Here is a 57,671-nt window from a genome sequence, read left to right on the forward strand (position 1 = left end):
AACACCCAGACGCAGCGCCTATCGCCCCAGCTTTTGGCCGGCCCCAACGAGGCCCGACGCCCGAATTAATAGAAGTACGAATTAAGATCTTGCGAGCACACGATCCGTCGGCAATCCTTCCCCCATGGCCACCACCCAGCCCGAAGCCCTCGCCGCCATCCTCGCCGACGAACCGCTCCTCCAACTCCTCGGCCACCCCTCCAAAGCCGTCCTCAACAAGCTCCTGGCCTTCCTCCTCACCGGCGTCTCCCAAGACACCGTCACCGAGCAGCTCGCCACCCTCTGGGCCACCCCCACCAGCAACGAAGCCAACCGCCTCTGGGAACACCTCAAGCCCTCCAAGGTCACCCTCGGCGGGCCGCGCTACCTGCGCTCCATGCAGGCCCTGCGGCTCTTCGCCATCCTGGTGCAGCGCCACTACGGCGCGCTCAACGACGCGCACCAGAAGGAGCTGCGCGCCAAGGTCGAGGAGCTGGTCGCGGTGCTGCTGCGCCACGACGTGCCCGTCCCGGACCGGCGCGCCTATGCCCGCGCGCAGTCCATGGTGGGCTTCTGCCTCATGCTGGCCCACGAGGTCCCCAGCCTGGTGGTGGAGGGCGACGTGTACCGCGCCGCGGCGGCCTTTGGTCTGCTGACGGGCTGCGAGGACGCGCCCAAGCGGCAGCTCGGCGAGACCGACGAGGCCTATCAGAAGCGCGCCCGCCGTTCCGTCGCCCAGCGCGCCCGCACGCGCATCTCGGACCCGGCCAGCCGCTACGAGGACGAGTACGCGCAGCTGCTTCACCAGCTGGCGCGCAACGCCGCCGCCCGACCATCGAAAGGCCCCACCTCATGACCTCCCGAACCTCCGCTCCCCGAGAAGGGCAGCTCGTGCGGCTGAACGCCGCCACGCTGCAGTACGAGCCCTGCGGCTACCTCATCCGCCACTATGCGCCGGACATGGTGTGCATCCGGCCGGCGCCACCCGCGCCGAGCACGTTCCAGCTTCGGCTCCCGCACCCCGAGGTGCTGACCGAGGTTGGCCCAGACCACTGGGCGTACGACCCACCACTCAGCGACGCGCAGCGAGCGTGTCTCACGAGCCTCGCCAAAGCAGCGCTGGGGGCTCGGTCATGAGCGGCCGCTATCAGCCCCTGGCCGGCCTGCGCATCGGCATCTACGCGCGCTACTCGAGCGACAAGCAGAACGACACCAGCGCCACCGACCAAATCGACTACTGCGCGCAGTCCGTCGCGCGCCTGGGCGGGAACGTGTCCGCGAGCCTGGTGTTCCGCGAAGAGGCCATCAGCGGCGCGTCGCTCGACCGGCCCGGCTGGCAGGCCTGCATGGCCGCGGTGCGCGCGCGCCGGATCGACGTGCTGGTGGTGGAGAGCCAGTCGCGCGTCTCGCGCAGCCTGGCCGACTCGGCCTCCGTGCTGGACGAGCTCCGCTTTCTCGGGGTCACGCTGCTGGGCGTCTCCGACGGCCTCGACACGCGGCGCGAAGACTCCGACCTGATGGCGGGCGTGAACGGCGCCGTGAACCAACAGTACCTGCGCAAGCTGGGCCGCGAGACCAAGCGCGGCATGACGCAGCGCGCGCGGGCGCAGAAAGTCACCGGCGGCCGAACCTTTGGCTACAAGTCAGTCACAGCCCCCGACGGCAACGGCAAGGTCTGGATGGTCGATGAGGCGGAGGCCGCCTGGGTGCGGCGCATCTTCACCCAGTACGCCACGGGCACACCCCCACGGACCATCGCCGAGACGCTCGACACGGCCGGCGTGCCCCCGCCGCGCAGCAAGTCCGAAGGCTGGAAGAAGGGCACCGTCAGCTCCATCCTCGGCAACGAGCGCTACCTGGGCGTGGTGAAATTCAACCAGCGCCACTGGATGAAGCGCCCGGGCACCAACCAGCGCGTGCCCCGGCCCGGCAACCCCGACGAGCAGGTGCGCTACCAGGACGACACCCTGCGCATTGTCTCGGACGAGCAGTGGCAGGCGGTGGCCGCCCGCCGCGCCGCCGAACACCCGGCCAAGAAGGGCCGCCGCGGGCTCCGGCGCAAGCGCACCTACCCGCTGTCGGGCTTGCTGGTCTGCGGCGGCTGCGGCGCGCAGCTGGTGATCGCCAACGAGCGCTACTACGGCTGCAAGGCACGCCACCAGAACCGCAACCACTGCAGCGTCTCCCGCACCGTCCGCGAGGACCACCTGCGCGCGGCCCTGATGTCCAGCCTCACCAAGCAGCTGGGCACGCCCCGCGCGCTGCGCTACCTGCGCGACCAGCTGGCCACGCAGCAAGCCGCGGCCGCCCAGACCGAGGACGCCACCCGCCGCGAGCTCACGCGCACCCTGGCCCAGGCGGACGCCGCGGTCACCAAGCTGGTGGACCTGGCCATGAACGCGGGCGAGGGCTCGGGCGCCATCATGGACCGCCTACGCCAAGAAGAGGCGCGCCGAGATCACCTGCGCACGGAGCTGGCCGCCCTCGCCAACCCCGAGCGCGCGCCGGTGTTGCTGCCCCAAGGCACGGACCCGGACGCCGCCACCGACGCGCTGCTGCGCACCATCCTTCACCTGCCCACGCTGGCGGAGATTAACCCCGAAGCCGCCCGCGATGCGCTGCGCCTGCTGCTGGGCGACACCAAGCTCACCGTCACGCACCACGAAGACGGCAGCACCGTGGTCACGGGTGAGCTGTACCCGCTGGGCGTGCTGCTGCCGCCCGCCCCGAGCTCCCCGAACACGGGCCGAGCACAACAAAAAACACCGAGTCCTTTTGAGACCCGGTGTTCAGAGTTGGAAGGTATTTCCAATGATGGTTGCGGGGGCCGGATTTGAACCGACGACCTTCGGGTTATGAGCCCGACGAGCTACCAAACTGCTCCACCCCGCGGCAGAGAGCGGCACTATACGCGCATCCCTTGGGCTGTCAACGTTGGCCGAGAAAAATCCTCACCGGGTGGTCGCGTCCATTCTCACGGCGGGTGAGCAGTGGTAGAACGGTGGCACGGCGTGACGCGGGGTCCGGTTCGGGTGCTCGCTCCGCCGCTTGTTCATGATGCAGACCGATCCTTCCTTAACCAAGACCCCCTCTCGTGTGTCGGCGAGCGAAGACAGCGTGCGCTCGCAGGAGCTCACGTTCGACATCCCGTCCGACATGAAGATGGAAGACTGGGTCGGGGCCATCATCGACGAGCGCTACCGCATCGAGGCCATCATCGGGGTGGGCGGCATGGCGGCGGTGTTCTCGGCGGAGCACGTGCGTTTGGGGCACCGCGTGGCGCTCAAGGTGCTGCTGCCCGCGTTCCAAGAGCACGAAGAGATCCGCGCGCGCTTCGCCCGTGAGGCGCTGGCCATGGCCCGCCTCGACCACCCGCACATCGCCACCGCCATCGACTACGGCGAGCTGGACGACGGCGGGCGCTACATGGTCATGCCGCTGGTCCCGGGCGAGAGCCTGCGGGACGAGCTGCACCGCCGCGGGGCCTTCCCCTGGGCCGAGGCGTGCGCCATCGGCGCGCAGGTGGCCGACGCCCTCGCCGCCGCGCACGAGGCCGAGGTGGTGCACCGCGATCTCAAGCCCGACAACGTCATGTGCGCGCGCCGCCTGGACGGGGCCATCCGCGCCACGGTGCTGGACTTCGGCATCGCGCGCGTGCGCAGCCTGGACGCCGCCGACCCCGACCGCATGAGCCGCCTGCGCACGCTCACGCACGTGGGCCACGTGATGGGCACGCCGGGCTACATGGCGCCCGAGCAGGCCACCGGGCAGTCCGTGGACGAGCGCACCGATCTCTACGCGCTGGGCCTGGTGCTCTACGAGATGGTCACGGGGCGGCAGCGCTACCCCAGCGAGAAGGTCAGCGGCGTGAGCGAGATCCTCACGCTGCAGCTGACCGAGCCGTCCACGCACCTGCGTGACCTGCCCAACTTCGCGCACATCCCCGAGGAGCTGGACACCATCGTGGCCCGGCTGCTGCAGTCGAAGCCCTCGGACCGGCCCGCCACGGCGGCCGAGGTGCGCGACGTGCTGCTGGAGCTGGCCTATGGGCACTCGGCGCACGGCAAAGACCCCGCGCTGAAGACGGGCGAGTCCGAAGCGCTCAAGAAGCGCCGCGACGCGACCACCGGCTCGGCGCACGTGGCCAGCGGTCCGGTGCGCAAGGCGCGGCGCGGGCTGTTCCTGTTCCTGGGGATGCTCACGGGCGTGGCGCTCACCGTGGGCGGTCTGGTCTACACGGGCCTGGTCGAGGTGCCCATCGACGAGGACTTCAACCTCATCACGCGCACCACCGCGCAGGGCACCGACGTGCCCGAGGCCCTCGTCCAAGACGTGGCCATCATGAACGAGAGCATCGAGACGGGCATTCGGCGTGACGCCGCTCGGCGCATCCTGGCCTTCGAGCCGTCCACGGCGCTGCCCCCGTGGCTCGAGGCCGCGGCTCAGCTCGAGGCCGCCCGCAGCTGCGAGACCCGCGAGGTGGCGCTCACGCGCATCCGTGAGCTGGGCGACCGGCGCGCCCGCCCCGCGGTGGACCACCTGGACACCACGCCGCGCCGCGGCTGCGGTCGGCAGGGGCGCTACGACTGCTACGCCTGCGTGCGCGACAGCCTGTCGCAGACGCTCGACGTGCTGAACGGCATCGTGCCCGCCGCGGCTGCGGTCGCTGCGCCCCCCGCCGAGACCGAGCCGGTCCTCGAGGCGGGCACCGCGGCTCCCTGACTCAGTGCGGGACGTCTTGGTCCAGCGTCCAGCGCCCGCGCGGGTGCCGGCGCCGCCGCCCGCACGCGATGGAGTCGGGCCTGCCCGTGGCGATCAGCCACTCCGTGACCGAGCGGCGCGACCGTGACCCGCTGTAGCGCAGGCCCGGGCGGAACAGCTCGGCCGGGTCGCAGTTCTGCCCGGCGTACATGAACTCGAAGTGCACGTGCGGGCCGCGGCTGATGCCGGTGCTGCCCACCTCGGCCAGCACGCCGCCGGCGCGCACGCGCTCGCCGGCCACCACGAAGTTCACGGAGTTGTGCGCGTAGAGCGTGACCCAGCCGCCCTGGTGGATGACCAGCACGATGTTGCCGTAGCCGCGGATGCCGTCGCCCGAGTAGCCCACCAGGCCCGGCGCGGCGGCGCGCACGTTCCAGCCGATGTCCCCCGCGATGTCCACGGCCAGGTGGTAGCCCTGCTCGCCGGAGCCGTAGCCGCGCACGAAGCGCCCGTTGGTCACGGGCCAGCGCAGGGTGCCGGCGAAGCGGTCGGCGTTGCCACCCACGGCGCGCAGCCAGCGCGGCTCCACCACGCCGCCCAGCAGCTTGTGCCCCGCTTGGCTGGTGCCGAGGCCCAGCAGCTGGGCTCGTGCCAGCGCGCCACGCTGGGCGCCCGTCAGCGGACGCTCGCGCGCGGGCTCCCGGCTGCCTGGAGCGGGCCCCCGGCCCGGGATGAACAGGCGGCGCCCGGTGCGCAGGTCGCTCACCTCTTCGCGCGAGAGCGCGTTGGCCCCCATGATCTCGGAGGCCCCCAGGCGATAGCGGCGCGCGATGTCCCAGATGGACTCGCCCTCGGCCACGGTGTGCCAGATGCCGCGCCCCTCGGGGCGCACCGCGCTGCGGATGGCGCTGGGCGCCACACCGGGGATCAGGATGCGACCACCGGGCCGCAGGCCGCGCACGTCGTCATCGGTGAAGCCGTTGGCCTCGAGCAGCTCGTCCACGGTCTTGTCGTAGGCGTTCGCGAGGTCCCACAGCGTCTCGCCCTCGCTCAGCGTGTGGTAGCCCGCCAGCATCACGCCTCCGTCGGGGAGCATGACGCCACCGTCCACCGTCTGGAGTTCCGCCGTGACGCCACCATCGCTCGATGCCGCCGCGCTGGCCGCCGTGGCCGGCCCCGTCACCCCCGGGATGCGCAGCACGCGGACCGGCGTTGAGGCGGCGCGACTCGCGGCGGGTGAGCTCGTTGGCCTCCATGATCGCTTCGAGCGGCACGCCATACAGGCGCGACACGTCCCACAGCGTCTGGCCGGCCTCGAGGGTGTGGTCCACGTGCACGTCCGCCGGCGCCTCCGTGGGCGTGGCCGGCTGCTCCACCACGGGCGTGTCGTTGGCGGCGCTCGGGTCTTCTTCACCACTGCCACACGCCAGCGCGAAGCAGAGCGCGCCGAGGGTCGCGAGCGGGGTCGGGGTGAGCGAGCGAGTCACGAAGCGGGGGAGGGTAGCAGGGATCGCCGAGGCTGCCCGTGGGAGTCCGTCCGCAACGCCCGGGCTTGCGCAATGCTTCCCGGAGGCCGACAACACGGGCATGCAGCACCCCGTCGCCCTGACCATCGCGGGCTCCGACCCCTCGGGCGGCGCGGGCGCCCAAGCCGACCTCAAGACCTTTCACCAGCACGGCGTGTACGGCGCCGCGGCCATCAGCCTGATCACCGTGCAGAACACGCGCGGCTGCGACGACGTGGTGGTGCTGGATGCGGGCCTGGTGCGCGCGCAGATCGAGGCGGTGCTGCTGGACCTGCCCGTGGCCGTGCTGAAGACGGGCGCGCTGGGCTCTGCCGAGAACGTGAGCGCCGTGGCCAACGTGCTGCGCGGGCGCGACCTGCCGCTGGTGGTGGACCCGGTGCGCGTGGCCACGGTGGGCACCCAGACCGGGCTGCTGCGTGATGAAGCGCGCGAGGTGGTGCTGCGCGAGCTCGCCCCGCTCGCCACGCTGCTGACCCCGAACATGCGGGAAGCGGCCTGGCTCACCGGCCGTGACGTGGAGTCGCTGCCCCAGATGCGCGACGCGGCGCACGCCCTGATCGACCTCGGCGCGCGGGCCGTGCTGGTGAAGGGTGGGCACCTGGCGTTCACGTCGGACCACCCCGCCATCGACGTGCTGGTGCTCGACGGATCGCTGCACGAGCTGCACGCGGACCGGGTGGCCACTCCCGCCGGGCACGGCACCGGCTGCTCGCTGGCCAGCGCGATCGCGGCGCGGCTCGCGCTGGGCGAGACGCTGGAAGACGCTGTGATTCTGGGCAAAGAGTGGGTGCGACGCGCGCTGGTCTCGGCCCCCCCGCTGGGAGGCGGCGCCTGGCCCATCGACCACTTTGCGCCCGTGCCCCCCAGCAAGCGCGCGCGCTGAACGGGCTTGCCCCCGCCCGCCCGCCTTGGTATCTGCCCACCCCGCACGCACTCCTGAACGCGAGTGCAGTCATTCGGCACCATGGCCAAAAAACCAAAAGACCAGCAGCCCGAGCTGCCCATCCAAGACTTCGCCGACGCCTCGCTGGCCGAGGAGACCCGCCGCCGCTACCTGAACTACGCGCTCAGCGTCATCACGTCGCGCGCCCTCCCGGACGTGCGGGACGGCCTGAAGCCGGTGCAGCGCCGCATCCTCTACGCGATGCACAACGAGCTGCGCCTGCGCAGCGACGCGAAGCACCGCAAGTCGGCGGCCGTGGTGGGCGACGTGATGGGCAAGTTCCATCCGCACGGCGACAGCTCGCTGTACGAGGCCATGGTGCGCATGGCGCAGACCTTCTCCATGCGCATGCCGCTGGTGGACGGTCGCGGCAACTTCGGCTCGCCGGACGGCGACTCCCCTGCCGCCATGCGCTACACGGAGGCGCGCCTGCAGGCCCTGGCCAACGAGCTGCTGGACGATCTCGGCAACCGCACGGTGGGCTTCCGCCCCAACTACGACGGCACGCGCTTCGAGCCCGAGGTGCTGCCCGCGCGCTTCCCCAACCTGCTGGTGAACGGCTCGCAGGGCATCGCGGTGGGCATGGCCACCAGCATCCCGCCGCACAACCTGGGCGAGGTCATCAAGGCGTGCCTCGCCATGATCGACGACCCCGAGATCACCATCCGCGGGCTGCTCAAGTACATCAAGGGCCCCGACTTCCCCACGGGCGGCGAGCTGCTGGTCAGCAAGACCGAGCTCGAGGACGTGTACAGCACGGGCAGCGGCGGCCTGAAGCTGCGCGGCACGTGGAAGCACGAGGCGGGCGACGGCAAGCGCGAGGCCGACATGGTCATCATCGACTCCATCCCCTACGGCGTGGAGCGCCGCGCGGTGGTCGAGAAGATCGCCGAGATCATCATCGCCAAGAAGCTGCCCGGGCCTGGTGGACGTGCGCGACGAGTCCACCGAGGACTGCCGCATCGTGTGCGAGCTGAAGCCGGGCTCCGACCCGCAGCTGGTCATGGCGTACGTGAACAAGCACACGCCGCTGCAGATGAGCATGCAGGTGAACCTCACCTGCCTGGTGCCCACGGTGCCGTATGACGTGGCCGACGGCGTGCCCGCAGCCGGCGAAGAGATCGTGATCCCCAGCGGCGAGGTGTGCGCCCCGCAGCGGGTGGATCTGGCCACCGCGCTGCGCCACTTCCTCGACTTCCGCATGGAGGTGGTCACGCGCCGCCTGCGCTTCGAGCTGGTCAAGCTGTGGGAGCGCATCCACATCCTGGACGGCTTGGTCATCGTCTTCGACGCGCTCGACGAGACCATCAAGATCATCCGCAACAGCGACGACAAGGCCGACGCTGCCACGAAGATGATGAAGCGCTTCGGGCTGAGCGACATCCAGGTGGACGCCATCCTGGAGCTGCGCCTGCACCGCCTGGCCAAGCTGCAGATCCTGGTCATCCGCGAGGAGCTGGCCGAGAAGAAGGGCCGCGCGGCCACCATCGTGGCGCAGCTGGGCAGCCAGAAGGCGCGCTGGGCCATCGTGCGCGCCGAGCTGCACGAGCTCCAAGAGACCTACCGCGACCTGCGCCGCACCAAGATCCTGGCCAACGTGGACGAGCCGTCTTTCGATGCCGAAGAGTTCATCGTGGACGAGGACGCCATGGTGGTGGTCACGGTGCAGGGCTGGGTGAAGCGCCAGGGCTCCGTGAAGGACGTGAGCAAGGTGCGCGTGCGCGAGGGCGACCAGGTGCTGTCCATCGTGGCCGGCTCCACGCGCTCGAGCGTGGCGTACTTCTCGAACCTGGGCACCTGCTACGTGTCGCGCATCGTGGACATCCCGGCCACCACGGGGCACGGGTCCCCGATGGCCACCATCTTCAAGCTGAGCGACGGTGAGCGCATCATCTTCGCGGTGGGCATGGACCCGCGCATGCTGGAGGTGCCGCCGGCCACCGAGGGGGCGAGCGAGCCCGAGGCGCCGTTCGTGGTGGCGGTCACGAAGCAAGGCATGGCGCTCCGCTTCTCGCTGCGCGGTCACCGCGACCCCAGCACCAAGACGGGCCGCAAGTACACGCGCCTGAAAGACGGCGACGACGTGGTCTACGTGGGCATGGTGGACGACGGCAACGCGCTCGCCTGCTGCACCCGCGAGGGGCGCGCGCTGGTGTGCAGCGCCGACGAAGTGAACGCGCTGGCGGGCGCGGGCCGTGGCGTGACGCTCATCAAGCTGAGCGGCGACGACTACGTGATGGGCGCGGGCGTGCTCACGCGCGACAGCGACGTGCTGCTGGTCAAGCGCGACGGCGGCAACGACTACCGCATCACCACCCGCAAGTACGAGCTGGTGACGCGCGGCGGCAAGGGCTTCTCTCTCTTCAAGCGTGGCACGGTGGAGAAGGTCGTCCTCGACCTGCCCGAGGCCCCCGAGTTCCCCACGGAGTGATGCATGAGCTACTCGGCAGATCAGATTGAAGTCCTCGAGGGGCTCGAGCCGGTGCGCAAGCGCCCGGCCATGTACATCGGCGGCACGGACCGCAACGGCTACCACCACCTCCTCTGGGAGATCGTGGACAACTCGGTGGACGAGGCCATCAACGGGCACGCGTCGCGCATCGAGGTGACCATCGACGCCGACTGGAAGGGCGCGCGCGTCTCGGACAACGGGCGCGGCATCCCGGTGGACAAGCACCCCAAGTTCAAGAAGAGCGCGCTCGAGCTCATCCTCTGCACGCTGCACGCGGGCGGCAAGTTCGGCGGCAAGGGCTACCAGGTGTCCGGCGGCCTCCACGGCGTGGGCTCGTCGGTGGTCAACGCGCTGAGCGAGCGCTTGGAAGCCACCATCTGGCGCGACGGGGCCGAGTACCAGCAGGCCTACGAGCGCGGCGTGCCGCAGGCGCCCGTGAAGAAGACCGGCGAGTCGCGCAAGAAGGGCACCGAGATCTACTTCAAGCCCGACGTGCAGATCTTCGGCAAGAGCGGGCAGTTCGAGCCCGAGCGCATCCGTGAGCGCCTCGAGGCCACCAGCTACCTGCACCGTGGGCTCAAGATCGTGCTGCGCTTCGAGAAGGGCGGCGAGCGCGAGGAGTTCCACCACCCCAACGGCATCGCGGACTTCCTCACCAAGCTGGTGGCGCAGCGGCAGAAGCCGCCCATCCACCCCGTGGCCTTCACCTTCGAGCGCGCCGGCGAGCCGCGCGTGGAGGTGGCGCTGCAGTGGACCGAGGGCACCGACGAGCTGATCAAGACGTACGCCAACGGCATCCCCACGCCCAACGGCGGCACGCACGAGAGCGGCTTCAAGCAGGCGGTCAACAAGGCCATCCGCGGCTACATGGACGCGCACAACATCGCGCCCAAGGGCCTCAAGATCGTGTCCGAGGACATCCGCGAGGGCGTGGTGGCGCTGGTGAGCGCCTACGTGACCGACCCGCAGTTCCAGGGGCAGACCAAGGACCGCCTGAACAACGCGGAGGTGGCGGCGCCCATCGAGAACGCCGTGCGCACCGCGCTCGAGCAGTGGCTGCACGACAACTCGTCGGCGGCCGAGTCCATCGTGGCGCGCATCATCATCTCGGCGCGCGCCCGTCAGGCCAGCCGCGCGGCCAGCGCGCAGGTCAGCCGCAAGACGGCCGTCAGCCACCGCCTCAACCTGCCCGGCAAGCTGAGCGACTGCGGCAGCACGGACCCGGCCGAGTGCGAGCTGTTCCTGGTGGAGGGTGACTCGGCCGGTGGCAACGCCAAGGCCGCCCGTGACCGCCGCACGCAGGCCATCCTGCCGCTGCGCGGCAAGGTGCTCAACGCCGAGCGCGCCACCGACGCGCAGGTGCTGGCCAACAAAGAGCTCCAGAACATCGTCAGCGCGCTGGGCACCGGCATCGGCAAGCACTTCGACGTGACCAAGCTGCGCTACAACCGCGTCTTCCTGCTCATGGACGCCGACAGCGACGGGCACCACATCGCCACGCTGCTGCTCACGTTCTTCTACCGGAAGATGCCGGGGCTCATTCGCAACGGGCACGTGTTCCTGGCGCAGCCACCCTTGTTCCGCATCGACGCGGGCAAGGAGACGTACTGGGCGCTGGACGAGAAGCAGCGCGACACCATCCTCCGGGGCCTGCCGCGCAACGTGAAGCCCGACATCAGCCGCTTCAAGGGTCTCGGTGAGATGCCCGCGAACGACCTGAAGATGACCACGCTCGACCGGCGCCACCGGCGCGCGCTGCGGGTGACCATCGAGGACGCGCTCGAGGCGGAGCTGGTGATCAGCCAGCTGATGGGGAAGGAGCCGCAGGCTCGGTACGAGTTCATCATGGACCGCGCCAAACAGGCGGACGCGGACGACCTCGACCTTTGATTCGAGTGGGGGCGTGATCGATCGGAGGGGGACGGGCACCCTGGTCTGCGGGATCGCTCGCGCTGGCGCTCGCTCTGGTACCCCCCTGGAATCGGCACTCCGCGCTACGCGCTGCGTTTGTTTTCGGGGGCCCATCAAGCCCCGCTGCCCAGGGCGCCCGGCCCCCTCCTCGGTGACGTTTCGGCTCGACTGGGCGCGGCGGAGGTCGTCCGTGTCCGCCGGGCGCGGGAGGGGCTCGCCTGGGCCCGCCGGAGTGCGTGGGGTCTGTCGTGGTCGTGGTCGTGGGCGTTGACGGCGACGGCGACGGCGACGAACTGCGTCAACCGCAAGACCGAGCCAGCCGGGTGATCACGCGCCCCTCCCCCTCGCCGATTTTTTGACCAGCTGCCCCTCCGTGCACTAGGCCCGAGGGATGTCATCGCCACAGGGTGTTTGTCGCGTGTGCGAGCGCGACTTCGAAGTGCGCTTTCGCTACCAAGTCCGCGAGGAAGCGGGCTCGTACGTGTACGTGTGCTCGATGGTGTGTCAGCAGCGCTTGCTGGCGGGCGTGGAAGAGACCGTCGATCGCAGCCTCGAGGAGGCTCCGCCCGGGTGCGTCTGCGACGTGTGCCAGGCGAACTTCGTGCTCGAGTATCCATTCCAGGCGAGCGTGGCGGATGGGGAGCGGCGCTACTACTGCTCCACCGAGTGCCGCGCGGCCGAGGCCGAGAGGCGGCAGACGGGCAGTGGGCTGATTGCTCCCGCGCGTGGGGTGCGGCGCATTGCCGTGTTCAACCACAAGGGCGGGACGGGGAAGACCACCACGTCGGTGAACCTCGCGGCCGGCTTGGCCGAGGCTGGCTACAACGTGCTGTTGGTGGACGCCGACGGGCAGGGAAACGTGGGCGCTTCGCTGGGCATCCGCGGTGAGAAGACGCTCTATCACGTGCTGGTGCACGGGCTCCCGCCGGAAGACGCGGCCATCCCGGTGCGCAAGGGGCTCGACGTGATCACGTCGAACGAGACGCTGGCCGCGGCCGAGCTGCACCTGGCGCAGCGCAGCGGGCGTGACCGTGTGCTGCGCGAGCGGCTCGGCACGCTGGGCGACTCCTATGACGTGGTGGTGCTGGACTGTGCGCCGGCGCTGTCGCTCATGAACCAGAACGCGCTGGTCTACGCGGACAGCGTGATCGTGCCCGTGTCCTGCGACTACCTGTCGCTGGTGGGCGTGAAGCAGGTGCTCAAGACGCTGCGCAACGTGCGCGAGCTGCTCAAGCACGAGGTGGACATCGTGGGGGTGCTGCCCACGTTCTACGACAGCCGCAACCGCGTGGCGCGCGACGCCGTGGAGGCCCTGCGCAAGCACTTCGGCGACAAGTGCCTGCCGCCCATCCGCGTGAACACCCGCCTGCGCGAGGCGCCCACGGCGCGTCAGAGCATCTTCGAGTACGACCCCGAGTGCCACGGCGCGACGGACTACCGCCAGCTGGTCCAGCACGTCATGTCGGCGGCGCAGCGCCCCGCGCAGGCTGGCTCACAGGCCCACACCGGGATGGCCCAGTCGGCCTGAGCACCTGAGAAGGAGAGCATGATGACCCACGAACCAGCACGCGCGATGGACGCGCTCTTCGACGGAGACGAGGTCCGGGAGGTCCTCCGTGAGGCGTTCTACACGCCCGCGCCGGCCAAGAAGCCCCTCGTGAAGGCGAACGGGAAGCAGAAGGCGAAGCCGAAGCCCAAGCCGTCGCACTACGAGGTCATCTGCATCTCCATGTACCGCGACGACCTCGACCGGCTGGACGAAGAGGTGGCCAAGCTGAAGGCGGCGGGCCACACCAAGATGAGCCGCAGCGGCCTGATCCGCTTTGCTCTCGACCACATGGACACGTCGAAGCTGCCCAAGGCGTACTGAGCCACTGAGCATTTTTCGGGCACCTACTTGGCGCCGTCCTGGGGAAGGGGCATCATGGAAGGCGCTGTGAAACACTTTTCTTACTTGTGGGTTGCCTCTTTCGTGTGTGCCGTGACGGCCAGCGGCTGTGGGCTCGTCTTGGACACCCAGCCGCGCGACAACCGCGCCGACACGGGAACGGGCGAGCAAGACGGTGGCCAGCAGGACGGCGACGTCCCCCAGTGCTTCATCGACGACGACTGCCCGGACGTCAACGTCTGCGACGGCCGCGAGACCTGCGTGGAGGGTCAGTGCGTCGGGACGGACGCCATCATGAACTGCGCCGACGGCATCGAGTGCACCGACGACTCGTGTCACCCGCAGCTGGGCTGCGTCTTCACGCCGGTCGACGACCGCTGCACCGACGACAGCATCTGCTCCCCGGACATGGGTTGTACCACGATGTACCCCTGTGACACGCGCGACGAATGCGGCGTGCAGGCCGCCTGCCGCGGCTTGTTGTGCGTGAACAACCGCTGCCAGCGTGGCGAACCGCTCGTCTGCCCCGACGACGGCTGCCTCATCGGCGGCTGCTTCAACGGCGGCTGCGTCTACGTCCCGGACAGCAGGCGCTGCAACTCCGGTTCGCCGGGGAACTGTGGCGTGTCCACGTGCGAGGCCGATGGCGAGTGCTCGTCCCCCGAGCCCGACCCCAGCCTCTGCAACGACGACATCGAGTGCACCGACGACATCTGCGAGGGCGTGACCGCCTTCTTCTGCACCCACGAGCCGAACCACGCGTTCTGTGACGACGGGGTCGCGTGCACCTACACCTTCTGTTCGCCAGACGACCCCACCGCCGCCGCCGAGATGAACGGCAGCGGCTGCGCCATGCGGCTCGACGACTCGGTCTGCGCAGAGCAGGGCGGCTTCGGCTGCGTCACCCCCGTGTGCTTGCCCAGCGGCTGCGGCGATGGAGTGACGGTTCTGCCGTGCGACGGCGGCGGCATCTGCAACGTGGACTCGGGCGAGTGCGAGCTCCCCATCGACTGCGACGCATGCGCCGACCTGAGCAACCCGTGCGTGGAGACCACCTGCGACGCCAACCAGAACGTGTGCCTGCCTTCGCTGGACCTGTGCGCCACCACCTTGCCGGGCGTCATCGGCTACTGCAACACGTCGAACGGCGACCCCCACTGCGCGATCCGGCGGAATCCCCAGACCCTGCCGCCCATCAGCATCGGCCTCCCGGCTCCCGTGCTCCCGTAGCGCCTCGGCCCAATCCGGTTATACTCCGGCGCCTTACCCGCTCGACGGAGTGATGCCGGTGACCGAAGACAACCAGACAAGCGCGTTCCGAGAGGCCCTCACCTTCGATGACGTGCTGCTCGAGCCAGGCTACGCGGACTTCCTGCCGAAGGACGCCGACGTCAGCACGCGGCTCACGCGTGGCCTCGAGCTGCGCATCCCCATCGTGTCGAGCGCCATGGACACCGTCACGGAGTGGCGAACCGCGGTCATCATGGCCCGCGAGGGCGGCATCGGCATCATCCACAAGAACCTGACGGCCGAAGAGCAGGCCACCCAGGTGCTGAAGGTGAAGCGCGCCGAGAGCGGCATGATCGTGGACCCCATCACGGTGCGTCCGGACCAGCCGCTGGCGCAGGCGCTCGAGATCATGCGGCAGCACGAGATCTCCGGCCTCCCGGTGGTGCAGGACGGCAAGCCGGTGGGCATCCTCACCAGCCGCGACGTGCGCTTCGAGACCAACCTCGACCAGCCCGTCATGAGCCTGATGACGCGCGAGCTCATCACCGTTTCGCCCGGCGTGGAGACGCACGCGGCCAAGGTGCTGCTGCACAAGCACCGCATCGAGAAGCTGCTGGTGGTGGGCGACAACGGCGAGCTGGTGGGCCTCATCACCATCAAGGACCTGCTCCAGGCCGAGCGCTACCCGCACGCCATCAAGGACAGCTTCGGGCGCTTGCGCGTGGGCGCCGCCACGGGCGTGGGCGCCGACAGCCTGCACCGCATCAAGCTGCTGGCCGAGGCGGGCGTGGACGTCATCGTCATCGACACGGCGCACGGTCACAGCAAGGGCGTCATCGACGCCGTGCGCGCCACCAAGAAGGCCTACCCGCACATCGAGCTGGTGGCCGGCAACGTGGCCACCGCGGCGGCCACGCTCGCGCTCATCGAGGCCGGGGCAGACGCCGTCAAGGTGGGCATCGGGCCCGGCTCCATCTGCACCACGCGCGTGGTGGCGGGCATCGGCATGCCGCAGGTCACCGCCATCCGCGACTGCGCGGCGGTGGGCCGCAAGCACGGCGTGCCCATCATCGCCGACGGCGGCATCAAGTACAGCGGCGACGTGGTGAAGGCCATCGCGTGCGGCGCCAGCACCGTCATGATCGGCTCGCTCTTCGCGGGCACGGACGAGGCGCCGGGCGAGCTGGTGCTCTTCCAGGGCCGCACCTTCAAGAGCTATCGCGGCATGGGCTCGGTGGGCGCCATGCGCCGTGGCTCGGCCGACCGCTACTCGCAGGGCGACGTGCTCGAAGCCGAGAAGCTGGTGCCGGAGGGCATCGAGGGCCGCGTGCCGTACGCCGGCCCGCTCGGCTCCGTGGTCTATCAGCTGGTGGGCGGCCTGCGCGCCGGCATGGGCTACACCGGCTGCAACACCATCGAGAAGCTGCAGTCGCAGTCGCGCTTCATCCGGATGACCGGGGCCGGGCTCAAGGAGAGTCACGTGCACGACGTGGTCGTCACGGAAGAGGCCCCCAACTACCGGCGGGGATAGACTCGCGGCCATGCCTGCCCCGAGCGAAGCCTTCGTCCACTGGTTCCGGTCGTCGGCGCCGTACATCCACGCGCACCGCGGCCGCACCTTCGTCATCGTCTTCGGTGGCGAGCTGCTCACGTCGCGCGGCGCGCGCGACTTCATCCACGACGTGGCGCTGCTGCAGAGCCTTGGCATCCGGGTGGTGCTGGTCGCGGGTGCGCGCCCACAGATTGACGCCGCGCTGGCTCGCCGTGGGGCCGAGCCGCTGTACGTGGCGGGCATGCGCGTCACGGACGCCGTGGCGCTCTCGTGCGTGAAAGAGGCGGCGGGCACCATCTTCGTGGAGCTCGAGGCCCTGTTCTCCACCAGCTTGCCCAACTCGCCCATGGCGGGGGCGCGCGTGCGTGTGGCGTCCGGCAACTTCGTCACGGCGCGGCCCGTGGGCGTCATCGACGGCGTGGACTACGAGCACAGTGGCCTCGTCCGGAAGATTGACGCGGAGGCCATCGGCCAGCGCCTGGACGACGGCGCGGTGGTGCTGCTCAGCAGCATCGGCTACTCGCTCACCGGCGACGCGTTCAACGTGAGCACCCCGGACGTGGCCTCGGCGGCGGCGGTGGCGCTGCGGGCGGACAAGATCATCTGCCTGACCGAGGGCAAGCCGCTCACCGACGGGCGCGGCAACGCCCTCAACGAGATCTCCCCGGCGGAGGCCGAGGCCATCGCGACGAGCGGGCGGCGCCTGGGGCGCGACGTGCGGCGCCACCTCGAAGCGGCGGCCACCGCCGTGCGGCGTGGTGTGCGGCGCGGTCACCTGATCGAGCGCACCGCCAACGGCGCGCTGCTGCGCGAGCTGTTCACGCGCGATGGCGTGGGCACGCTGGTGACGGGCGAGGCCTTCGAAGACGTGCGCCAGGCGCGGCGCGCCGACGTGGGCGGCATCCACGCCCTGATCGAGCCTCTCGAGCAGCGCGGCGTGCTCATCCGCCGCTCGCGCGAAATGCTGGAAGACGACATCGACCACTTCACCGTGATCGAGCGCGACGGAATGATCGTGGCGTGCGCCGCGCTCTACCCCTACGCCGAGAAGAAGATGGCGGAGCTGGCCTGCGTGGCCGTGCACGACGAGTACCGGCACACCGGCCGCGGGGAGGACCTGCTGGCCTTCGTGGAGCGGCGCTGCCGCGACCAGGGCCTGGCGCGCATCTTCGTGCTCACCACGCAGACGGCGCATTGGTTCCTCGAGCGTGGCTTCGTGCCGGCGCAGAAGTCGGACCTGCCCGCGCTGAAGCGCGCCAAGGTGGACCCGGGCCGCGGCTCGAAGGTGTTCATCAAGACGCTGCCGCGCGGCGACGCGTGAATTTGGCACCCATGGCTGAAGCGTTCGAGTCCGGCCGGGGGGGGGGCGGCGGGCCGGCGGGGGCTCTTGGGGCTCGGCCGATGGTTGCTTGTTTCAGGGCTCTGGCTGCCCCGGGTTCAAACCCGGGGCAGGGATGCCGATGCCGGACAAGTCCAGTCCGCGGGGCAGGACCGGGCGGGACCTGTGAGTGGTTCAGGCCAGTGGGCTCGCCGAGATCCGTGCCCGCGAGCCCACCTCGCCCCCGCTGCGACCCAGTCCTCCCGAGGGGGGACCTTCCCGGGCCGGGCGAAGGTCCCGGCCCCGGCTTTCAAGCCGGGGCGCCAATATCCCTTGAAACAGGCCTGATTCCTCGACCGCCAGACTGCCGCCGGTGGCCCCATCGGCTGCCAAGACTTGTGACCAATCATCAGGCTCGAGCCGCGGGTGCCAGTCTCAGAAGCGGACGACCACCACCGTGATGTTGTCCTGCGTGCCCTCGGCGAAGGCGCGCGCCACCACGCGCTCGCTGGCCTCGGCGCAGCCTGCGTTGTGCACCGCGTCCAAGATCGCGTCGCCGCCCAGCACGTCGTGCACGCCGTCGCTGCACAGCACGTAGGTGTCGCCCGGCTGAGTCTCGAGCACGCGGAAGTCGGGCTGCGCGTTGGCGTTGGCGGCGATGCAGCGCGTGACCATGTGCCGGTAGTGCGGCGGCAGGTGCGCCAGCATGTTCTCGCAGCCCGCGGCCTCGAGGTCCGCCGTCAGGGAGTGGTCGCGCGTGAGCTGCTCGATGTGGCCGTTGCGAATGCGGTAGACGCGGCTGTCGCCGACGTGCGCGATGAGCACCTTCCCGCCGTGAGCCTGGAGCGCGGCCAGCGTGGACCCCATCTCGCGCAGGCGCCCCTTGGCCTCCTGCTGGACCTCGCGGTGGGCCATGCGGATGGCCAGCGCCATGCGCTGCTCGGGGGGCGTGCTGTCGGCGTCGCGCTCGCTCTCGGCATCCGTGCCGTCGGCCAAGGCGGCGTCGGGCCGGTTCCGGGCGAAGAAGTCGGTCAGTGTGTCCACCACCAAGCGGCTAGCGATCTCGCCACCCTCATAGCCACCCATGCCGTCGGCGACGAGGAAGAGCCCCAGCTCCGGCTCGATGCGGTAGCTGTCTTCGTTGTTGGGGCGACGACCGATGTGGGAGAGTCCGGATGCTTGCACGTGTCACTGGCTCCGTAGCCCGTGAGAGCTATGCGATCCTCGTGCCAGCCTGAAGGAGCGCGGTGTCGCGCGCAAACCTGAACGATTCCGAGATGCTCGATTTCATGACGCAGCGCGTCGAGGTGCCGGCGAGCTTTCGTTCCTGAAGGGCCGCGCTCCACTCGTGCATTCGAGGTCGCTCGGCAACGCCTGGATCGACCTTTGATCCGTGCTACTCCGTCCGACCCTCGAACCCGAGCCCCCGCCCCATGACGACTCCTTCCGCCACGCCGACCGAAACGGACTCCGAGCTCGAGCAGATCGTCGACGAGGAACTGAAGGTCCTCGCCCGCGTGCAGCGCACCTTGGTGGCCCGCGAAGAGGGCCCGCGCCGAGCCACGAGCCAGGCCGACTACGACGCCGACCTGGTGGCGCTGCGCGACCAGATCCGCGACGCGCGCCTCGAGGACATCCCGCCGTTGGTGGAAGAGATGGAGCGCCTCCAGCAGGTGCAGCTGCGGCGCTCGAAGGTCAGTGAGGGGATCATCGACAAGCGCTCGCCCTACTTCGGGCGCTTGGTGCTCGAAGAGGACGAGAAGAAGCGCGAGGTCTTGATCGGGCGCGCCACCTTCTTGGACCCGAAGACGGGCATCCGCATCGTGGACTGGCGCGACGCCCCGGTGAGCCGGATCTACTACCGCTACGAAGAGGGCGACGACTACGAAGAGACGTTCGGCGACCGTGACGTGGAGGGCGAGGTGCTGCTGCGGCGCACGCTGGGCATCACCAACGCCATGCTGAAGCGCATCGGAACGCCCCAGGGCAGCTTTCAGTGCCGCGCCGACGGCACCTGGCGCCGGCTCAGCCAGAGCGCGGTGGCGCTGTCGGGCGGGCAGGGCGCGGCCATGCGGCCCGAGTCGCACCACCGGCCGGGCACGCTCGGTGTGGGGGACGCCGACGCGCGCGAGGACAAGGGCCTGGCCGAGATCACGGCGCTGATCGACCCGCGGCAGTTCGACCTGATCAGCCGTCCCACGTCGGGCGTGGTGGTCATCCAGGGTGGTGCCGGCAGCGGCAAGACCACCATCGGCCTGCACCGCCTCGCGTACTTGGCGTTCCAAGACAAGCTGCGCTTCACGCCCGAGGCCATGTTGGTGGTGGTCTTCAACGACGCGCTGGTGCGCTACATCTCGCGCGTGCTGCCCTCGCTGGGCGTGGACGGCGTGCAGGTGGTCACCTACGAGGACTGGGCCGAGAAGCTGCGCCGCAGGCACTTCCCGCACCTGCCGCTGGCGGTCAGCGAGGACACTCCGGCGCACGTCATCCGCTTCAAGAAGCACCCGCGCCTGAAAGAGGTGTTCGACGAGCGCATCGCGAAGATCGCCCACGGCATCAGCACGCGCCTGGTGGACATCGCCAAGCGCTACGAGGGTGGCGCGCGGGCGCTGCGGGCCTTCGCCGAGAGCGAGGGGCAGCCCATCATCTCGCGGCTCCACGCCCTCCACGCCTGGCTCGAGAACGCCGAGGGCGAGTCGCGCATGGTGCAGAGCAGCGGGCGGCTCGAGCTGCTGCGCAGCATCACGACCGAAGTGGAGCGCGCGGGCGACGTGGTCTCGCTGTGGGCCGAGGTGCTGACCGACCCGGGGCTCATCCGCGACGCCTTCCACCGCGACGCCGTGCCGGGCCTGTCGGACACCGAGCTGGCGTGGTGCCACTCGTACTGCACGCGCCGCTGCAGCGAGATCGTGACCCACCGCGAAGAGCGGCTGGACCGCGAGCGCGACGGCGAGGCGCCTGCCGAAGAGGAGAGCGACCACGACCACGGCATCGACGGCGCGAGCGAGAAGGAGGTCTACCTGCTGGACCGCGAGGACGACGCGCTCCTGCTGCACGCCTACCAGCGCTTGGTGGGGCCGCTGCGCTCGAAGAAGCGTCACGCCGAGATCTACCAGCACGCCTTCGTGGACGAGGCGCAGGACCTGAGCCCGGTGGAGATGTCGGTGGTGCTCGACACCGTGGCCGGCTACGCGGGCGACAAGAGCGTGACCTTCGCGGGTGACGTGGCGCAGCGCCTGCACATGGACAACGGCTTCACGGACTGGCGCACGGTGCTGGCGCAGCTGGGCCTCTCGCACGTGGAGATCGAGCCGCTCAAGCTGGCCTACCGCTCCACCGCGCCCATCATCGAGTTCGCCACGGACATCCTCGGCCACCTGCGCAACGAGGTCACCGGACAGGCCATCCGCGGCGGCGCGCCGGTGGAGCTGTTCCGCTTCGGCGGCAGCGGCGAGGCGGTGGGCTTCCTCTCGGAGGCGCTGCGCAACCTGGCGCTGTCCGAGCCGCTGGCCTCGGTGTGCGTGATCACACGCTTTCCGGAGCAGGCCGACGAGTACCACGAGGGCCTGCGGCGCGGTGAGGTGCCCAACCTGCGGCGCATCGCCCAGCAGGACTTCCCGTTCCGCGCGGGCGTGGACGTCACCGACGTGCGTCAGGTGAAGGGCCTCGAATTCGACTACGTGGTGCTGGTGGAGTGCAACACCACCACGTATCCGGCGGACGACGAGGCGCGCCACCTGCTGCACATCGCGGCCACGCGCGCGGCGCATCAGCTGTGGGTGACGTCCAGCGGGACGCCCTCCTTGCTGCTCCCCGAGGCGCTGCGCGCCGAGGCCAGCTGAGGCACCGTCATGGGGCTCGCGCGCACGTTCACGCGCTTCGACCCCGCGTGGATCCTGCACGAGGACGAGCACCTCATCGCCATGGACAAGCCGGCCGGCATGTCCAGCCAGAGCGCGCGCCCCGAGGCGCCGGACGACGCGCGCCACCGGCTCTCGCTGTACCTCGCGGAGCGTGACGCGGGGGTGGTCCGTGAGCTCGGCCGCGACGGCCTGCCCTACCTGGGTGTGCACCAGCGGCTCGATCAAGAGACCTCGGGGGTGCTGCTGTTCGCGAAGACGCGCGCCGCCAACCCCGGCCTCGCGGCGCAGTTCGAGGGCCGCACGGTGGAGAAGCGCTACCGCGCGTGGGTGACCGGGGGGCCGCCGGCCACGCTGCGCCTCGAGGACAAGCTGGTGGAGGGGCGTGATGGGCTCATGACGGTGCGGCCCAGCACGACCAAGGAAGGACAGCTGGCCATCACCAACGTGCGCCGCGAGCGCGTGGAGGGGCCCTTCACCCTGGTGGAGGTGCGCATCGAGACGGGCCGCACGCACCAGATCCGAGCGCAGCTGGCCGCGCGTGGCTTCCCGCTGCTGGGCGATGTGCTGTACGGCGGCCAGCCTGCACGCCGGCTCATGCTGCACGCCGAGGAGCTGCGGCTGCGGCACCCCGTCACCCAGGCGGCGCTACGCATCGTGGCCCCGGCGCTGCCTGCGCGCCTGTCGCTGCTGGATGCGGTGGCGGGCACGCCGGTCTCGCGCGACGCGCTGGTGCTGCGGCTGCGCCAAGCGCTCGAGCGGGCGGGGGCGCGTCGCTACGGGCTGTTCGTGGAGCACGAGCGCGGCGAGACCACCGCGTTTCGTCTGCTGCACGAAGCGGGCGACGGAGTGCCGGGTCTCGAGCTGGACGTGTACGGTGAGCACCTGGTGGCGCAGTTCCGCGACGACTCGCTGTTGGCGCACGAGTCCACCGTCCTCGACGTGTTGGGAGAGCTCGGCGCGCGCGGCATCTACCTGAAGCGCCGCCCCAAGCAGAGCAACGAGCTCGGTGACACCCGAACGGAGGCGCTGGCGCCCGAGCTGCCGGCGCGTGGCGAGCCCACCCCCCACTCCGAGGTGCTGGTGCACGAGGAGGGCGTGCCCTACCGGGTGCGCCTCGCCGATGGCCTGAGCACGGGGCTGTTCTTGGACCAGCGGCTCAACCGACGCGCGTGCGCGAGCTGTCCACAGGGCGCTCGGTGCTCAACCTCTTCGCCTACACGGGCCCCTTCACCGTGGCGGCCGTGGCGGGCGGCGCCGTCCGCACGTGCACCCTGGACGTGGCCGCACCGGCGCTGACCTGGGCCGAGCAGCAAGTGCGCGCGCTCGGCGCGCCGGGCCAGCACGACTTCGTGCGCGCCGACGTCTTCGGCTGGCTGCGCGCCCACCAGACGAAGGGAGAGCGCTTCGATCTGGTCATCGTGGACCCGCCCACCTACTCGAAGACGAAGCACACCCGCTGGACGTCCGGCGCGGACTGGATCGAGCTGACCCGCCTCGCCGCCGCCATGGTCGCGCCGCGCGGTGTGCTGCTGCTGTCCTCGAACGATCGCCGCATGACGCCGCGCGTCTTCCGCCAGCACATCGAGGCGGGCCTCGCGGCGATCGGGCGGGCCGGACGGATCGTCGACAACCCCACGCCGCTCGACTTTCCCTCGCCCCCCGGCGGCCCGACCATGAAGTCCTGCATGGTCCACCTGGACGTGGAGCGCCCGGCGAGGAAACCCACCAAGTCGGCGAAGCCACCGCGGCGCTAACGGCCCCTTGCGGTTCTGAGCGGGCCGTGCAATATCCCAGTCGTCGCTCGCGTCACACGCGCGCGGCGCGCCGAGCTCACAGGGAGTATCCCCCCCCTGACCCCAGCTCCAAACTCGACGGTGGGAGCAACCGTCGCGATGGCTCGGCCCACGTACTCGCGATCCCGTCGGGCGGCCGCTCTGGAACCGCCGCTCGAGCTTACGGCCAACACGCACAACGCCGAGTTCGTGCTCCGCACCCACATCGCGGAGCCGAGGAGACGCCTTCAATGGGTGATACCGCGGTGAGTGATCTCACTGATGAGATGAACGACGACCTCGACGACAGTGACGAGGATCAATACGAAGACCGCCTGGTGGTGCCCTACGACGAGCTCCCGTTCGTCGCCCAGCGCGTTTCCAAGATGAGCGACCGCGCCATCCAGCGCGTCACGGGGGGCAACGCGTTCTTGCGCGGCCGCCTCTACGCGCGGCGCAAGTCGGTGGAAGATCTGGTGGCGGAGGGCGACACGGTCACCGGCGAGATCAACGTCCGCTCCTCCGATGAGCCCTACACCACGTCGGCCACCGTGAGCGAAGAGGACGTCTGGACCTCGCACTGCACCTGCCCGGGCTGGCGCGGGGCCGACGGTCACTGCAAGCACGTGGCCGCGATCATGGTGGCGCTCCGGGACCAGGTTCGGCCGCCCAAGGCCAAAGAGGCGCTGACCGGCGGTGGCGGCGGCGGCGGCGGCGGGGACAGTGACGTAGACGGTGGCGGCGCCGTGAACGGCAACGGCAAGAAGAAGAAAAAGAAGAACAAGGGCAAGGAGCCGAAGGCCGAGGTGGTGCACGTGCCGCAGACGGTCTCGGTGGGCGGGACCAAGCGCCGCCGCAGCCGCAGACGCCGTCGGGGGACGGCGGCCGACGGAAAGATCGAGGTGCTCTCCGCGCGCGATCTGCAGGGGCCGCTGGGCGAGTCGCGTGGGTTGTTCGACCTCTGGTTGCCGCCCGAGGCGCTCCAGCGCCCCTACGAGTTCGAGTACCGCATGGCCGTGCGCCCGACGTCGTTCGTGCTGACGCCGGTCATCGCCGGGACGCGCCGCTCGGCGCCCATCCTCGAGGCGCTCGAGTCCTTCAACATGGTGTCGGCCAACGACCGTGGGCTCTTTCGGGCGCTCGCGCGGCACGCCAGCCGCTCGCAGCCCGCCACCGCCGAGATCCGCGGCGAGGACGCCTCCGAGGTGCTCAGCATGTTGCGCGGCCGCCGCGTGCTGCTCGAGCCCGCCAGCATGGAGCTGCGCTTCTCGGCCGAGGTGTTGAAGCCGCGCGTCGAGCTGGACCGCGCCAACGCGGACCACATGCGCGTGAAGGTCGCCTTCGGGCTCGACAACGGCCGGCGCTTCGCCGTCGGCGCGGGCAGCTGGTTCGAGGGCACCCCCGGCTGGCACATCGACGTGACCGATGGCGTCGCGCGCCCGCTGGCCGACTCGGTCAGCCCGGCCATGCTCACGCGCCTGCGTCAGCAGTCGGCGCTGGTGCACCCCAACGACGATCTGCCGCGCTTGCTCACGGACTTCATCCCGCGCGTGGCCATGGTGCTCGGTTCGGACCTGCCGGACCTCAGCTCGGCCGCCGATCTGGTGGACGAGTCCGCGCAGATCCGCATGAAGGCCCACGGCGACATCGTGAACGCGTCGGTGAAGTTCGACGTGATCTACGGCTCGCAGACCTTCGAGGTCCCCTCCATTGGGCTGCCTCCGCCGCTGGCGTTCCTGCCGCCCAAGAAGCCCGGTGGCCGTCCGCGCATCGTGCGCCGCGACGTGGGCCTCGAGCTCACCGCCATCCAGATCATGATGAACCTGGGCTTCGAGCCCGACGATGACGGCGAGTACATGGAGGCCGTGGGCGACGAGGCCGTGTCCTTCTGGACCCAGGGCGTGGCCACGCTCCCGCCCGAGTGGGACAAGCTCATCCCCGAGGGGCTGCGCGCCATCAAGATCCGCAAGGAGACGGTGTCGCCGCGCATGAGCGTGTCGAGCGGCGTGGACTGGCTGGCGCTCGACATGGTGTTCGGCTCCGGCAAGCTGGTGGTAGCCGAGGACGAGCTGTTGGCGTGCCTCGAGAGCGGCCGCAAGCTGGTGAAGCTCGAAGACGGCAGCTACGCGCCGGTGGACGTGGACGAAGTGGGCGACATCCTGGCGCGCATGGCGGAGATCGCCGTGGGCAACGACCCCAGCAAGATCCCGCTCTCGCAGGCCGGTCGCATCAGCGACCTCATGAAGCTGGTCCCCAACGCGAAGGTCAGCACCTCCGCCAAGGAGCTCTTCCAGAAGCTCCACAACATCGACGAGGTTCCGTCCATCGCGAAGCCGCGCACGCTCAAGGCCACGCTGCGCCCCTACCAGAAGCTCGGCTTCTCGTGGCTGGTGTTCCTGCACGAGCTCGGCAGCGGCGGCATCCTCGCGGACGACATGGGCCTCGGAAAGACGCTCCAGACCATCGGCCTCCTGGCGTGGGCCAAGGGTCAGCTGGAAGACGACAAGCTCAGCCTGGTGGTGGCCCCCACGTCGGTGGTGCCCAACTGGGAGCGTGAGATCCAGAAGTTCGCGCCTTCGCTGCAGACCGTGGTCTGGCAGGGCCCCGACCGCCACGAGCGGCGCGACGACTTGAAGACGGCCGACGTCATGATCACGAGCTACGCCCTGCTGCGTCGCGACGAGGAGTTCCTGCAGACGCTGAACCTGCGCTACGTGATCCTGGACGAGGCGCAGCACATCAAGAACCCGCTCAGCCAGACGGCGCGCGCGGCGAAGAAGCTGGCCAGCGAGCGGCGCTTGGCGCTGACGGGCACGCCCATCGAGAACCGCCTGAGCGAGCTGTGGAGCATCTTCGACTTCGTGTCGCCGGGGCTCCTGGGGCAGCTCAAGACCTTCGAAGAGAAGGTGGCGCGGCCCATCGACCGGGGCGACAACGAGACGGCGCGGCGCCTGCGCAACACCATCCAGCCCTTCGTGCTGCGGCGCCTCAAGAAGGACGTCGCGGTGGACCTACCGGCCAAGATCGAGCAGGAGATCGTGGTCCCGCTGGCCGACTCCCAGCAGGGCCTCTACAAGCAGATCCTCGAGCAGGTGCGCAAGAGCGTGCTCAGCGAGGTGGAGACCAAGGGCATCGCCAAGGCGCACATCCAGATCCTGGCGGCGCTCACGCGCCTGCGTCAGGTGGCCTGCGACCCGCGCCTCATGAAGCTGGAAGATCAGGACTTCGGCGACGCCGACAGCGGCAAGCTGGGGGCGCTCCGCGAGATCGTGAGCGAGGCCGTGGCCGGCGACCACCGCGTGCTGGTGTTCAGCCAGTTCGTGCAGATGCTGCAGCTCATCCGCAAGGCGCTCGACGCCGACGGCGTGAAGTACGAGTACCTGGACGGCTCCACGGACGACCGCATGGACCGCGTGGATCGCTTCAACGCGGACAGCAGCATCCCTGTGTTCCTCATCTCGCTGAAGGCGGGCGGCACGGGCCTCAACCTGACCGGCGCGGACACCGTGGTGCACTTCGACCCGTGGTGGAACCCGGCCGTGGAGGACCAGGCCACCGACCGCGCGCACCGCATCGGACAGGACAAGGTGGTCACGGTCTACCGCTTGATCGCTGCGGGCACGGTGGAGGAGAAGATCCTCGACCTGTCGGAGAAGAAGCGCTCGCTGGTGGCCAACGTGCTCTCTTCCGAGGGCAGCCCGCTCAAGGGGCTGACGAAGGCCGATGTGGAGTCGCTCTTCAGCGATTGACGTGCGGCGCGCCTCGCGACGTGTGGAGCGGCCAGTGGTGAGGTGGTCACTGCAGGTGCTACGAGCGGTCCAGCTCGTGTCCCTGGTGGCCGCGGTGCTCGGCGCGACAGCGCATGCGCACGCCGACGAGACGCACTACCAGAACGTCTTCATCGGTGACCGCGCGTTCGGCATGGGCGGCGCGTCCACTGGCCTCGCGGCCGACACCTCGGGCACGTTCTACAACCCGGGCGCGCTCGCCGAGCTCCCCAACCGCAGCTTCTCGGCGAGCTTGGGGCTCACCGCCTTCGAGCGCACGCGCGTGCTCGGCGGCGTGCGCGGACCCGACAGCGTGGCCGATCTCCGCCAGTCGGCGTCGCGCTCGCTGCCCGTGTTCTCGGCGGCGCTCTTGCGCTTCGGACGCCACGGCCCCGACGGACTCAAGCGCCACGCGGTGGCGTTCAGCACGCTCTACCCCGCCTCGGTGGACCTCGCGCTGCGCGTGGATCTGCTGCACCCCATGACGGGCATCCCGTCCACGGTGCGCGTCGATCACACGTACCGGCAGACGCTCTACGGCGTGAGCTACGCGCTGCATCTCTCGCACAAGGTGGCGTTCGGCATCACGGCGTACCTGGCCACCCAGCGCCTGATGCACAGCGAGACGCTGTTCATCGCTTCCGGGGGAGTGCCCGCGCCGGGAGGGGGCTTCACGGATGTGGAGAGCTATGCCGGGCTCACGCGCATCGTGGCTCGCAGCTACAGCCTCTTGCCGCGCGTCGGGTTCTTCTATCGCCCGAACGCGAAGGTCTCGCTGGGCATCACGCTCCAGCCCCCCGCGCTGACGGTGCGGACGCGGGCGTCGCTCGACCAACAGAGCGCCTCCTCGGTCATCGACCCCATGACCGGCCAGACCATCACCACGTTCGAGCTGGTGGAGCAGCGGGGCCTGCGCGTGCGCATGCCGATTCCGTGGATGGTGCGCGCGGGCATCGGCTACCACGCCACCAACTCGCTCACCCTGGCGTTCGACGTGACGCTGCACGGTGCCATCGGCGCGCGCCGCATCCTGCCGGGGGCAAACGAGGAGGCGCTCGCACGCACACCGTTCATGCCCGTGGACACCCGACGCATGGCGACCTTGGACGCCGCCCTCGGCGCCGAGTGGGTGATGCGCGACGGAGTCACGTGGCGTGTGGGCGCGTTCACCAATCGCAGCGCGGCGCCGCGCATCCCGGACACCACCAGTCAGTATCGCCTCGAGCAGGTGCACCACTACGGGGCATCCTTCGGGCTCGGTGTCCACGTGGGCGCCTACCACTTGACGATGGGGCTCGCGGGCTCGCGCGGGCGCGGGTCGGCGCTGTCGGTCGACACCAACCCCAGCAGCACCGCGATCTACGCCCGGACCCGCGTCGAAGAGCGCGTGCTCTACGTGTTCATCACCGGCGCCACGCGCTCGGTGGCGCGCCTGGCCCAGAGCGCGCTGCATCGAGTGCAGAACCGAAACGGAGATGGTCGGAACGACGACGACGACCACCCCGACGCGGTGGAGGCGGAGGAGGCGCGGCGTCGCGCCCAGCGTCAGCGTCGCCGCCTGCGGCAGCAGCAGCAGCAGCATCCGGACGAAGCGCGCTGAAGCCTAGAGCCCGCGTCGGAAGCGGGCCGTGAAGGCTTGGAAGGCGAGCGCGTCGCCCTCCACACGCAGGTCACCCGAGGCCAGCGCGGCCACCGGCGACTCGAGGTCGGCGGCCAGCCTTCGCCACACGCCGGTGCGCGTGTGCACCGTGGCGATCGGCGTGGGCGTCCCGGGCAGCGGCGTGTCGCCCTCCACCAGCTCGGCGACTCCGCGCCTCACGGTCATGTAGAACGACTCCTGCGTGTCTTCGAACACGAAGTGCACGCACTCGTGGGTGTCGCTCGACAGCTCCGGGATCAAGCGCGACGCCATCACCTCGAAGAACTGCGCGATGGGTACCGAGTCCAGCATGCTGGGCGCCGGGCGTGGGACCAGCGGCGCCGCCACCCCGTCGCGCAGCTCGTTGGCGCTCTCCAGCAGATAGCCGCGCCCGTTGCTGTTGCCCACCTGCTGGCCCACGGCCTCGAGCGCCGCGGCCAGCTCGAGAGCCCCTGCGCCCTGGGCGGTCGCGTCCAGCTCGCCGGCGTCGCGCAGGAGGACCAACAAGTGCAGCGCCCAGCGCGGGTCGCCCTCGTCCGTGGCGGCTCGCGCGGCGCGGCGGACGGCCTCGGGGCCACCCATCAGGCGCACGCTGCGCACCGCGACGTCACGTGCCGGGACGGGGTAGAGCGCCTCGGGTCGGCCATCGAACCAGCCCAGGTGCGAGCCGTAGATGGCGCGCGCCGACCAGTCGAGCTGGCCGTAGAGCGGGGCCAGGGCGGGGTCCTCGGCCAACCCCACGGGCAGGGCCATCTCCTCGGCGATGCGGTCCACGGGCACGCCCTGGTTGGCCTGCGCCACGACCCGATCGCGCACCCACTGGATGCCGTCGCGGTACCGCGTGAGCGCCCCGGCGATCTCGTCTTCGCCCTCGAGCGGGACGGTGTGCGAAGGCACGAGGTGCAGCGGGCGCCGGGCGCGCATGGCGTCGAGCGACGCGATCCACGCGTCCACGGGGCGCGGGCTGGTCCCCCGGATCGTGTAGAGGTTGGGGAACGAGCGGTAGTAGTTGTCTCCGGGCATCAGCACGCGCGCGTCTGGGAGCCACACGAAGAGCTGGTCGTGCGTCTCGCCGTGGGCCTCCACCAGCTCGATGCGCACACCGCCGACTTCGAACGACGCCTCGCCGCTGAACGTGCGTGTGGGCATGACGATCCCGGACTCCATGGCGGCCTCCATGTCGGCCCGCCGTCCTAGCGCCGAGCAGGGCAGCTCGTCCTCGTGCACGTGCCAACCGAACTGCCGCGCCCCGCGTACCGTCTCGGCCATTCGGAAGGCGCCGTACTGCTTGATGAAGTGGTCGCGGAAGGCTTCCGTCGCCCAGACCTCGGTTCCCTCTTCCATCCACGCCGTCGCTCCGCCAATATGGTCGATGTGACTGTGCGTGAGCACGATGGCGCGGATAGCGCCGGGCGCCTCGCGCAAGAGGGCCTCGCGGGCCTCTCGGGCGCGCGACGGACTCATGCCTACATCCACCACCACGTGGCCTGCGGGAGTGGTGATCAGCATGGTGTTCGCCAGGTCGTAGCCCACCGCCACCAGGACATTGTCGCCGATGCGGAGCACCCGCGGTGGGCCGACACCCTCTTCGCAGTGGTCGCGCAGCGTCTCGGGTGTGCTCACCGCGCGCGCGGTCTGCACCTCGCGCGCGCGCGGTTGCTTGGCGAAGAACCATGTCGCGGCCGCGCCGGCTCCCAGCACCAGGATGCCGAAGGCCACGAGGCGAGCACGCGAGCGACCAGGTTTCTCGGTAGCGCTGGGGGCGCTGTCAGGAATCATGAGCTGACAATATGTTAGTAACCCACGGATGTCAATGACCCGAGACGACCAAGACCGTACTTCCACCCCTCCTGCCCCCCCCGCTCAGGCGACGCGCACCCGGCGCAGCGCCGAAGAAGCGCAGCAAGACATCCTCGACGCGGCGCAGGCGGCGTTCGAGCAGGGTGGACCCGAGGCTGTCCGTCTCAAGCCCATCGCCGAGGCGTGCGGGGTCACCCACTCCGGCGTGCTCTACCACTTCGGCTCGCGCGAGGGGCTGCTCGAGGCGCTCTTCCAACGTGCCGCCCGCGAGCTGCGCGCCGACGCCCTGGCCTCGGTGACGGGCGCCTGGTCGGGGGGGCCCATCGACCTCCGCGGCATGCTCGCGAGCGTCTACGGGCGCGTGGCCGACCCCTCGCGCGCCCAGCTGCTGGCCTACCTGCTGGCGCACGGGCGCGATCCGTTCCCGGACGCCAACGAGCAGGGCCTCGCGCGCATCGCGCAGGGGTTGTCCGCCTTCGCCTCCGCGTTCGTGAAGGACGGCAAGCTCTCCCAGGAAGACGCCGCCTTCGGGCTGGAGCTGATGACGCTGGTCATGTTCGGTGACCTGCTGATGGGCGACCACGTGCGGGCCCGCCTGCGCGACCAGCCCATCGAAGAGCAGCGCGCGCGCTTCCGAGCCCGCTTCGCCGACCTGCTGCTGGCCACGGCAGGCATCGCGCGCGAGCCGGAGTAGGCTGCGCGCCATGCCGCACACCGCAAGCTCCGTTTCGCGCTTGGACCGGCGCGCCCTGCTCAACCTCATGCAGGACGGCTTCCCCATCGACCCAGCTGCCCTCGACGACAGCGAGTACCGCGGCATCAGCTTGGGGCTGCCAGCCCCGGTCATCGCGTTGACCTGGCGCAAGTTCATGAAGACCTTCCATCGCGAGCCCAAGACGGGCGTGCTGCGGGGCTGGAACGTGCGCGTGGAACAGGACGGCGAGGACACCCCCTGCACCCCCCAGCGGCGAGGCGGCTTGGAGCGCTGCTTCGGCCACTATCAGGTGGTGCGCCCCATCGGCTACGCCATGCCCACGCCCATGTATCAGGGGCTCATGATCGACTACGGCCTCGGCGGGAACTCGCCCTTCGATCCGGTGAGCCTCACGCGCGACCCCCTGGTGGCGCTCCACGAGGGCAGCGTGGACCTGCTGCTGGGCTGCAGCTATCTCGACCTCGGCTCGCGCACGCTGCGCACGCCCAGCTTCTTTACCCTCGAGCGTGTGGGCCCACTCCGCCGTGTGGAGCCCGCCCCGCGCTAGCTCTGCCGCATCTCGAACACGCAGCCTACCGAAGCGGTGGACGGCGGGACCGGCAAGAGGCACATTCGGGGGCAAGTGGATCAAGAACTGGAAGAGCTCCGCGACGCACTCGACGCCGTCGACAGCAAGCTGGTGGACGCGCTCGTCGAGCGTCGCGACCTGGTGAAGCAAGTGGCACGCTGGAAGGTGGTGCGTGGACGCGGCATTCGTGACCCGCAGCGCGAGCAAGAGCTGCTGGAGAAGCTGGTGGCGCGGGGCGAAGCGGCGGGGCTCGACTCGCACTTCGTGAAGCGCCTCTTCCGCGAGATCATCGACCACTCGGTGCGGCTCCAGCAGGAGTACTTCTCCACCTCGGGGGACCCCAACGGCGCGCCGCGCAGGACCATCGTCGTGGCCTTCCAGGGGGGCGAGGGGGCGTACAGCCACCTGGCCGCCACGCGGCACTTCGGCGCGCGCGACGCGAAGGTGATCTACGAGGGCTTTCCCAGCTTCAAGGCCATGCTCGAGGCGGTGAAGAACGGCATGGCGGACTACGCCGTGCTGCCCATCGAGAACAGCATCGCCGGGTCCATCAACGAGAACTACGACCTGCTCGCCAAGATGGACCTGCACCTGGTGGGCGAAGAGATGCAGCGCGTGGAGCACTGCCTGATCGGCGTGGCCGAGGTGCCGCTCACCAAGATCCGCCGCATCTTCTCGCACCCGGTGGCGCTGGCGCAGTGCGGAGCCTTCTTGGCCACGCTCACCAACTGCCACGCCGAGGCCTACAGCGACACGGCGCTCTCGGTGCGGCGCGTGAAGGACGAGCAAGACCTCTCGCAAGCCGCCATCGCCAGCGAAGAGGCGGCGCGTGTGTATGGCTTGCCAGTGCTGGCCCGCAACATCGCGGACCAGAAGGACAACTTCACGCGCATGGTGATGGTGGCGAAGGAGAGCGTGGCCTACGACGCCGCGCTGCACTGCAAGACGTCGCTCATCCTGTCCACCAAGCACGAGGGCGGCGCGCTGCTGAAGGTGCTCCAGACGCTGGCCAACCACGGGCTCAACCTCACCAAGCTCGAGTCGCGCCCACAGCCGGACTCGCCCTTCGAGTACGTCTTCTACGTGGACTTCGAGGGCAACACGTCCACACCCGAGACCCAGGCCGCGCTCACCGAGCTGCGCGAGTGCACGTCGTTCTTGCGCGTGCTCGGCTCTTACCCCGCCCGCCGACCGAGCTGACCATGGCCATGGCGCCCCCAACCGCCGGAGGTGGCTGAGGTGGGGCTGCTCGATCGCGTTGGCCGCTTCCTGGATGATGTCCTGCTGTTGCCGGAGGACGTGCGCGACGCGCTCGAGACGGGCGACGACGCGCTGCGCGCGGAGCTCTTCCCGGAAGCCGAGCGCATGTTCCTCGAGGTGTTGGCCACGCGCCCGGGCCTGGGGCGAGCGGCGCTCGGGCTCGCTCGCGCGCGCGCTGGCATGCGCGATGACGCGGGTGCGCTGGCCGCCCTCGAAGAGGCACGCACCCACTCCACGCTGGACCCGAGTGTGTCGCTCTGGGCAGCGCGCATGGCGCTCGACGCGGGCCGCCTGCAGCTCGCCGTGGACGCCGCGCGTGATGCGTCGCGTGCCCTGGCCGAGGAGGGCGGAGCCCGGTTCGCCGAGGCCTGCCGGTTGCGTGGCGAGGCCGAGTGGCGCCGCGACCGGCCCGACCGCGCCGTGCGCGAGTTCCGAAAGGCGTTGAGCGCCACACCCAACGACCACGCGCTCAGCGTGCGGCTGATCGAGGCGTCCGTCGCCGCGGGGCGCGCCGCGGATGGCGAGCGCGCCGCCGAGTCCCTGGACCCGAAGAACCTGTCGCCATCGGACGCTGCGCGGGTGGGTCTCGCGCTCTCGCGGGCCGGCCTTCGGGAGCTGTCGCTCAGCTGGCTGCGTCGCGCCGCCGAGTCGGGTGACGCCTCCGCGTTGATCGCCCTCGCGGAAGGTCAGCTGGCGGCCGGCCGCTTCGACGAAGCCGAGACCCACGCGCGCTCCGCGATCGCGCGCGGAGGAGGAGCGCGCGCTGGCCACCCTGGCCGACGTGCTGGTGGCTCAGCGGCGGGGACCAGACGCCGCCGAGGCCGTCTCGGCCGCGGCCCATGCCAGCGGCGACCCCGAGCTGCACCGCGGCGCCATCCGTGTGGCGGACCCGAGTGACGTCGCAGCACTCACACGCTACGCGGACGCGCTCGCTCGCGTGGCGCCCGGTGACGCGGTGGAGCAGCTGGCTCGCGGCCTCATCGCGCTCGCGCAGGGCGACGTCAGCACGGCGGCCGGCCTGGACCCCGGCGACGAGCCGCGCGGCGTGCTGCTGCGCGCAGGGGTGGCGCTGCGCCAAGGGCGCCCGGCCGACGCGCTGGCTCAGCTCGAAGCCTTCTCGCGCATCGCGCGTGGTCGCCCCTACGCCAGCGTGGACAACGCGCGCGTGGTGGAGCTCCGCAAGGCGGCGCTCAAGGCCAGCTGGACCGACGTGGCGTCGTCGGAGGTGGACCTCGCCGGGGCCATCGACGCCGTGGCCCGCTTCGCTACCCGCCAGTCGCTCGATGCCGTGACGCGGGCCGCCCGCGGGCTGCGGGACGAGCTGGACCGGCCGCTGCTCCTGGCCGTGCTCGGTGAGTTCAACGCCGGGAAGAGCACGCTCATCAACGCCATCATTGGGGCCGAGGTGGCGCCCATGGGCATCGTCCCCACCACCGCCACGCTGAACGTGCTGCGTGGCGGCGCGGCGCGGCGTGTGCGCCTGGTGCGCGTGGACGGCAGCACGCGCGAGGGCGACTACGACACCCTGCGCGACCTGCTGGCCGACGCGGCTGCTGCGGACGAGACGGTGGACCACGTGGAGATCGTGCTGCCCAGTGAGCACCTCGAGCGTGTCTGGATCATGGACGCACCCGGCACCAACGCGCTCGATCCGGCGCACGAGCGGCTGGCCCGGGAGGCCGCGCGCCGCGCCGACGCGGTGCTCTGGGTGTTCGACGCCGCGCAGGCCGGCAAGAAGACGGAGGCCAGCTTCTACTCCACGTTCCGGGGCTCCGGCCGCAAGGTCATCCCCGTCCTCAACAAGCGCGACCGGCTCTCCACCGAAGACCTCGAGCGCGTGAGCGTGGTGGTGCGCGCCAGCTGGGCCGCAGACGACGCGAGCGCCGCGCCGGGCGAGGCGATGGGCGAGCTGATCACCGTGTCGGGGCGCTCGGCCCTCAAGGCGAAGCTGGCGGCCGACGAAGCAGCGCTCGTGGCCAGCGGCTTCCCCGCGTTCCTGGCGCACCTCGACCGTGAGGTCTTCTCGCGCTCACGCGAGCTGAAGCGGCGCGCCTGTGCCTCGCGCCTGCTGGCCGTGCTCGACCAGGCGCTCGAGACCGAGCGCGCGCTGGTGGATGCGCAGGGCCGGGTGGTGGCGCGGCTCCGTGCGCGGGCCGGTCGCGTTGGCGCGCGGCAGGCAGACCTGTACGACCGCGCGCGCGACGCCGTGCGGTCCGTGATCGAGGGCGAGGACGCGGCGCTCGAGGCCGCCGCCGACGAGCTGCTCAGCGTGCTCAAGCCGCGCGGCGCCACCTTCGGGCGAAGCGCGCTGTCGGCGGACGACCAGGCGTTCCTCGGCGAGCTGCTGGAGCGGCGCTTTACCCTGGCGCTCGAGCAGACCGAGCGGCGGCTGGTGGCGCAAGTGCGTGGCGGGCTGGCTCAGGCGCTCGCGGACACGGAGGCCGACGACCCCACGCCCCCCTCGGGCGCCGATCTCGACCTCCGCGTGCGGGCGGCGCTGGGGCCCGCTTTTGCGGCCTACGCGGGGTACCAGCGCGGGCTCTTGCGCGGCGGTGGGCTGCGGCGGCTGTTCGAAGACGCCCTGCCGCGGGCGGCCGCTACCCGTGAAGGCGCCGTGCAGGCGCTGGCCACGGTGCGGGTGGACGCCCGCGCCGAGCTGGGCGGTGCGTTGCGCGACGCCCTGACCGAGCTGGCGGAGACTCTCGAGCGCACGGTGGTGGCGGAAGCCACTGACGCCGAGCGCCACGGTGAACAGCTGAGCAGCGAGGTGTTCGGGCCGCTGCGCGCGCTGCGCGAGGTGCTGGCCGAGATGATGCGGGTGGGAGACCCGCAGCCCACCGCTGGGGACGCGAAGAAACTCGCGCCTTCGCTAGATTCGTGACGGGCTGAGGGTCTATACTCGTCCTTGGCCCAATCCCGGGCTCGGAGCCTTCATGGAGATCAAACAGCAGCTCAAGCTCTCGCAGCAGCTGGTGATGACCCCCCAACTGCAACAGGCCATCAAGCTGCTGCAGATGTCCCGCATGGAGCTCACCGAGTTGGTTCACGAGGAGCTGCTCGAGAACCCGGTGCTGGAAGACTCCATGGACGGCCGGGACTCCCGCGAGGTCACCCCCAGCACCGAGGCGGTGCACCACTCGCATGATGAAGGCGGCGGCCCCACGGGGGGTCCCGAAGACTCCATGCGCACCAACACGGAGGCGGTGGACTCGAAGCGGGAAGAAATCGACTGGGAGCGCTACCTCGAGGCGCACGCACTGCAGCCCTCGATGCCGGGCTTCCGCGGCCGCATGGGCGATGACGAGATGCCGGGGTTCGAGCAGACGCTCACCCGCGCCGAAGACCTGGTGGACCACCTCGCGTGGCAGCTCCGCATGGGTGACTTCGTGGAAGACGAGCAGCGCTTCGGCGCGCTGGTCATCGGCAACCTCGACACGCGCGGCTACCTCAGCATGGACGGCGTGCCCACGGAAGAGGTGGTCCCGCGCCTGGCCGTAGAGGCCGGGCTGCACCCCGAGGACGCCGAAGAGGTCCTCAGCATGATGCAGCAGTTCGACCCGCTCGGGGTCTGCTCGCGCACGCTCGAAGAGTGCCTCGAGGTACAGGCCAAGCACTTCGGCCTGGACGAACTGTGCATCAAGGTCATCCGGCATCACCTCGGCAACCTCGAGCGCAAGAACTACGCGGCCATCGCCAAGGACCTCGAGGTCGCGGTGGAAGAGGTCTACGACATCGCCCAGATGATCGCGGAGTTCGAGCCGCGCCCGGGCCGCAACTACTTCACCGAAGAGCCGCGCTACATCACCCCGGACGTCTACGTCCACAAGGTGGGCGACGAGTACTTCGTGGTGGCCAACGACGACGGCATGCCGCGTCTGAAGATCAGCGGCTTCTACCGCTCGGCCATGTCGGGAAACCCCAAGGCCAAAGAGTACATCCAGAACAAGATGCGCAGCGCGCAGTGGCTCATCCGGAGCATCGATCAGCGCCGCAAGACCATCCTCAAGGTCACCGAGTGCATCGTGGAGAAGCAGAAAGACTTCTTCGATCTGGGCATCGAGCACCTGAAGCCCATGATCCTGCGCGACGTGGCCGAGACGGTGGGCATGCACGAGAGCACCATCTCGCGCGTGACCAGCAACAAGTACGTGCACACGCCGCGTGGTATCTTCGAGCTGAAGTACTTCTTCAACAGCGCCATCCGCCGCGAGAACGACACGGACATCGCGAGCGAGAGCGTCAAGCAGGCCATCAAGAAGATCGTGAGCACCGAGGACGAGCGCAACCCCTTCAGCGACCAGAAGCTGGTCGAGGTCCTCGCTCAGGACGGAATTCAAATCGCCCGGCGCACCGTCGCCAAGTATCGCGAGATGCTGGGCATACTTAGCAGCAGTAAACGGAAGAAATACTTTTAGCGATCGTTCTTATTTCGACACCCTAGACACGCCCCGGAGGCACGATGCGAATCAACTTCACCTTCCGCCACCTCGAACCGTCTGATGGCATCAAGGCCTACGCGACCGAGAAAATCGGCCGCTTGCAGAAGTTCCTGCGAGCCCCTCTGACCGCCGAGGTGATCGTCGGCACGGAGAGGCACCTCCACCAGGTCGACGTGAGCGTCGTGTGTGAGGGTCAGCGCTACGCAGGCACTGAAGAGTCCGAGGACATGTACGCCTCCATCGACATGGTGATCGACAAGATCGATCGCCAGGTCCGGAGCAAGAAGGACGCTGCCACCGCGAAGATGCGTCACGCCGACCAGTCGGTGCACCTCGGCAAGCACGACGCCTGAGCGCGCGTGAAGCCCCGGCGTCGCGTGGTGACCGCCTGGTCTACCGCGCGGCGCCGGCCCCGTCAGAAGCGCGCGGCGTGGTCTGCTAGCACCGCCAGCGCGGCTTCCACGGAGTCTGCCGCCACCAGGAGCGCGCGCACCCGCTCGTCTCGAACGGTCCGGCTCACCCGCGCCAGCGCCTTGAGGTGCTCGCTGGGCTGATCGAGTGGGCCCAGGATGGCGACTGCCAGCGTGACCGGGTCACCGTCGATGGCGTCGAAGTCCACGCCCTGTGGGATGATGGCCAGCACTGCGCGCATCTCCTTGAGTTTCGCGAGCCGGCCGTGAGGGATGGCCACGCCGCTCCCGGCGCCCGTGCTGGCCAGCCGCTCGCGGTCCTCCAGGACCTTGAGCACGGCGGCGGCGGAAAGCGCGGGGTCGTCGGCGGCGAAGGCGTCGGCGATGGTGCTCATGAGCGCGAGCTTGTCCTTGGGCGTCACGCCGAGAAGGATCCGCTTGGCACTCAGGAGTTCCACCAACATGCGTGGGCGCAGCACTACCGCAGCGCTGCGAGCAATGCAACGCGATCCAGCGCGCCCGCTCAATCGTTGCGCGGATCGTCGAGGCCGGCGTCGCGGTGTAGTGAGCGAACGAAGTCACGGGCCGCGTGGCGTCCGGCCCGCTTCAGCAGTTGGTTGCGCGCCGCCACCTCGAGGATGACGGCCATGTTCCGGCCCGGGCGCACGGGGATGCGCAGCATGGCGAGCTCCACCCCGAGCAGGGTGCGCCGCAGCTCGTCCAGCCCGAGCCGCTCGAAGTGGTCGGCGTCGTCCCAGTGGCAGAGCTCCACCACCAGCTCCACGGGGGCACGGTCACGCACGGCGGTGGCGCCGAAGAGATCGCGCACGTTCACGATGCCGATGCCGCGCAGCTCGATGTGGTAGCGCAGTCGCGGCGGCGGCGCGCCGTGGATCTCGTTGCTGGGCGTCCGTGTGAGCAGCACGTTGTCGTCCGCGATCAGGCGATGGCCGCGCTCCACCAGCGCCAGCGCCGTCTCGCTCTTGCCGATGCCGCTCGGGCCCGTGAGCAAGACGCCCACGCCGTGCACCTGCACCAGCACGCCGTGGACGGACTCGCGCGGCGCGAGGATGTCGTCGAGGGCGTTGTGCAGCGTGGCGATGGTGCCGCTCGAGCGCGGCTGCGAGACGGCGAGCGGGGTGCCCGTGGCCTCGGCCGACGCCAGCAGCTCGGGGAAGGGCGTGGCGCCACGGGTGACCACGATCAAGCTCGGGCCCATGGCCAACAGCACGCCCAGCTTCTTCTGCCGCTCGGCCTCGTCGAAGGTCTCGAGGTAGCTCATCTCCGTGCCGCCCAGCAGCTGCACGCGCGTGGGGACGAGCCCCACTCGGTGACCGGCCAGCACCAGGCCCGCCTTCTGGACCCGCGGGTGCGTGATGCGCCGCTCGAGCCCGGCGCTGCCCGCCACCAGCTGCATGTCGGCGGCCACCTTGGGGACCGCCAGCAGCTCCTGGGTGGTGGTGTGCCGGGGAGGCGCCGGGCGCGCGCTCGGCCCGCGTTCGTGCTCGCTCATGGCGCGAGGCTAGCAGGTTAGGTTCCTGCTAGACTCGCTCGCGTGTCGGGCTTGCACGTCGTCGTAGTCACGGGGCTCTCTGGAGCAGGGCGCAGCACTGCCCTGCGTGTGCTGGAAGACCTCGACTTCTTCTGCGTGGACAACCTGCCGCCCAGCCTGGCCCCGGCGCTTCTGGACACGCTCGCGGGAGACGCCGTCACGCGCGGGGTGGGCCTCGGCATCGACGTGCGCACGGGCGGGCTGCTGGAAGGAACCAGCGGCGTGCTGGACGGGCTCACCAGCAGCGGCCACCAGGTGGAGGTGCTCTTCCTGGACTGCGCGGACGAGATCTTGGTGCGGCGCTTCAGCGAGACGCGGCGCCCGCACAAGCTCGCGCCGGGCGGTGAGCTGTGGGAGGCCATCCAGACCGAGCGCACTCGGCTCTCCAAGCTGCGCGCCCGCGCCACGCACGTGGTGGACACCACCCGCTTGAGCGTGCACGACCTGCGCCGCGCCATCGTGGACTTCGTGGAGCGCGGGGCCGCGGGTGCGCGCATGGTCACGCGGGTGGTCTCGTTCGGCTTCAAGTACGGCATCCCCACGGACGCGGACCTGGTGTTCGACCTGCGCCACCTGCCAAACCCCTACTTCGAGCCGGCGCTGCGCGCCGAGAGCGGGCTCGACCCCAGCGTGGCGCGCTACGTGCTGGACGCGCCGGCCACCCAGGAGCTCTACGCGGACATCCGGCAGCTGCTGACGCACGCGCTGCCGCGCTACGAGAAAGAGGGCAAGAGCTACCTCACCATCGCGCTCGGCTGCACGGGCGGCAGGCACCGCTCGGTGGCCACGGCCGAGGCGCTGGGCGCCGAGCTGCGCACGCTCGGGCGCGAGACGTGGGTGGTGCACCGCGACGTCGAGCGGGTGAAGGGGTGAGCGAGCCCGGAGACCAGCGCGCCGAGGCCCGCGTCATGATCGTGAACCGCCTCGGACTCCATGCGCGCGCCGCGTCGAAGCTGGTGGCCCTGGCCTCGCGCTTCCGCGCCGCCGTGGAGCTCTCCAAGGACGAGCACCACGTGGACGCCAAGAGCATCATGGGCGTGCTGCTGTTGTGCGGGACGCCAGGCTCCACCATCACCGTGTCGGCGTGGGGCACGGACGCTCAAGCCGCCGTGGACGCGCTGGTGGCGCTGGTGAGCGACCGCTTCGGGGAGGCCGAGTGAGCGACGGCCTGTCGCTCCGGGGTGTGGCGGTGTCGGTGGGCATCGCGCTCGGGCCTGCGTGGGTCATGGCACGCGTCCGTCCTGCAGGAATCCGCCGAGTGGCCCGCGCTGGCGTCGCGTCCGAGCTGCGGCGCTTCGGGGCGGCCATCGAGCGCGCGCACGCCGAGCTGGAAGACGCCATCGCGGCCGCCGCGTCGGTCCCGAGCGCGCCGCTGCGCGACATCCTCGAGGCGCACCGGCAGCTCACCTGCGACCCCACGCTGCGCGCCCGTGTGGAGCGCCTGATCGGAGACGAGCTGCTGGACGCCGAGAGCGCGCTCCAGCAGGTGATGGGCGGCTTCGCCCGCACGCTCGAGACCTCCGACGGGGCGTACCTGCGCGAGCTGGCCCACGACATCGAGCAAGTCACCGGTTACTTGGTGGACGCCCTCGCGGGCCACAAGCCGGTGGCCGAGCCTCCGCCCGGGGTGGTGCTGGTGGTGCGTGACCTGCCTCCGCGCGAGGCGCTGCGCATGCGTGAGCGCGGCGTGGTGGGGTTGGTGGCCACGCGTGGGAGCGCCACCAGTCACACCGCCCTCTTGGCACGTGCGCTGGGCATCCCCGCCGTCGTGGGGGTGCGTGACGCGCTGACGTCCATCGAGACCGGCACGCCGCTGGCGGTGGACGGCTTCGCCGGGGTCTGCCTCGTGCGCCCGAGCGAGGAGCAACAGCTGCGCGCGCGCGCACGGGCCACGCGCTTCGACATGTTCCTGCGGGGGCTGGCCGACCGCGCGCACGAGCCGCTGCGGACAGCAGACGGCCACGCGGTGGACCTGCGCGCCAACATCGAGCTCCCGTCCGAGGGGAGCGCGCTCGGGGAGCGAGGCGCTGCGGGCGTCGGGCTCTTTCGCACCGAGTACCTCTTCCTGGCGGGGCCGAGCTTGCCCTCCGAAGGTGCCCAGGCGCGGTCCTATGCGCAGCTGCTGCGCGATGTGGCGCCGCACCCGGTGACCTTCCGCACCTTCGATCTGGGCGCCGACGAGCTGCGCGAGGGGCTCCCGCGGGCGGCGCGCGAGGGGCAGCCGTCTCCCAACCCTGCGCTCGCCCCACGTGGCCTGCGCTTCGCCCTCGAGTCGCACGAGCTGCTGCGCGCCCAGCTGCGCGCCACCTTGCGGGCCAGCGCCGAGGTCGACGGCGCCCGCGCCGAGCTGCTCTTCCCCATGGTCGTGAGCCGGCGCGATCTTCTCGCTGCGCTCGGCATCTACGCCGAGGAGCGCGAGGCCCTCACGCGCGCCGGCCTCGTGCTCCCGCCCATCCCCATCGGCGCCATGATCGAGGTCCCGGCTGCGGTGCTCATGGTGGACGTGTTCCTGCCACACGTGGACTTCGTGGCCATCGGCACCAACGACCTGCTCCAGTACAGCCTCGCCGTGGACCGCGCGGATCCGGCTTCGGCGCGCTGGGCGCGCGCGTTCGAGCCTGCGCTGCTGCGGGCCATCTACCACGTCATCGCCCAGGCCCAGCGCGCTGGGAAGCCCGTGCGGGTGTGCGGTGACGCGGCGGCGGATCCCATCGCCCTGCCCATCCTGCTCGGCCTCGGCGCGCGCCAGCTGTCGGTGCCTCCTCCAGCGCTGCCCGTGGCGGCGGCCACCATCCGGCGGCTGACCCTCGAAGGCCTCGAGCCTTTGGCCCAAGAGGCGATCCGCATGGGCGATGCAGCCGACGTGGAGCAGCGCGTGGTGGCGCAGCTGAGTGGTGTGCTGGCGGACCTTTGGGTGGAGCAGGGGTACTCGCCCGGCGAGGGGTGAGCGGGGGGATTGGCACCCACGGCTCGAGCCTGAAGAGTCTACACATCTTGCTAGGGGCCCAGTTCGCCTTGCAGCAAGGCACTATGGGCACCCCCGGCTGGAAGCCGAGGGCAGCAAACCAGGCCTGGGCGACCTGAAAGTCCGCCCCTGCGGGTCGGACTAGATGGCCGCGAGTCGGTGCCGTTCTACCAAGGGTACCCGGACCCCGGGTCTCGTTCCCTTGGGGCCGATGAGTTCACATCGGGAACCTCCAGTGGGTGCCTGTGTCCGGCCACCTTGGGTAGAACAAACCCCGCTGTCCGCCACGTAGTCCCCTGCCGCAGGCGGGGGACTTTCGGAAGTACGATCACGTGGTTTGCTGCCCACGGCTTCAGCCGTGGGTGCCCATTGTGGCTTGCAGCAAAGCGAATTGGCGCCGGCCGCTAGAGCACCCGCGCGCGCAGCTCTGGCGAGGGCACGATGCACGTGGTGCTGGCGCCGAACAGGCGGTACCGCACGCGCGCGAAGAGCCGGTACTGCAGGTTCAGGAGCACCAGCGGGACGAAGCGCAACAGCACCGCGACGCGGAACAGCGCTGGCCAGATCAGGCGCCCCGCCGCGCCGTCCAGGTGCAGGCGCTCGCGCTCCGTGCCCGCGTCGGTCACGAGGTAGACGCTGTCGATGTCGGTCGGGTCGTGCTGGTTCCGCGTGAGGATGGCCTGGCCCAGGGCGGACTGGATGTGCACGAAGAAGAAGCGCTCGGCGCGATCGTGCTTGGCGATGGTGGCGACCAGGCGGTTGCAGAAGATGCACAGCCCATCGACGAGGATGATCGACTTGCCGAGCGCCGCGGTGGGGAGCTGCGCGCCGGAGGTGAGCGTTGCGGTGTCCATGACCTCTCCACGCGCGGCGGCAGGGATCGGTTACACATGCCTTGGACCCGAGCTACTTCGCGCGCGTGCCAGGGGCGACGTCGTCGCTCGCGCCCAGCAGCCGCAGGCCGCCTTCCACGTCGGTGGCCAGGATCATGCCCTGCGACATGAGCCCCGCGAGCTTGCGGGGGGCCAGGTTGGCCACCACCACCACGCGCTTGCCCAGCATCTGCTCCGGGCTGAAGTGCTCGGCGATGCCCGCCACGATCTGCCGCGGCGTGCCTTCGCCGAGGTCCACCTCGAGGCGCAGCAGGCGGTCCTTCTTGGGCACCTTCTCGGCGCTGAGCACCAGGCCCACGCGCAGGTCCACCTTGGCGAAGTCGTCGAACTCGATGGTGCCGTCACCTGCGGACGCCGCGGTCTCGCTGGCCTCGGCCGCGGGCGCCTTGCTCTCTTGCGCCTGCGCGGCCTTGGCGCGCTTCTCGGCCTTGGTCGGCTTCGGGGCCGCGTCGGCCGCCGCCTCGGGCACCAGCCGCGCCAAGAGCGCCTCTTCCTGCTTCGCGTCGATCTTCGGGAATACGGGCTTGCCCGCGGTCACCTCGGTGCTGGCGGCCAGCTCACCGAAGCGCGAAGGCCAGGCGTCCACGCCCACGGCCGGCACCAACGGCCCGAGGCCGATCTGCGCGCGCAGCTCGTTGGCCTTGTTGGGCATCACGGGCGCCAGCATCAGCGACAGGAAGCGCACGCTCTCGAGCGTGACGTAGGCCACCTCGGCCAGGCGCCCGAGCTTCGCCTCGTCCTTGCTCAGGTTCCAGGGCTCCTCGTCGTTCACGTACTTGTTGGCCGCGTCGATGAGCTCCTTGATGGCGTCGAGCGCGCGGTTGATGTTCACGCCGTCGAGGCTCTCTCGCACCTGCGTGGCCACCGACTCCGCCAGCGCGGCCAGCGCTGCGTCGGCCCCGGTGAGCGTGCCCACGGCGGGCACCTTGCCGTCGAACTTCTTCAAGAACGGCAGGATGCGGTTCAGCAGGTTGCCGAGGCCGTTGCCCAGCTCGTTGTTGTAGCGAGCGATGAGGTTCTTGTGGTTGAAGTCGCCGTCCTGCCCGAAGCTCACCTCGCGCAGGAAGTAGTAGCGCAGGATGTCGCTGCCGAAGGCCTCCACCAGCGGCGCGGGCGGCAGGAAGTTGCCGAGGCCCTTGCTCATCTTCTCGCCGTTCACCGTGAGCCAGCCGTGCGCCCACACCTGCGAGGGCAGGCGGATGCCGGCGCTCATCAGGAACGCGGGCCAGAAGATGGTGTGGAAGCGCAGGATGTCCTTGCCCACGATGTGGACGATGTTCGCGTCGGCGCCCCAGAACTCGTCATACAGCGGCGCTTCGCCGGGCTCGGCTGGTCCACCCAGCGCGGAGAGGTAGTTGGTGAGCGCGTCCAGCCACACGTACATGACGTGGCTGGGCTCGTTCGGCACCGGGATGCCCCACGAGAAGCTCGAGCGCGAGATGCTGAGGTCCTTGAGGCCACTCCGCACGAAGCTCTTCACCTCGTTGAAGCGGCCCTCGGGCTTCACGAAGTCGGGGTGCGCGTCGTAGTAGGCGAGCAACTTGTCGGTGTAGGCGCTCAGCTTGAAGAAGTAGCTCTTCTCGCGGATCTTCTCGACCGGCTTCTTGTGGTCCGGGCAGATGTTCCCCTCGAGCAGCTCCTTCTCGGTCTTGAAGCTCTCGCAGCCCACGCAGTACCAGTCCTCGTAGTCGGCCAGGTAGATGTCGCCCGACGCCACGAGCTTCTCCCACAGGCGCCGCGCGCCCTGCTTGTGGCGCTCCGACGTGGTGCGGATGAAGTCGTCGTTGGTGATGTCGAGCAGCTTCCAGGCTTCCTCGAACGGCGGCACCATGCTGTCGACGAACTCCTGCGGCTCGCGGCCCAGCTCCTGGGCGCGGCGCTCGATCTTGAGCCCGTGCTCGTCGAGGCCCGTGAGGAAGCGCGTGGGCTGCCCGCGCAGGCGGTGGTAGCGCGCCAACATGTCCGCCGCCGCCGTGCTGTACGCGTGCCCGATGTGGGGCTTGTCGTTGACGTAGTAGATCGGGGTGGTGACGTAGAAGGGCTTCATGGTGCGCTCGGCTCTCCGGGACTGGCCTGTTACCAGGATTCCGGGGCATGGGCACCCCCCCGCTCGAGCGAGCCCGCGTGTTCGTCGTCACTCGGGCAGGAACCGCACGCACTGCTCGTCGGGCAGCGTGGGCTCGCGGGTGACGCGCAACAACGCCTCCCCGCGGTAGCCGCGAATCGCGATGCGGTACTCGCCGCGCACCACCTCGCTGGGATCGGCCGAGCGGAAGAGGGGCCGGCGTTCGAACACCACGGGCAAGAACGAACACTCGCGGCAGACGGGAGCCAGCTGGGGGCAGCGTCGTTCCTCGAAGGTGATCAGCGCGCCGCGTCCCTCGTGCGTGGTGGAGGAGGCCAAGAAGTTGAACGCCACCACCCACTCACAGCGCATCGAGCCGGTTCCGTGCCAGTACCCTGCCACCTCGGCGATGTCGGCGACATTGACCTGAACCGGGATGCACAAGTCGATGTAGTGGAACGCGCCTCCGAACTCGCGCGGATCACAGTCGTCGAGTGACAGCGGCCCGAGGTCCACGCCGATGTCGGCGGAGCACTCGACCGGCCCAGCGTCGGTGCGTTCGCCCACTTCGTGGCTCAGCGCGCAGCCAGCCCCGAGTGCGGCCAGCGCGACCACGACGAAGGCCACACGTCCCGTCACGGTGGCATCACCATCCGAGCGGTGAAGCCATCTACACACGGCTCCATGTCTGCGCACCCTGAGTCGTCACTTGGGCGGAACATCCGATAGACGACCCACGGGGGGATGCTCCCCTCGCCAGGGTCGGTGTAGGGATCACCGCGGTCGGGGTCGGTGCCTCCGCTCACCACGACCAGCCAGTAGCCACTGCACTCTCCGAACTGCGCTGACGAAGCGCCGAGAAGCAAGTGCCCTTCATCTATCGCCAACTCGCTGGAGTAGTAGAGCGTCGCGCGATCCAGCGTGGAGTCGTCGGACGGAAGGTCGAATGGAATGCTCACCGTCCCGATCTGAGCATCCGCAGTCATGAGTGCGCACGTGAAGCCCTCGATTCCAACGCCAACATTGGACATGGAAATTCGCGCTCCGGGGACCATGGGGTCGAAGTCCGAGCAACGCGGATAGTCATCGTAGCCAATCGCGAACGACAGCACTGTGTCGTAGTAGGGGATGCCTGGAGCGCCTACTCGGTCGACGAGTTCAATGACGGGCATCTCGCGGCGAAGGTGGTAACAGTCGTTGGTATGATCACACCCTACCAGGATCAACGTGGCGAACGACGCGGTGATGTGCGTGGCTCGGGTGCGAGTGGATAACGATGTCATATGCCCCAATGGTGCACGACGAACGCCACATGTCGCTTCACGGTTGCATCACCATCCGCGCGGTGAAGCCATCCACGCACGGCTCCATATCCACGCACCCTGGGTCGTCGCTCGGGCGGAACATCCGATAGACGGTCCAAGGGGGGAGGCTCCCCTCGCCAGGGTCGGTGTAGGGATCACCGCTGTCGGGGTCGATGCCGGAGCTCACCACGACCAGCCAGTAGCCGCTGCACTCTCCGAACTGCGCTGATGAAGCGCCGAGAAGCAAGTCGCCTTCGCCTCTCCGCAGCTCGCTGAAGTAGTAGAGCGTGGCGCCATCCAGCATGGAGTCGTCGAACGGAAGGGCGAATGGAATGCTCACTGCCCCGATCTGAGCATCCGCAGTCATGAGTGTGCAGACAAAGCGCTCGGCCCCAACGCCAACATTGGACATGGAAATACGCGCTCCGGGGACCATGGGGTCAAAGGCGGAGCACCGCGGATAGCGCTCGTAGCCGATCGCGAACGAGAGCACTGTGTCGTAGTAGGGAATACCTGGAGCGCCTATTCGATCGACGAGTTCAATGACGGGCATCTCGCGACGCAGGTGGAAACAGTCGTTAGTATGCTCACATCCTGCCAGGATCAACGTGGCGAACGACACGATGATGTGCGTGGCTAGGGTGCGGGAACACCGCGATGTCATGCGCGCCCAATGGTGCGCGCAGAATCGCCAATGCGTGGCCGTCACGAGCGGGAGCGTCACCCCATCACGGACACCAGCACCCCATTCGCTCACGGAATGTCCCAACGCTCGTCGTCCTTGACCGACAGTGTCGATGTCCCTCAGCTCGAAGTCAACGCTGGGCGGGTCCCGGCCTGCACCTGCCGGACCTGCCAGCGCGGCTCAGCGGAGGGGACTGCCCACCACTCGAACCGTCGTTCCCCATGATCACGTGCCCCCCGCGTGGATTGGGTTGACGCGCAGACCACCCGCGCGGCAGGTTTGGGCCATGCGGTACAAGAAATCGGCCGTGAGCTCGTCTCAGATCGTGCAAGCGGCCATCCGGGTGCTCGCGCGTCAGGGCTACGCGCGCACCAGCCTGATGGACATCGCGCGCGAGGCGGGGATGAGCAAGGGGGCGGTGCACTACCACTTCCCCACCAAGGAGTCGCTCATCGAGGTGGTGCTCACCACGGCCACGGACGCGGTGCAGCAGCGCACCATCGCGGCGTGGAGCTCGGGAGGGGACCCGCTGCAGTCGCTGCACAACAGCCTGGAAGAGCTGTGGAAGGCGCGCGCCGAGCGCACCGACGAAGCCCTGGTGGTGGCCGACCTGCTGGCCCAGAGCCTGTACGACGACAACCTGCGCCCGCACCTGGCGGACTACTACCGGCTCGCGGCCGAGCAGATCTACGAGTACCTCAGCGCCGAGCTCAACCGGATTGGCATCAAGCCCGCCATCCCCATGGAGATCCTGCCGCGCATCGTCATCGGGCTGTTGGACGGGCTGGTGATGCAGGCCTTCGTGGAGCCCGACGTGCTCAACGCCGCGGACGTGGTGCGCGCGGTGGAGTCGCTGGGCCTCGCGCTCTTCGGCGTGGCGAGGCCGCCCGCGTGACGCTCCGCGAGCCGGCCGGCGCCGGAGCCGGCACCTACTTCGAGGGCATCCACGCGCAGCCCCACGCGCTGTCCGTGCTCACGTCGGCGCTGCGCACGGGGCGCGTGGCCTCGTCGTATCTCTTCGAGGGCCCCGCTGGGGTGGGCAAGCAGCTGGCGGCACTGGCGCTGGCCAAGGCGCACCTCACGCAGCTCGGGGCCAGCCCCGACACCATGCTGCGCGTGGCGAGCGGCAACCACCCCGACGTGCGCGTGTTCGAGCCCCGTGAAGAGGGCAAGGGCAACGTGCAGGTGGCGTACCTGCGCGAGGAGATCCTGCCGCTCGCGCAGTACGCGCCCTTCGAGGCGCAGGCCACGTTCTTCATCTTCCCGCGCGCCGACGTGTCGTTCCCCGAGACGGTGCCAGGGGCCGCCAACGCGCTGCTCAAGACGCTGGAGGAGCCGCGCCAGGCGGTGCACTTCATCCTCTTGGCCGAGCGCCCGGACCGGCTGCTGTCCACCATCCGCTCGCGCTGCCAGCGGGTGCGCTTCTACCCGCTGCCGCACGAAGAGCTGGAGCGCATCCTGGCGAAGCACGACATCGCCCCCGAGCTGCGTGGCCCCGCCATCGCGCTGTCCGGTGGGAGCGCCGAGCGCGCGCTGCGGCTGTCCGAAGACGGCGTGGCCGACCGGCTGCTGAAGCTCGCCTTCCAGGTGGACGACGTGACGCGCGGCGCTCGGGTGGGGGACTACGTGGACGCGGCCGCCGCGCTCGCGGCCGAGACCGATGTGCAGCAGGGCCTCGACACGCTGGTGGCCTTCTACCGCGACATCGCCGCGGCCGCGCTGGGCGCTCGCCCCGAGGAGCTGGCCTTCCGCCACGTGGCCGGCGAGATCGAAGCGCGCGCTCGCACCCTGGGCGCACGTCGCGCAGCGGCACGCGTAGCGGCCATCACCTCGGTGTTCGAGGGCCTCGACCGCAACGCCAACCCACGCGTCACCATGGACGCCCTAGTCTACGAGCTCCGCCATGCGCACTAAGCCCCCGCCCCCGCCGCCCGAGCCGCCGTTCGACGCCATCCTGCTGGTCTCCTTCGGCGGCCCCGAGGGCCCGGACGACGTCATGCCGTTCCTCGAGAACGTCACCCGCGGCAAGCCCGTGCCGCGCGAGCGCCTCTTGGCGGTGGCCGAGCACTACCACCACTTCGGCGGCAAGAGCCCCATCAACGACCACTGCCGCGAGCTCATCGCGGCGCTGCGCGTGGAGCTCACGGCGCATGGCGTGGACCTGCCCATCTACTGGGGCAACCGCAACTGGCACCCGCTGCTGCCCGACACGCTGCGCGAGATGCAGCGCGATGGCGTGCAGCGCGCGGTGGCGGTGTTCACCAGCGCCTTCAGCAGCTACAGCGGCTGCCGGCAATACCAAGAGAACATCGCGGCGGCGCAGGCCGAGGTGGGGCAGGGCGCTCCGCGCGTGGACAAGGTGCGGCCGTTCTTCCACCACCCCGGCTTCCTGCAGGCCGTCACCGAGCGCACGCGCGACGCGCTGGCCACGCTGCCCGAAGCGCAGCGCGCACAGGCGCACTTCCTCTTCACGGCGCACAGCATCCCCAACGCCATGGCGGCCACGTGCGCCTACGAGGCGCAGCTCGCGGAAGCCTCACGCATCGTCGCGGACGCGGTGGGCGCCGCCAGCCACGAGCTGGTGTACCAGAGCCGCTCGGGCCCGCCGCAGGTGCCGTGGCTCGAGCCCGACGTCACCGACCACCTGGCCACCGTGGCGGCGCGCGGTGTCTCCGCCGTGGTGGTGGTGCCCATCGGGTTTCTGTCCGACCACGTGGAGGTGCTTTGGGACCTCGACGAAGAGGCGCGCGAGAAGGCGCTGTCGCTGGGGCTCACGTTCGCGCGTGCCGGCACGGTGGGCTCGCACCCGGCCTTCGTGGCGGCGCTGCGCGAGCTGGTGCAGGAGCGGCTCATCGAGAGCACGGAGGCGCGGGTCACGCCGCGCTTCGTGGGCGTGGGGCCAGCGCTGCCATCCACGTGTCCGCCCGGCTGCTGCGCCTACAACCCGCAGAGGCCTATGGCGCGACCGTCGTGACCGTCAGCTCGCGGCACACGGCGCTCCCTTGGTCGAAGCCGGGAGTCCCGGTGCTCTGGCGGCCCGTGATGCCTGCGACCAGCCAGCCGACCGGGCAGGCGCCCGGGTTCAGCGTGGTGAATCGCGGCACGCCCAGCGTGGTGACCGGGCCGCGCGCGAGCCCGTAGGCCCCTTGTGAGCCCGTGATGGTCAGGCTGGTGCACTCGATCATGCCGCCCGTCGAGTAGATGCGCGTCACGAACGTGTCCTCCGGACAGACCAGGTCCGACGTGGAGGTGGTCCAGCTGCTCGATGCCGTGTTGTCCCCCACCAACGCCGCGTTCGAGGTGAACCCGGTGGTGGTGACCACGTAGGAGAACGGCGCCGGCGCCACGCTCTCGACCGCCGGTGTGGCACAGATGGCCCTCATGCCGTTGAGAGGCCCATCCCCCATGCCCCCCATGTAGAGGACCACGTGGAGTCGAACCCCAACCATGTATTGGCCGGCCGCGCAGAGGCCGCTCTCGGCGCTCGACGAGCCGTTGGTGGCGTTGAACTCGATCGTGCTCTGGCCGGCCCCCGCCGCGAGGCCGTTGGCGCACAGCTCGTCGGTCCGGTTGTCGCAGTCGTCGTTGACGGCGTTGCAGATGTCCGTGGCGCTCGGGTTCACCGTCATGAGCGCGTCGTTGCAGTCGGTCCTGGGGAACCCCATGGTGCACATCGCGCCGCTCGTCCGGGCGAAGCCATCTTGGTCCGCGTCTTCGCTCGTCTGCACCGCGCCTCCGACTGAGCAGTCCGAGTCGATGCGGTCGCACGTCTCGGTCGCGCCGGGGTAGGTCGTCTCCTCGGCGTCGTCGCAGTCGTCTTCGGGGAGCCCGCCGCTGCAGCTGCCGCCGATGGGGGCGTGACCGTCGCTGTCACCGTCTTCGGCGGTGTCCACTCCGCCGCCGAGAGAGCAGTCGTCGTCGCGCCGATTGCACACTTCCGCGGCGCCCGGGTACATGATCATGTCCGTGTCGTCGCAGTCGTCGGCGGGGAAGCCGCCGTTGCATGCCGCGCCGATGGGTGCGTGGGCATCCATGTCGGCGTCCTCGGACGCCACGAGGCCTCCGCCCGACGAGCAGTCGTTGTCGAGGCGGTCACACAGCTCGGGCGCGCCTTGGTACACGCTCCCTACCGCGTCGTCACAGTCGTCGCGTGGCAGGTCGCCCAGAGAACAGGCGGCGTCGAGCGCCGCATGCCCGTCCATGTCCACGTCCTCGAGGGGCTCCGCGCCGCCGCCGTCCGAGCAGTTGTTGTCCACGCGGTCGCACAGCTCCGGCGCGCTCGGGAAGGTGGTCGCGGCGTCGTCGTCACAGTCGGTCGCGCGGGTGCTGCGGCCTGCGACGGGGACGCAGGACAAGACCGTGGGCTCGCCCGGGTCGCCGTAGGTGTCGCCGTCCGCGTCCACGTACCAGGGGACGTCCACGGTGCCCTCGTCCGTGCGCGTGTCGCAGTCGTTGTCGAGCACGTCGCAGATCTCGGGGGCGCCCGGGTTGCTCGCGGCGTTGCCGTCGTCGCAGTCGCTGTTGTTGCTCACGAGGTTGCCGCCGGTCACGCAGCCCATCACGGGGGCAGCGCTCGCGTCGCCCGCGCCGTCTTGATCCACGTCGGGGTACAGGTTGGAGATCAGGTCCTCGTCGGTGTCCCCGTCGCAGTCGTTGTCGAACGTGTCGCACACCTCGGAGGTGTTCGGGTTCACCGTGGGGTTGTTGTCGTTGCAGTCCGTGCCGCAGTTCAGGGCGTCGCCGTCCACGTTGCAGCAGCGGTCGTCCGGCGTGTTGTCCATGTCCTGGTCGCGGTAGCCGAACGTCAGCGGGTCGCAGTCTTCGTCGTGCTGGGTGGTGTCGCAGACCTCGGTGTTGCCGGGGAAGCGCAGCGAGTCCGAGTCGTCGCAGTCGTCGCCGCCGCAGAGCAACGCGCGGTGCCCGTCGCTGTCGGCGTCCTGCGTCACCGCGCAGTCGGTGGTGCACGCCTCTTCGGCCTCCGAGCAGAGCTGCCCCGCGAGGCAGGCGCCCCCTGCGGGAGCCACGCAGCCGCGCGCATCGGCGGAGGGGGAAGCCGGGGCGCACACGCTGACGCCCGTGCAGAAGAGGCCGTCGTCGCAGTCGTCGGCGGTCACGCACAGCGCGCCGGCGTCGTCGCCCGGGGCGGGGCCGTCGCCTCCGCAGGAGGCGAGCGTGAAGAGCAGGAGGACAGCGGCGCGGGGGGGAAGCTGCGAAGCCATGCGCCACGATATCACGGCTCCGCTCTGGACCCCCGGAGATGCCACGCAGACGGCGCCGTGCGTGGTATCAAGGCAATTCGTGGACTGGAACGACGTCCGATACTTCCTGGCGCTGGCCCACACCGGCACCGTCCGAGCGGCGGGCGTGGCGCTCGGCGTCAGCCACTCCACCGTGCTGCGTCGCGTGGAGGCGCTGGAAGAGCGCCTCGGCGCGCGCCTGTTCGACCGCAGCCGCGATGGCTACACGCTGTCCGACGCCGGGCGCCAGATGCTCGCGGGGGCGGAGCGCATCGAGGCCGAGATGGCCGCCCTCGAGCGCGGCGTGGTGGGCCAGGACGAGCGCCTGCAGGGGCCCGTCAGCATCACGTGCAGCGATGCCTACATGTCGCGCATCCTCGTGACGGCGCTGGCAGGGCTCACCCGCGAGCACCCCGGCATAGAGCTCGCGCTCACCATCGACGGCCGCCCCTTCGACCTGGCGCGGCGCGAAGCGGACATCGCGGTACGAGCGCTGGCGGTCGATGGCGTGCCCCCCGAGTTTCTGCTGGGACAGAAGGTGGTCCCCATCATGCTCTCTAGCTACGTGGGCGTGGCGCACGCCGCCAGGTTGGATCCGGAGCTGCCCGGCAGCAGCCCGCGCTGGGCCTCCTACGACGACCGCAAGCTGCAGGAGTCCATGATCGCGGGCTCGAGCCATCCGAGCGTGCCGGCGTGGGGCTCGTTCGCCTCGGTGGAGCTCATGGTGCAGGCCGCCGAGCACGGACTCGGGCTCGCCATGCTGCCCACCTACGTGGGCGACCGCGTGCCCGCGCTGCGCCGACTCGCGCGTCCCGACCTGCGCCACGTGGGGGACTTCTGGGTGCTGAGCCACCCCGACCTGCGCGACAACGCCCGTATTCGGAAGACGCGCGCCGCCGTGGCGGACGCACTGCGGGCCGAAGCCACGCTGTTCCGCGGCACCCCTGACCAGTGAGATGGTGCGCGCCTGCACCAGCCCGTCCCGAACTCACACCGAGCGTGGCGCGTCTCGTCCGCGTAGCTTGTGCGTCGAGGAACTTCACATGACCGACAACGCCCTATTCTGGAATGGAATCGCCGAGAAGTACGCGCGCACACCGGTGGCGAACCCGGCCGCCTTCGACCGCAAGATCGCGCTCACCAAGGGCGCGCATGCGGCCCGAGCACCACCTGCTCGAGATCGGCTGCGGCACGGGCTCGCTCGCGCTGCGGCTCGCGCCCAGCGCCGCCCAGATCCACGGGCTCGACATCTCCACGGAGATGGTGCGCATCGCGCGTGGCAAGGCGGCCGCTGCCGGCGTGGACAACGTCACGTTCCACGTCGGGCCCTTCGACGACTCGTTCACGGCCTTCGCACCCGAGTCGTTCGACGGCATCTGCGCCTACAGCATCTTGCACCTGATGGAGGACCGCCCCGCCGCGCTCGCGCGCATGTTCTCCCTGCTCAAGCCGGGCGGGTTCTTCGCCTCGTCCACGGCCGTCCTCGGGGAGTCGCTCGTGCCCTACCGGCCGATTCTCGCCGTGGCGCGCGCGTTCGGGAAGGCGCCCGAGGTGGTGACCGTCCTGCGCAAGAGCATGCTCGAGGCCGAGGTGCGCGCTGCCGGCTTCGTGGACGTGCAGCAGCCCGACGTGGGGGCGGAGCCGACCATCGCGTTCATGCTGGCCACCAAACCTCTCGGCTAGCGCCTGCGAGTCGGCTTGTGGCTCGCTCCGGGCCGCACTACCACGCACGCACCGTGCGAGTCGTCCTCTTCGTTGCCCTGGCCAGCCTCCTCTCGGCGTGCAGTGCCGCCGCGCCGCAGCCGGTCCACCCTGTCTCGCGGGTCATCGTGGTGGGAGCTGGCATGTCCGGCATCGCCGCCGCCCGCGCGCTGCACGCCGCCGGCCACGAGGTGGTGGTGCTCGAGGCGCGCGACCGTCTCGGCGGGCGGATCCACACCGTGTCCCTCGACGGAGTGGCCGTGGACGCAGGGGCTGCGTGGCTGCACGGTGTGCGCGACAACCCGCTGGTGGGGGTCGCGGAGGCTTATGGGTTCACGCTCGTGGACGATGACGTGGACGATGTGGCCCTGGCGGTGTCCACCACCGAGGGGCCGTTCGACGACGCCGAGATCGAGGCCGCGTTCGGCACGGCGGACCGCTTCTTCACGCGGCTCCCGGCGCTGCGCTCTTCTCTCGGACCGCTGGCCAGCGTGGCAGACGGGAGCGACGCCTTCTTCGCCGAGGAGGACCTCGACCTCCGCGCCGCCCTGCTGGGTCGGGCCATGCTGGAGCGCAACTACCTCGAGCTGGACTACGCCGCGCCGCTCGGCCTCCAGTCGCTGCGCTGGGTGGACGAGGACCCCGCGCTGCGCGGGGGCGACCAGCTCATCGTGGGCGGCTACGGGCAGCTGATCGAGCGCCTGGCGGAGGGGCTCGACGTGCGCCTCTCCGAGGTGGTCACGCGCATCGAGTACGACGCCACCGGGGTCACGGTGCACGCGAGCAGCGGCGCCGTCATGGGCTCGCACGTCATCGTCACGGTGCCGCTCGGCGTGCTCCGGGCCGGGAGCATCGCGTTCGAGCCGCCGCTCCCCACCGAGAAGCTGGAGGCCATCGCGCGCCTCGACCTCGCCAACCTCGAGAAGGTCATCTTCCGCTTCGACACGCTGTTCTGGGACGACATCGAGGACAACTCGGGGCTCGTGATCTCGGAGGTCGACGGGGAGATGCCCGGCTTCTTCGACCTCACGCGCGAGGCGGGCGCGCCCACGCTGGTGGTGCTCTACGGAGGCGCCTACGCGCGCAGTGCCCAGGCGACGGCGAGCGACGCCGACCTGGTGGTGCGTGCCCTCGAGCACCTGGCCGTCTTGCTGGGCCGCGAGGTCCCCGAGCCGACGGCCACCCACGTGACCCGCTGGACGAGCGATCCGTTCGCGCGTGGGTCCTATGCGTTCATCCCGACCGGAGCCTCGCCAGCCGATATGGACGCCGTGCGTGCGCCCGTCGCGGACCGAGTGTTCTTCGCTGGCGAGGGCACGCGCTTCACCACCGCGTCCACCGTCCACGGTGCGTTCCTGTCCGGGCTCGACGCGGCGCGCTCGCTGGGCGTCTCGTCACCCGAGATCCCCGGTTACGCGCGCTAGGTCTCGCCCGTGCGCCCCTCGCGCCTGTTCTCGCGGCGGGTCTCTCGCTACCATCGGGGCCGATGAGCCTTCCCGCCGCGCCCCCGCACACCGCACTCGTGGCGCTGACCCTCGCTCTCACGGTCCTGACGGGCTGCGGCCGCGAGCCCTTGGCGCCGCCTCCCGAGACCCCAGCGGCCGAGCCGCCCGCAGCGCCGCCCACCGAGCCCCCGCCGCCGCCATTCACGCTGAGCGTCATGGCCACCAACGACGTGCACGGGCGCCTCGGGCGGTTGGCCGTGATCGGCGGGTACGTTTCGAACCTGCGGCGCGTGCGCGCGGCGGACGGCGGCGCGGTGGTGCTGCTGGACGCGGGCGACATCTTCCAGGGCACGCTCGAGTCCAACATGGCGGAGGGCGCGCCCATGGTGGCGGCCTTCAACGCGCTCGGGTACGACGCGGCGGCGCTGGGCAACCACGAGTTCGACTATGGCCCCGTGGGCCCCGACGCCACGCCGGCCGGCCCGAACGACGACCCGCGCGGCGCGTTGCTCGCGCGCGTGGCCGAGATGCGCTTCCCACTGTTGGTTTCCAACCTGCACTACCGGGACGGGCGCCCGCTGGGCTGGCGCGGCGTGCAGGCCTCGGTGATGCTGGACCCGGCCCGCACGCGGGGCGTCCCAGTGGGCGTGATCGGCGGCACCACGGCCGAGGCGCTCACCTCCACGCTGGCCGACAACGTGCGTGACCTCATGGTGACGCCGCTCGCGCCCGCGGTGCGGGAGCAGGCGCAGGGGCTTCGCGCGCAGGGGGCCGTGGTGGTGCTGCTGACGGTGCACGCGGGCGGGCGCTGCAACCAGTTCGAGGACCCGCACGACCTGAGCAGCTGCGAGGCCGGCGAAGAGGTCTTCGAGCTGGCCGGCGAGCTGGGGCCCGGGGTGGTGGACCTCATCGTGGCGGGCCACTCGCACGCGGGTGTGGCGCACGTGGTCTCGGGCGTCCCCATCATCGAGAGCTACGCCAACGGGGCGGCGTTCGGGCGCGTGGACATCACCGTGGACCCCGGCGCCGCGCGCGTGACCGAGGTGCGCCTGCACCCGCCGCACTTCACCTGCGACAACGAGCACGGCGAGCTGGGCACCTGCGAGACCTCGCCGTACGAAGGCGCCCCGGTGGTGCCGCACGAGGGCGTGCTGGCCGCCACGCGCGACGCCCTGGCCAGCGCCGAGGCCCTGCGCGCGCGCCGCCTCGGTGTCTCGGTGCCCGTCCCGCTCGAGCGCCGCCATCGCGACGAGGGGCCGCTCGGCAACCTGCTCACCGACCTCATGCGCGCGCTCTACCCCGACGCCGACGTGGCGGTGCTGAACGCGGGCGGCGTGCGCCACTCCATCGCGGCCGGGCCGCTGACCTACGGCGAACTCTACGAGGCCATCCCCTTCGACAATCGTTTCGCGCGCGTGCGTCTGACGGCCCGCGAGGTGCGCGAGATGTACGAAGAGAACCTGAGCGAGGACAACGGCCTGCTGCTCATCAGCGGCCTGCGCGTGCGAGCCCGCTGCGAGGCCGGGCGCGTGGCGGTCAGGCTCGAGGACGCGCGCGGCCGAGCCATCCCCGACCGGCGCGTGCTGGTGATGATCACCAACGACTTCCTGGCCACCGGCGACCGACACGCGTTCGGGCGGCTGCGGGCCGAGGGGGCCGTGGTCATCGAGCCCGGGCCACCCATGCGCGACCGCATCGCAGAGCTGCTGGAGCGGCGTGGGGGCGTGATCGACGGGCGGGACACTGCGCTGTTCGACCCCTCGCGGCTGCGCGTGGACTACCCGGGCCGCCGCCCCATGGTCTGCCCGCCCTGAGGGGCCACGCTTCCGGGCCTCAGCGCAGGGTGGGCAGCGGCACGCCCAGCTCGGTGCTCAGCTCTTCCAGGAGCTCGCGCATCACCTCGGCGCGGCGCGCGGCTTCATGCCGGCCCGCCTCGGTGCGCATGGTGGCCGCCAGGCCGAACAGCTTCGTGAAGAAGTGGTCGATGGAGTAGCGCCGGTCGTCGAGCGCCCGGTCCTCCGCCCACGGGTCACTGGCGTGGAAGTACTCGGCGCCCATGCGCGAGCCCGTGGAGATGGTGCGGAACACCCC

44 protein-coding genes, 1 tRNA gene and 2 pseudogenes (1 of these 47 running past the window's edge) are annotated in these 57,671 nt (G+C 70.3%); 34 read left to right on the top strand and 13 right to left on the bottom strand.

Going from position 1 to position 57,671, the window contains the following annotated elements; translation table 11 throughout:
• Positions 1-124: 124 nt before the first annotated feature.
• From IPI43_21675 to IPI43_21685, 3 genes are read left to right on the top strand one after another with little or no spacing between them, the layout of a single operon-like run.
• Positions 125-835, top strand: coding sequence for a hypothetical protein (locus IPI43_21675; GenBank protein ID MBK7776709.1), 711 nt, complete (start codon positions 125-127; stop codon positions 833-835).
• Positions 832-1,116, top strand: coding sequence for a hypothetical protein (locus IPI43_21680; GenBank protein MBK7776710.1), 285 nt, complete (start codon positions 832-834; stop codon positions 1,114-1,116). The genes IPI43_21675 and IPI43_21680 overlap by 4 nt, the downstream gene beginning before the upstream one ends.
• Complete coding sequence (locus tag IPI43_21685; GenBank protein ID MBK7776711.1) at positions 1,113-2,816, top strand: recombinase family protein; 1,704 nt, start codon at positions 1,113-1,115, stop codon at positions 2,814-2,816. The genes IPI43_21680 and IPI43_21685 overlap by 4 nt, the downstream gene beginning before the upstream one ends.
• Here IPI43_21685 and IPI43_21690 read toward each other — a convergent pair.
• Positions 2,795-2,871, bottom strand: a tRNA-Met gene (locus IPI43_21690). The two genes, IPI43_21685 and IPI43_21690, sit on opposite strands and share 22 nt — an antisense overlap.
• A gap of 204 nt (positions 2,872-3,075) precedes the next feature.
• Here IPI43_21690 and IPI43_21695 point away from each other — a divergent pair.
• A complete protein-coding gene (locus tag IPI43_21695; protein MBK7776712.1) occupies positions 3,076-4,701 on the top strand; it encodes a serine/threonine protein kinase in 1,626 nt (541 codons plus the stop codon).
• Between the two features lies 1 nt (position 4,702).
• Here IPI43_21695 and IPI43_21700 read toward each other — a convergent pair whose 3' ends face one another.
• The gene (locus IPI43_21700; protein MBK7776713.1) at positions 4,703-5,776 is read right to left on the bottom strand and encodes a LysM peptidoglycan-binding domain-containing M23 family metallopeptidase; all 1,074 of its coding nucleotides are present in this window, start codon (positions 5,774-5,776) and stop codon (positions 4,703-4,705) included.
• A gap of 491 nt (positions 5,777-6,267) precedes the next feature.
• Here IPI43_21700 and thiD point away from each other — a divergent pair, with 491 nt between their 5' ends.
• The 8 genes and pseudogenes from thiD to argA all read left to right on the top strand — a co-directional run bounded on the left by thiD (position 6,268) and on the right by argA (position 17,503).
• Entirely contained in the window at positions 6,268-7,089 is an 822-nt protein-coding gene (gene thiD / locus IPI43_21705; GenBank protein ID MBK7776714.1) for a bifunctional hydroxymethylpyrimidine kinase/phosphomethylpyrimidine kinase, read from the top strand.
• An 81-nt stretch (positions 7,090-7,170) separates the two neighbouring features.
• Positions 7,171-9,580 (top strand): annotated as a pseudogene (locus IPI43_21710) (DNA topoisomerase IV subunit A).
• A gap of 3 nt (positions 9,581-9,583) precedes the next feature.
• Complete coding sequence (locus IPI43_21715) at positions 9,584-11,491, top strand: type IIA DNA topoisomerase subunit B (protein ID MBK7776715.1); 1,908 nt, start codon at positions 9,584-9,586, stop codon at positions 11,489-11,491.
• A gap of 517 nt (positions 11,492-12,008) precedes the next feature.
• Positions 12,009-13,040: a ParA family protein gene (locus IPI43_21720; GenBank protein ID MBK7776716.1), complete on the top strand. Its 1,032-nt coding sequence runs from the start codon at positions 12,009-12,011 to the stop codon at positions 13,038-13,040.
• Positions 13,041-13,058: 18 nt separating this feature from the next.
• On the top strand, positions 13,059-13,382 hold the full coding sequence (locus tag IPI43_21725; GenBank protein MBK7776717.1) for a hypothetical protein: 324 nt from the start codon (positions 13,059-13,061) through the stop codon (positions 13,380-13,382).
• Between the two features lie 66 nt (positions 13,383-13,448).
• Complete coding sequence (locus tag IPI43_21730; GenBank protein MBK7776718.1) at positions 13,449-14,630, top strand: hypothetical protein; 1,182 nt, start codon at positions 13,449-13,451, stop codon at positions 14,628-14,630.
• A gap of 52 nt (positions 14,631-14,682) precedes the next feature.
• Entirely contained in the window at positions 14,683-16,161 is a 1,479-nt protein-coding gene (guaB, locus tag IPI43_21735; protein MBK7776719.1) for an IMP dehydrogenase, read from the top strand.
• A 10-nt stretch (positions 16,162-16,171) separates the two neighbouring features.
• Positions 16,172-17,503 (top strand): amino-acid N-acetyltransferase, encoded by a 1,332-nt coding sequence (argA, locus tag IPI43_21740; GenBank protein MBK7776720.1) that lies wholly within the window; start codon positions 16,172-16,174, stop codon positions 17,501-17,503.
• Between the two features lie 432 nt (positions 17,504-17,935).
• On the opposite strand, the gene IPI43_21745 is transcribed toward argA, so the two are convergent.
• The gene (locus tag IPI43_21745; protein MBK7776721.1) at positions 17,936-18,685 is read right to left on the bottom strand and encodes a serine/threonine-protein phosphatase; all 750 of its coding nucleotides are present in this window, start codon (positions 18,683-18,685) and stop codon (positions 17,936-17,938) included.
• A 248-nt stretch (positions 18,686-18,933) separates the two neighbouring features.
• Between IPI43_21745 and IPI43_21750 the strand changes: the two genes are divergently transcribed.
• The 5 genes from IPI43_21750 to IPI43_21770 all read left to right on the top strand — a co-directional run bounded on the left by IPI43_21750 (position 18,934) and on the right by IPI43_21770 (position 28,502).
• Positions 18,934-21,342 (top strand): ATP-binding domain-containing protein, encoded by a 2,409-nt coding sequence (locus IPI43_21750; GenBank protein ID MBK7776722.1) that lies wholly within the window; start codon positions 18,934-18,936, stop codon positions 21,340-21,342.
• A 9-nt stretch (positions 21,343-21,351) separates the two neighbouring features.
• Positions 21,352-22,659: a hypothetical protein gene (locus IPI43_21755; GenBank protein ID MBK7776723.1), complete on the top strand. Its 1,308-nt coding sequence runs from the start codon at positions 21,352-21,354 to the stop codon at positions 22,657-22,659.
• Entirely contained in the window at positions 22,560-23,117 is a 558-nt protein-coding gene (locus IPI43_21760; GenBank protein ID MBK7776724.1) for a class I SAM-dependent methyltransferase, read from the top strand. Before IPI43_21755 ends, IPI43_21760 begins: the two co-directional genes overlap by 100 nt.
• Positions 23,118-23,422: 305 nt before the next feature.
• Entirely contained in the window at positions 23,423-26,884 is a 3,462-nt protein-coding gene (locus tag IPI43_21765; GenBank protein MBK7776725.1) for an SNF2 helicase associated domain-containing protein, read from the top strand.
• Between the two features lie 76 nt (positions 26,885-26,960).
• Positions 26,961-28,502, top strand: coding sequence for a hypothetical protein (locus IPI43_21770; GenBank protein MBK7776726.1), 1,542 nt, complete (start codon positions 26,961-26,963; stop codon positions 28,500-28,502).
• Between the two features lie 3 nt (positions 28,503-28,505).
• Here the strand turns inward: IPI43_21770 and IPI43_21775 are convergent, their stop codons facing one another.
• A complete protein-coding gene (locus IPI43_21775; GenBank protein ID MBK7776727.1) occupies positions 28,506-30,320 on the bottom strand; it encodes an MBL fold metallo-hydrolase in 1,815 nt (604 codons plus the stop codon).
• A 28-nt stretch (positions 30,321-30,348) separates the two neighbouring features.
• Between IPI43_21775 and IPI43_21780 the strand changes: the two genes are divergently transcribed.
• From IPI43_21780 to raiA, 7 genes are all read left to right on the top strand, one after another.
• Positions 30,349-31,035: a TetR/AcrR family transcriptional regulator gene (locus IPI43_21780; GenBank protein MBK7776728.1), complete on the top strand. Its 687-nt coding sequence runs from the start codon at positions 30,349-30,351 to the stop codon at positions 31,033-31,035.
• Positions 31,036-31,045: 10 nt separating this feature from the next.
• Complete coding sequence (locus IPI43_21785; GenBank protein MBK7776729.1) at positions 31,046-31,603, top strand: hypothetical protein; 558 nt, start codon at positions 31,046-31,048, stop codon at positions 31,601-31,603.
• Between the two features lie 75 nt (positions 31,604-31,678).
• Entirely contained in the window at positions 31,679-32,824 is a 1,146-nt protein-coding gene (gene pheA / locus IPI43_21790; protein ID MBK7776730.1) for a prephenate dehydratase, read from the top strand.
• Between the two features lie 39 nt (positions 32,825-32,863).
• Positions 32,864-33,781: a tetratricopeptide repeat protein gene (locus IPI43_21795; protein ID MBK7776731.1), complete on the top strand. Its 918-nt coding sequence runs from the start codon at positions 32,864-32,866 to the stop codon at positions 33,779-33,781.
• Positions 33,666-35,765: a dynamin family protein gene (locus tag IPI43_21800; protein MBK7776732.1), complete on the top strand. Its 2,100-nt coding sequence runs from the start codon at positions 33,666-33,668 to the stop codon at positions 35,763-35,765. The genes IPI43_21795 and IPI43_21800 overlap by 116 nt, the downstream gene beginning before the upstream one ends.
• A gap of 52 nt (positions 35,766-35,817) precedes the next feature.
• Positions 35,818-37,299, top strand: coding sequence for an RNA polymerase factor sigma-54 (gene rpoN / locus IPI43_21805; GenBank protein ID MBK7776733.1), 1,482 nt, complete (start codon positions 35,818-35,820; stop codon positions 37,297-37,299).
• A gap of 44 nt (positions 37,300-37,343) precedes the next feature.
• On the top strand, positions 37,344-37,676 hold the full coding sequence (raiA, locus tag IPI43_21810) for a ribosome-associated translation inhibitor RaiA (protein MBK7776734.1): 333 nt from the start codon (positions 37,344-37,346) through the stop codon (positions 37,674-37,676).
• 62 nt (positions 37,677-37,738) lie between these two features.
• On the opposite strand, the gene IPI43_21815 is transcribed toward raiA, so the two are convergent.
• Positions 37,739-38,155, bottom strand: a complete 417-nt coding sequence (locus IPI43_21815; GenBank protein ID MBK7776735.1) for a PTS sugar transporter subunit IIA — start codon at positions 38,153-38,155, stop codon at positions 37,739-37,741.
• A 101-nt stretch (positions 38,156-38,256) separates the two neighbouring features.
• A complete protein-coding gene (gene hprK / locus IPI43_21820; protein MBK7776736.1) occupies positions 38,257-39,246 on the bottom strand; it encodes an HPr(Ser) kinase/phosphatase in 990 nt (329 codons plus the stop codon).
• A 42-nt stretch (positions 39,247-39,288) separates the two neighbouring features.
• Here hprK and rapZ point away from each other — a divergent pair, with 42 nt between their 5' ends.
• The 3 genes from rapZ to ptsP are packed head-to-tail and all read left to right on the top strand — an operon-like array spanning position 39,289 to position 42,232.
• Positions 39,289-40,158 (top strand): RNase adapter RapZ, encoded by an 870-nt coding sequence (gene rapZ, locus IPI43_21825; GenBank protein ID MBK7776737.1) that lies wholly within the window; start codon positions 39,289-39,291, stop codon positions 40,156-40,158.
• Between the two features lie 35 nt (positions 40,159-40,193).
• A complete protein-coding gene (locus IPI43_21830; GenBank protein ID MBK7776738.1) occupies positions 40,194-40,445 on the top strand; it encodes an HPr family phosphocarrier protein in 252 nt (83 codons plus the stop codon).
• Positions 40,442-42,232, top strand: coding sequence for a phosphoenolpyruvate--protein phosphotransferase (gene ptsP / locus IPI43_21835; protein MBK7776739.1), 1,791 nt, complete (start codon positions 40,442-40,444; stop codon positions 42,230-42,232). Before IPI43_21830 ends, ptsP begins: the two co-directional genes overlap by 4 nt.
• Positions 42,233-42,654: 422 nt before the next feature.
• Here the strand turns inward: ptsP and IPI43_21840 are convergent, their stop codons facing one another.
• The 5 genes from IPI43_21840 to IPI43_21860 form a co-directional block, all read right to left on the bottom strand.
• The gene (locus IPI43_21840) at positions 42,655-43,104 is read right to left on the bottom strand and encodes a DUF393 domain-containing protein (GenBank protein MBK7776740.1); all 450 of its coding nucleotides are present in this window, start codon (positions 43,102-43,104) and stop codon (positions 42,655-42,657) included.
• Positions 43,105-43,156: 52 nt separating this feature from the next.
• On the bottom strand, positions 43,157-45,190 hold the full coding sequence (gene metG / locus IPI43_21845) for a methionine--tRNA ligase (GenBank protein ID MBK7776741.1): 2,034 nt from the start codon (positions 45,188-45,190) through the stop codon (positions 43,157-43,159).
• 87 nt (positions 45,191-45,277) lie between these two features.
• Entirely contained in the window at positions 45,278-45,847 is a 570-nt protein-coding gene (locus IPI43_21850; protein ID MBK7776742.1) for a hypothetical protein, read from the bottom strand.
• Positions 45,844-46,380 (bottom strand): hypothetical protein, encoded by a 537-nt coding sequence (locus IPI43_21855; protein MBK7776743.1) that lies wholly within the window; start codon positions 46,378-46,380, stop codon positions 45,844-45,846. Before IPI43_21855 ends, IPI43_21850 begins: the two co-directional genes overlap by 4 nt.
• Positions 46,381-46,528: 148 nt before the next feature.
• Positions 46,529-47,134 (bottom strand): hypothetical protein, encoded by a 606-nt coding sequence (locus tag IPI43_21860; GenBank protein ID MBK7776744.1) that lies wholly within the window; start codon positions 47,132-47,134, stop codon positions 46,529-46,531.
• Between the two features lie 349 nt (positions 47,135-47,483).
• Between IPI43_21860 and IPI43_21865 the strand changes: the two genes are divergently transcribed.
• Genes IPI43_21865 through IPI43_21875 form a run of 3 tightly spaced genes read left to right on the top strand, consistent with a single transcriptional unit; the run spans position 47,484 to position 50,171 of the window.
• Positions 47,484-48,092: a TetR/AcrR family transcriptional regulator gene (locus IPI43_21865; protein MBK7776745.1), complete on the top strand. Its 609-nt coding sequence runs from the start codon at positions 47,484-47,486 to the stop codon at positions 48,090-48,092.
• Positions 48,089-49,111 (top strand): AAA family ATPase, encoded by a 1,023-nt coding sequence (locus tag IPI43_21870; GenBank protein ID MBK7776746.1) that lies wholly within the window; start codon positions 48,089-48,091, stop codon positions 49,109-49,111. The genes IPI43_21865 and IPI43_21870 overlap by 4 nt, the downstream gene beginning before the upstream one ends.
• Positions 49,101-50,171 carry a ferrochelatase gene (locus tag IPI43_21875; protein MBK7776747.1) on the top strand — a complete coding sequence of 357 codons (1,071 nt, stop codon included), beginning with the start codon at positions 49,101-49,103 and terminating at the stop codon, positions 50,169-50,171. The genes IPI43_21870 and IPI43_21875 overlap by 11 nt, the downstream gene beginning before the upstream one ends.
• On the opposite strand, the gene IPI43_21880 is transcribed toward IPI43_21875, so the two are convergent.
• Positions 50,152-52,416 (bottom strand): putative metal-binding motif-containing protein, encoded by a 2,265-nt coding sequence (locus IPI43_21880; protein MBK7776748.1) that lies wholly within the window; start codon positions 52,414-52,416, stop codon positions 50,152-50,154. The two genes, IPI43_21875 and IPI43_21880, sit on opposite strands and share 20 nt — an antisense overlap.
• On the opposite strand from IPI43_21880, the gene IPI43_21885 reads away from it, so the two are divergent.
• The 4 genes and pseudogenes from IPI43_21885 to IPI43_21900 all read left to right on the top strand — a co-directional run bounded on the left by IPI43_21885 (position 52,415) and on the right by IPI43_21900 (position 57,394).
• Entirely contained in the window at positions 52,415-53,389 is a 975-nt protein-coding gene (locus IPI43_21885; protein ID MBK7776749.1) for a LysR family transcriptional regulator, read from the top strand. The genes IPI43_21880 and IPI43_21885 overlap by 2 nt on opposite strands.
• An 88-nt stretch (positions 53,390-53,477) precedes the next feature.
• Positions 53,478-54,117: pseudogene (locus tag IPI43_21890) on the top strand (class I SAM-dependent methyltransferase).
• A 53-nt stretch (positions 54,118-54,170) separates the two neighbouring features.
• Positions 54,171-55,559, top strand: a complete 1,389-nt coding sequence (locus IPI43_21895) for an FAD-dependent oxidoreductase (protein MBK7776750.1) — start codon at positions 54,171-54,173, stop codon at positions 55,557-55,559.
• 62 nt (positions 55,560-55,621) lie between these two features.
• Positions 55,622-57,394, top strand: a complete 1,773-nt coding sequence (locus IPI43_21900; protein MBK7776751.1) for a 5'-nucleotidase C-terminal domain-containing protein — start codon at positions 55,622-55,624, stop codon at positions 57,392-57,394.
• Positions 57,395-57,413: 19 nt separating this feature from the next.
• On the opposite strand, the gene IPI43_21905 is transcribed toward IPI43_21900, so the two are convergent.
• Positions 57,414-57,671, bottom strand: partial view of an HD domain-containing protein gene (locus IPI43_21905; GenBank protein MBK7776752.1) — the 3' portion only. Its footprint extends 432 nt past the window's final position; 258 of the gene's 690 nt are visible here — the last part of the coding sequence; the start codon falls outside the window, past its right edge — the gene reads right to left on this strand; its stop codon occupies positions 57,414-57,416.

It is taken from the genome of Sandaracinaceae bacterium (assembly GCA_016706685.1).
In the GTDB taxonomy this organism is placed as follows: domain Bacteria; phylum Myxococcota_A; class Polyangia; order Polyangiales; family Houyiibacteriaceae; genus JADJJE01.

Bases quoted from the DNA above. Each gene is read 5' to 3' on its own strand.
- hprK (MBK7776736.1), bottom strand. From the start codon at position 39,246: ATGAGCGAGCACGAACGCGGGCCGAGCGCGCGCCCGGCGCCTCCCCGG.
- rpoN (MBK7776733.1), top strand. From the start codon at position 35,818: ATGGAGATCAAACAGCAGCTCAAGCTCTCGCAGCAGCTGGTGATGACC.
- IPI43_21755 (MBK7776723.1), top strand. From the start codon at position 21,352: ATGGGGCTCGCGCGCACGTTCACGCGCTTCGACCCCGCGTGGATCCTG.
- guaB (MBK7776719.1), top strand. From the start codon at position 14,683: ATGCCGGTGACCGAAGACAACCAGACAAGCGCGTTCCGAGAGGCCCTC.
- IPI43_21700 (MBK7776713.1), bottom strand. From the start codon at position 5,776: ATGCTCCCCGACGGAGGCGTGATGCTGGCGGGCTACCACACGCTGAGC.
- IPI43_21865 (MBK7776745.1), top strand. From the start codon at position 47,484: ATGCGGTACAAGAAATCGGCCGTGAGCTCGTCTCAGATCGTGCAAGCG.
- argA (MBK7776720.1), top strand. From the start codon at position 16,172: ATGCCTGCCCCGAGCGAAGCCTTCGTCCACTGGTTCCGGTCGTCGGCG.
- IPI43_21885 (MBK7776749.1), top strand. From the start codon at position 52,415: ATGCGCCACGATATCACGGCTCCGCTCTGGACCCCCGGAGATGCCACG.
- IPI43_21725 (MBK7776717.1), top strand. From the start codon at position 13,059: ATGATGACCCACGAACCAGCACGCGCGATGGACGCGCTCTTCGACGGA.
- thiD (MBK7776714.1), top strand. From the start codon at position 6,268: ATGCAGCACCCCGTCGCCCTGACCATCGCGGGCTCCGACCCCTCGGGC.
- IPI43_21830 (MBK7776738.1), top strand. From the start codon at position 40,194: ATGATCGTGAACCGCCTCGGACTCCATGCGCGCGCCGCGTCGAAGCTG.
- IPI43_21680 (MBK7776710.1), top strand. From the start codon at position 832: ATGACCTCCCGAACCTCCGCTCCCCGAGAAGGGCAGCTCGTGCGGCTG.
- IPI43_21855 (MBK7776743.1), bottom strand. From the start codon at position 46,380: ATGCCCGTCATTGAACTCGTCGACCGAGTAGGCGCTCCAGGCATCCCC.
- IPI43_21775 (MBK7776727.1), bottom strand. From the start codon at position 30,320: ATGATTCCTGACAGCGCCCCCAGCGCTACCGAGAAACCTGGTCGCTCG.
- IPI43_21720 (MBK7776716.1), top strand. From the start codon at position 12,009: ATGGTGTGTCAGCAGCGCTTGCTGGCGGGCGTGGAAGAGACCGTCGAT.
- IPI43_21840 (MBK7776740.1), bottom strand. From the start codon at position 43,104: ATGGACACCGCAACGCTCACCTCCGGCGCGCAGCTCCCCACCGCGGCG.
- IPI43_21780 (MBK7776728.1), top strand. From the start codon at position 30,349: ATGTCAATGACCCGAGACGACCAAGACCGTACTTCCACCCCTCCTGCC.
- IPI43_21880 (MBK7776748.1), bottom strand. From the start codon at position 52,416: ATGGCTTCGCAGCTTCCCCCCCGCGCCGCTGTCCTCCTGCTCTTCACG.
- IPI43_21785 (MBK7776729.1), top strand. From the start codon at position 31,046: ATGCCGCACACCGCAAGCTCCGTTTCGCGCTTGGACCGGCGCGCCCTG.
- IPI43_21685 (MBK7776711.1), top strand. From the start codon at position 1,113: ATGAGCGGCCGCTATCAGCCCCTGGCCGGCCTGCGCATCGGCATCTAC.
- IPI43_21875 (MBK7776747.1), top strand. From the start codon at position 49,101: ATGCGCACTAAGCCCCCGCCCCCGCCGCCCGAGCCGCCGTTCGACGCC.
- IPI43_21765 (MBK7776725.1), top strand. From the start codon at position 23,423: ATGAACGACGACCTCGACGACAGTGACGAGGATCAATACGAAGACCGC.
- IPI43_21900 (MBK7776751.1), top strand. From the start codon at position 55,622: ATGAGCCTTCCCGCCGCGCCCCCGCACACCGCACTCGTGGCGCTGACC.
- IPI43_21715 (MBK7776715.1), top strand. From the start codon at position 9,584: ATGAGCTACTCGGCAGATCAGATTGAAGTCCTCGAGGGGCTCGAGCCG.
- metG (MBK7776741.1), bottom strand. From the start codon at position 45,190: ATGAAGCCCTTCTACGTCACCACCCCGATCTACTACGTCAACGACAAG.
- IPI43_21750 (MBK7776722.1), top strand. From the start codon at position 18,934: ATGACGACTCCTTCCGCCACGCCGACCGAAACGGACTCCGAGCTCGAG.
- IPI43_21675 (MBK7776709.1), top strand. From the start codon at position 125: ATGGCCACCACCCAGCCCGAAGCCCTCGCCGCCATCCTCGCCGACGAA.
- raiA (MBK7776734.1), top strand. From the start codon at position 37,344: ATGCGAATCAACTTCACCTTCCGCCACCTCGAACCGTCTGATGGCATC.